A 57535-nucleotide genomic window follows, 5' to 3' on the forward strand; every position below is an offset into this window, starting at 1 on the left:
GAGCTCGTCAGCGCGCTCATCGCCGCCGTCGTCGCCGCGTTCAACTTCTACGCCGGGGTGGTCGTCACCGGCATCGACTGGCTGGTCACCGCGATCGTGCTCGCCGTCGACGCGGTCACCGACCCGAAGTGGGACGAGTTGAGCGTCCACATCGGATGGGTGCTCGTCTACCTCTCCGGCGAGATCAAGGAGCTGCACGACCTGATGGCGTTGAGCGGGCTTGGTTTCCCCTACACCGAGCAGCTCGCCCACAACGCCGAAGCGCTGCGCGCCGGCGTCCGCACCGGAAACAGCAACGCGCTGGACACCGTTCGCAGCGTCCGCGACACCGGCGACTACCCGCAGACGCGGTGGCCGCTGCTCGACAGCGACTGGATCCGCCGGCCGACCGGCTCGGTCGAGCTGCCCGCCGTGAGCGCCTACGCCACGGCGCAGGAGGTCTGGCCGTCCCACTTCGTCGACGGGCACCGCTCCGGCACCGCCATCCAGGAGAACCCGCTCACCTCGGCCCTGACCGATCCGGCGATCTTCGCGCAGCGTGCCGCGCTGCTCAACTCCTCCAGGCCGCCGGGCCTGCTCTTCGGCAACGCCATCGACGTGGCCGTCGCCCTGTCCCCGCTCGACTCGCCCGCGCCGCCGCTCGACTGGGACCTGGACGCCGACCCTGGCATCGGCATGCCGACCTGGGTGCTGCCCAGCCCTGGCGCTCCCCGCGGCAGCGCCGTCGTCGAACCCTGAGCCGACCCGCCCCGCGGAGGTACCCGATGCCCGGCACACCACTCACTCGGCGTACGCTGCTCGCCGCCACCGGCGCGGCCACCGCCGCCGGTACCCTCTCCACCGGCCTGCCCGCGTCCGCACGGGCGCGGACCGCCGACGACCCCCCTCCCCGGGAGCCGGTCCGGCCGGTCCCCTACACGCCGTACCTCTTCACCCGGTACCGGGACAGCCTCACCGACCTGGCAACCCTCGACGACGGGCGGGCGGCCAACGGCGCCGTGCCGCCGGCGGCGGTGTTCTGGCTGTCCCCCGACATCCGGGTGGAGCCGGCCGACTCGCTCGGCAACCCGACCGCGGGCGTGCCCACCACCATTACCGCCTTCGTGACCAACGCCGGACGTGCCGACGCCTTCGCCGTACTGGTCGAGTTCTTCTGGTTCAACCCGTCGCTCGCCTTCGTCGCCGGCAACGCGAACCGGATCGGCAGTCGGCTGGTCGCCCTCCCCGACCACGGATACACGCCGGTGACCTGCCCGACGCCGTGGCGCCCGACGGTTGTCAACGGCGGCCACGAGTGCGTGGTCGTCCAACTGTCCACACCGGAGGAGGGTCCCGGTGGGCTCCGCTTCCCCTACGACGCCAGCCGGGACCGGCACGTGGGCCAGCGCAACCTGACCGTACGGGCGGCCACCAGGCCGCAGTCGCTGGGGATACGGGCCGCCAACCCGTTCACCACCCCGGCCACCTTCGCGCTGCTGCTGACCTCCACCGCCATCACGGCGAACCTCACCGCCCTGCGCCAGCTCACGCCGCAGGCGGCGGCCACCGTGCTGGCCAGCGCCACGCCGGGCACGCGAACCTCGCTGCTGCAAGCCACCGACGCGACCGGCACCGACTTCGGGGTACGCGTGAGCCAGACCCAGCAGGTCCCCGGGCAGCCGGGACCGGGCAGCCAGAGCCTCGCCGAGCACGTGCAGGCGCGCCAGGCGGCGGGCGGGCCAGCGGCAGCGGGCAGGTCACTGGCCCAGATCCCGCTCACTCCGGGCGCCGGCGCCACGATCACCGTCACCGTGCCGGCGGTCAGCCTGGCCTCCGGCCAGTACCTGGTGCACCGCTTCGTCCAGGCCACGTCCGGCGTCGCGGTCGGCGGCTACGCCGTGGTGCTCGCCGCCTCCTGACCTCTATAGGCGCATCCCGGCGTGGTCCAGGATGGACAGGCGTCGTACCCTCGGCGCGGGGAGGACGGTAACGTAACGCCAAGGGGTCTGATTGCCCGCCAACGGGGAAAACACGCGCGTCCTGATCGTGGACGACCAGGTCCTGATCAGGGTTGGACTGGTGGCGCTGCTGCGGGCCGCGCCAAACATCGAGGTGGTGGGCGAGGCTGGCGACGGCGCGGAGGCTGTCGCGCTCGCGGCGGCGACCCGCCCGCACGTGGTGCTGATGGACATCCGCATGCCGGGCATGGACGGCATCACCGCCACCAGGCGGATCATCGCCGCCGGCGGCGCCGATCCCTCGCGCGTCCTGGTACTGACCACATTCGACCTGGACGAGTACGTGTACCAGGCGCTGCGTGCCGGGGCGTCGGGCTTCCTGCTCAAGGAGGCGCCACCGGAACGCCTGCTGGCCGCGGTCGCCACTGTCGCCGCCGGAGACATGCTGTTCGCACCGTCCGTGATGCGGCGGCTCATCGAGGCGTACGCTCCACAGTCCACCGACGCGCGACCGGCGCCCGCCGAGCCGCAACTCGCCGGCCTGACCGGCCGCGAGCAGGAGGTGCTGCGCCTGGTGGGCACCGGGATGTCCAATGTGGAAATAGCGCAGCGGCTGGTCATCGCGGAGGGCACCGTCAAGACCCACGTCAACCGGACCATGGCGAAGCTGTCGCTCACCAGCCGTGCCCAGGCGGTGGTGTACGCCTACGAGTCCGGGCTGGTCACGCCGGGGCGCGGACCGGAAAGATAGCCGCCAGCGGGGTCGATCGGCAACGTGAGCGCCACCTCGAAACCACCGTCGAGACCACGCCCGGCGGTCAGGGCCCCGCCGTACAGCCGGGCCCGCTCCCCCATCCCGGCCAGCCCGTGCCCGCCGCCGGTCGACTCCACCGCTCCAGCGGGCCCGGGACCATCGTCGCTGACCGTCACGGTCAGCTCAGCGGCACCGTAGTCGAGCGAGACCGTCGCGGACGCCGACCCCGCATGCTTGATCACGTTGGTCAGAGACTCCTGGACCATCCGGTACGCGCACAGGTCCGCGCCGGGCGGCAACGGACGCGCGCGACCAGCCACGCTCACCACCACCGGTACACCCGCGTTGCGCACCCGAGCCACCAGGTCGTCGAGCCGGGCCAACCCAGGCGCCGGCTGGGCGTCTTCGCCCTCTTCCACATCGGACGCCGCGGCGCGCAACAGCCGCAGGACGCGACGCAGTTCCTCCAGCCCTTCGCGGCTCGTGTCGCCGATCGTGTCCAGCGCCGAACCCGCCGTCCCCGGGTCGGACCGCAGCACATACCGGGCCAGCCCAGCCTGTACCGCGATCACCGACATGTGGTGTGCGACCACATCGTGCAGCTCGCGGGCGATGCGCACCCGCTCCCGCGCGACCGCGAGCCGGGCGCGCTCCTCCCGCTCGTGCCGCAGCTGCGCCGTGAGCTCCCGCAGGCGCTGGTTACGGTCGGTAAGCTGGCGCGCTCCAATGCCGAAGAACACGACCACGGCCGTGACCACCACGGACTGCGCCACCGACGCGCCCAGCGGCGCGCCATACTTCACTCCACTGTAGGCGAACACCGCCGCCGTCAGCGCAGCGCCGGCCAGCGCGACACCCAGCCCACGCGACGCCGCGACCGTGTACGCCGCCAGCAGCGTGCCGACGATAATGAACGACGGCTGGTACCCTTCGGCGAAGAACCACACGAGCCCGGCGGACGCGGCGACGAGCACGAGCACCGGCGCCCGCCTGCGTGCCACCAGCGGCGCCCAGCCCAACACCGTCAACACCTGCGCGTACGCGTCCAACGGCGGCGAGCCCGGCGGCCGGTACGACGCCGACAACCACCCCGTGACGGCCGCGCCCGACACCGCGATGACGGTATCGATGAGCAGCGGCGGCACCCGTCGGAGCCGCCGCCACCCACGCACGACCAGAGAGTACAGCCTAGCTACATGCCGGACACTTCCAGATGTCAAGCTCCACCGGCATTCTCATTGTAGTTCCCTTTGGCACGCCGTGACCCTCGAGTTTGCTGGTATCCAGGATGGCCCCTCGTGAGAGGAGTAGCGGATATCCGATCTCCTGGTTGTCGGTGAAGTCGGCACCATCGCCGGTCTTCGTCTCGATGGCGACCCACCTTCCGCTTGTCGGGTGGCGAGCTACGAAGTCGGCCCGGAACTCGGTTCCTCCCGGCGTCCGGAATCTGACCTCGTCGACGATGTGGGTGTACCCTTCATCAGCCAGACGCTGCTCGGTGGCCGCCTCACCCAGCTTTCCGTGGGGATTTCCGGTAACGGGACACGCGCCGATGGTTGTGTTGTGCACCAGTACTGGGGTGTCGCCGGCGAGTACGTGGTACGTGTGGATGTCGGCGACGGTGAGATTGTGGACGCGGGTTCGTGCCGCCCAATGTCTGACCGCGGTGACCTGGACGTACGTGCCCGCCGAGGTCCGCAGCAGGTCGCCCGCACGCAGATCCTTGGCATCGACCCACTCGCCGAGGTTGACCGCCCAGAACGGATGCCCGTCGGTGGCGACGATGTCGTGCGGGCCTTGCTTCGTGGCCACCGTGACGGTGACGAGCTTCTTCTCGCCATCACCGACGATGGTGGCGGTGATGGGTTTCGCCTCGGTGCGTCCGGTCGCCGGGTCCGTGGCGACGACCTTGTCGCCGACCTTGAGGCGGTCGATCCGACTTCGGCCGCCGCTGGCGAGCAGGACCTGTGTCGCGGGAAGGAAACTGTTTCGCGAGCAGCCACCGGACGGGCCATCGCCTCGCGGCTTGCCGGGGGTTTTGGGGGTGTTGCGCTTGCCGCTTTTCAGGTTTGCCAGAAGGTCGTCAAGCTTTTTGAGCTGCTTCTGGAGCTTGGCTATCGTGGCCTGGGCCGCCCTGATGGCGCCCTGTACCTTCTTGTAGACCTTGATGGCCGTGCCGATTCTGGAGGCGAGCTTCGCGGCGAGCCGGGCAGCCTTCATGATCGGGAGGGCGTTGAGGATGAGGCTGGCGCAGGCGCCGATACTGCCGCTGAAGCACCCCTTGATGTCATTGATCATGAGGAAGTCCTTGACGAACTCCATCCCGGCGACCTTCAAGGCTTCGAGGATGGCGTTGCGCCGGGCGGCCTCGCGCTGCCGATCGATCTCGTTCCGCACGCGCTCCCGCTGGTTCTTGAGGTCGTCGTCGCTTCTGGGAACGCAAGGACCTTCGCATTCGGGTCCAGGAGGCGGGACCCTCCCCTCGCAGGGCGGGGCCAGTGACTTGGTGCAGCCGATACCGGTGCAGCACCGCTCCAAGCCGTCGGGGTCGGCCAGGGTGACCGGATTGTTGTCGGCGTAGTTGTAGCCGTTCATCTGTTGGGAGTCGCCCATGGCGATCACCGGATCGACCGAGATGAAGCGGCCCGAGTTGGGGTCGTAGCTGCGGGCGCCCAATGTGGTCAGTCCGGTGGTGGCGTCGACCGTACCGCCGACGAAGCCTTTCTCGTTGCTGGTGGGCCAGGCGTTGTTGCTGGCCCGGAGCTGGCCGAAGGGCGTGTACCGGCGCTGGGCGAGGGCGCCGGTCGCGGCGTTGATGGCCAGTTCACCGGTGCCGTGGTGGTCGTTGACCAGGAAGGTCACGCCGGCGGCGGTGCGCATGGCGTTCTGGTAGTAGCGGGTGGCCGTGGCCGAGGTGGCTCCCTTGGCCTGCCGCACCTCCAGCCCGGGCAGATACAGGGTGCTGCCCGTGGCGTCACGGCGGATCAGGCGGGAGCCGTCGGCGGCGTACAGGAACGACGTCTCGCCGTGGCGGCTGTCGGTGACCTTGACGAGCTCGCCCTCGACGTCCCACTCCAGGGTCTGGTTGCTGGCCTGCGTCTTGCGTTCGACGGTGTTGCCGGATGCGTCGTAGCGGTAGGTTTCGGCGCCCGCCCCCGGCACGGCACCCGTCACGGCGGCCAGCTGGTGTCCCTTGTAGAGGGAGGTGTCCACACCGGACCCGCCGGCGTAGGCGTACGCGCGTTGGCCGAGCGACGCGCCACCGCTGGCGCCGGCGCCGTAGGCGGCTTCGGTGACGCGGTTGCCGGCGTCGTCGTAGGTGTACGCGGCGCGGTACGGAGCGGGTCCCCCGATCGTGGCGGTGTCCGGGCTGGTGGCGCAGTCTCCGGCGGCGCCCTGGCTCCACGCCTCGGTAAGGCGCGCCAACGCGTCGTACCGGAAGCACTGGTTGTCGACGCCGTCGCGCGAGGTGTCGGTGATCTGGGTGACGTTGCCGGCGTCCTGGTACCGGTACTCCGCGCTGCGGTCCGTGCCCGCCATGCCGAAGTGAGAAGTGGTCGCCTTGACCAGCCGGCCGGTGCCGAACTCGTAGCTGAAGGTCTGGTCGACCTGCTTGCCGGTGGCGCCGGACTGCATGCGCTGGCCGATGACCTTGCCGGTCTTGGAGTAGTCGACGCCGGTGATGTATGTGGACAGTGGCGACTGGGTGGAGACCACGCGGCCGAGGCCGTCGTAGGTGACGGTGAGGTTCTCCGCGGGCAGGTCACCCGCCGCGGGACTGCTGGCGGCCGCGACACTTCCGTCCACATTGTACAGGGTGTCGAAGACGTACCCGTCGGGCTTGGCCAGGGCGCCCTCGGTGGACGGCAGGAGCACGCGGGTTCGCTGCGGCCGGTTCAGGTTGTCGTAGAGCTCGACCTGCGTGGTGTACCGGTTCGCACCGACGATCCGGGTCGCGCTGGTGGGCAGTCCCGCCCGGATGGTGTCGTAGGTGAACTCGGCCAGCTTGACGCCGGGCGACGCGGCGGTGGCGTCGTACCGGGCGACCACCCGGTCGAGGCCGTCGTATTCGATGCCTATCTTGCGGTTGCGGGCGTCGGTGCTCTGCACCGGGAGGTCGAGGTCGTTGTACTGGACCCGTTCGGTGCCGCGGTCGGGGTCGACCGTGGCGACGACGCGGCCCTTGATGTCGTACTGGAACGACCATGTCTTTTCGCCGGGCCCGGTGATGGTGGCTCGCTGGCCCCGGTGGTTGTACGTGTAGCGGACGACCACCGGATCGGCGCCACGGTGCTGGCGGATTTCGGTGGGGCGGCCGTGGATGTCGGTGTACGTGGTCTTCGGCGGGGCGCCAGCGGGCGGGACGACGGTGGTCCAGTTGCCGCCGTAGCTGTACGTGGTGCGCCACTTCTCGTTGTTGGCGCCGTCGCTGTTGCCGGTGAGCAGCCGTTCCGCCGTGACGCGGCCCTGACCGTCGTAGTTGAACCAGTTCTGGCTCTCCACGTCGCCGATGGCGGTGACCCCGAACAGCGCGGCCGCCGGTTCGCCGTCGGCGTAGTAGGCGTCGAAGGTGTGGTCGACCGAGCCGGACGCGTTGTAGAAGGTGTCGGCGACGATCCGTCCCTTGGCGGTGCCGTTGAGAGCGGGTCCCTGCGCCTGGCGCGGCCGCAGCCACCCGTCCAGCAGCGTGTACGCCGCTTCCAGTTCACCCGAGCGGTTGAGGGTCTTGGTGGCCACGGCGGTAACGGCCGTGTTGCGGACGAGGTACTGGAACTCGTTGTCGGGCGTACCGGTGGTCGATCGGCCGGGTGCCCACACCTTGCTGGTGCGGCCCAGCGCGTCGCGGGCCGCAGTGGTGGTTTTCTGGCCCGGGTCGGTCTCGGTGACCGGTGTACCCCAAGCCGGGTCGAGCACCCGCACGGTCCTGAGCGCGGAGGCGGGATTGCCGGCAATGGCCGGCGGCGTGATCGCCTCGACCTTGACGGTCAGCCCGTTCGCCTCGGTGTGGACGGTCTTCGACACGCGGCCCGCCGCGTCCGTGACGTCGGCGACGCGACCCAGGTTGTCGTATGTGGACCTGGCGGCGACGTGATAGGTGATCGCGGTGGCCGTGGCGGCTTTCGCCTCCTCGACCGCCGTCACGTCCCCGTGTTGCGGCGCAGCGCCGAGGGCGCCTCCGTCGTAGTAACTGCGGGTGTCGGAGATCAGATCCTGTGCGAGGTCGGGCGTCTGGCCACAGGGGCGAGCCACCGTGCGCTCGTGCGCCGGCAGCGGCAGCACCCGGTCGCCGGCGGCCGTCATGGTGACTGTGGTGCACTGCTCGTCGCCGGTGGCGTCGATGTCGCCGAGCTGTTGCGAGGTCAGTGGCTCGCCTGTGGTCAGGTCGAACGAGAGTACCGACGATCGGCTCTCCTGCCAGTCGGTGCCGACCAGCGTCATGACGCGGCTGGACCTGGTGCCGATCAGGTTAGCCGTCATGGTGCCCCACGGCCGGGTCCGGGACGCGGTCTGGTGGTGCCACGGCTCCTGGACGGCTTTGCTGACCGCCGTGCCACCGGCCCGGTCGTAGGTGACCGTGCGCACCACCGTGCCCTGCAGCGACTCGTGGTCGTTGTAGGTGGCGCCTTCCCCGTCGGCGACGGTGACCGCCTTGGCACCGCCGTCGGCGTCCTCCCGGTCTCCGTGCATCCCTTGGAAGAACCAATGGTCGGTCTGCGACGGGTTGGGGCCGGTCGCGCCGCCGATCACGCGTACCTTGTCGAAGCCGCGCCACTGCGACCAGGTCTTGAACTTCTCCGGCGTGAGCCCGTCGTCGTCGGTGTACCGCCACGCGGGCCGGCCGATGCTGTAGTCGTACCGGGTCACCACGTCGGGTGCGCCGCCGACCAGGTCCGTCTGGACGATCTCGGCGACGACGTACTTGTGGAACCAGTCCAGGGACGGGTCGGCGCCCCCGTTGGCGTTGACCCAGTACACGGGGAAGCACCGGCGGTGATTGGTGGGTGGTGCCGGTACGTCGCTGGGTGAGCAGTCCTTGCCGGTGTAGTTGATGTCGAGCACGCCGCCGGTCTCGTTCTGGATCGCGCCGAGCCGGTTCTTCACCAGCGGGCCGACGTCGTCGCCGAGCTTGTCGACCCGGTTCTCCAACTGGGTGTAGACGAAGCTGACCGGCGGCATCGTCACCGCTGGCGTCCCGGCGTGGCCGGTGTGCACGATATCGGTCAGCAACAGTTGCCGGTCGACGTCGGCGATACCCCACAGGTGCTTGAAGGTCCACGAGTCGACGTCGCGATAGCCGTCGCCGGAGGCGTTGAGAATGCTGGTCGTCACCTTCGCCAGGCGCTTGCGGGTCCAGAAGGACGGTGTTGCTGTGCCCTTGCCGTCCTTGCACTCGGTGCCGGCCTGGCAGTTCAGGTCCCACGGCACGTCCGGCCAGAATTCCGGGTGCTCTGTGATGTTCGACGCCGCACAGTCCGAGGCGGTGTCGCGGATACACCGCTCGACGTTGTCGAACTCCACCCGCGCCGGCGCCCGTTGCGGAAACAGGGCGCCGTTGCGCAGGCCGTAGTCGACCCGGGTCAGGTGGCCGCCGCGAACGTATGGCGTGTCGTCGCCGGCGCGCAGGTTCCGCGCGTACCGGTTGCCCTCCTTGGCGTAGTGGTAGACGACGGCGTTGCCGCGGGTGTCTTCGATGTAGTCGAGGTTCCAGCGCCACGCCTGCTGGCACCAGGAGTCCTTGAAGGCGTCCTGGTGGCACGGCTCCCCGCTGTCGTCGCCGAAGATCGGCACGGTCCACGCGGAGTTGGTTTCGGCGTTGCCGGATGCCCAGCCGGGCAGCCGGTTCTTGCCGAACCAGTACCGGGTGCCGTCGGGTGTGGTGACGCGCCAGTACTCGTTGCTGTCGTCACCGTTGCCGGTGTTGTCGTCGGTTCCGGTGAGCCGCTCGATCCTGGTGCCGTTGTCTTTTGCCATCTTCCAGGTGTTGGCCCCGGTGGCGATGAGCTCGCCGCCGAGCCCGCCGAGGCTCAGTGTCGCGTTGTCGTATCCCCAGCACTGGTCGGTCGGGTGCACCTGATAGGTGTCGTCCTTGGGTACGCCGTCGTCCTTGCAGGACTTGTACTTGCGTTCGATGTATCCGGGTGACAGCTCGAACCCGTCACCCACCCAGGAACCCTGGTTGTTGGTGGACCCGGTGCGCCCGTCGATCGACGCCGACGAGTACCCCACCGACAGGTTGGGGACCAGGCCGCCGGGCACCGGCGGCACCCGCATCGGGTACGACCAGGTGAAGTCGCCGGACTGCGTGCTGACCTCCCAGGTGGCCGAGGCGGCCAGCGGGGTGGCGCCGAAGTCGCCCTTGTCACCCGAGGGCCCGGCGACGGCCGCGAACACCACCGGCGCCGACCCGACATCCAGCTGGGCGCGCAGCGTCTTGGCGGCGGTGTCGTTGACCGTCTTCAGTGGAGTCGGCACGGCGCACCCCGGTTCGCGCGGTGTCGTGAGCACGCACTGCGGCAGCCGCGCCAGCCGCAGGCGCGCTCCGAAGGCACCCCCGTAGCCTTCGGCGAACCCGGCGTAGTCCACAGTGACGGTGACCGCGCTCGCCGCGGTGGCCGGCGTGGCAGCGGCTGTGCTCAGGCTGAACACCGGTCCCGGCAACCCGGCCCGCGTCGAGACCGCCCGGTCGTGGGTCCGCAACCGCAGCCGCGGCGCCACCGCCCGGCCGGCCGGCCGCAGCGCCACCGCGCCGCCCGCCGAAGCGGAGGTCGCGGCGGTGAGGTCGATGTCGACCTCGCCCGCGGCGGGCCACGACACGGTCGGGTCGAGCGCCTTGGCCATCTGCTGGCGCGGCTTGGCCTTGACCGGGCCGCCCTTGACGACGCGGTCACGGTCCTCGGGGCGGGGTTTGGCCGCCTCGGCGCGCGCCGCCGCGATCGCCGGGTGGACCGGCAAGGCGAGCGCCGTGCCGCCACCGCTGACCGCGATCGCGGTGACGAGGGCTGTGATCGTGCGGCGTGACCTCGCACCGGGCGCGGTCCACAGGAGACGGCTACGCATCGCCAGTCCTTTCCAAGCCTTCACCAGAGGTCACACGGTCGGGTGTCACAGGACGCGCCAGGCGTACCAGCCACCGCTGGCCGCGTTGTCGGCGCGCCACACGGTGCCGATGACGATGCGGTCGGCGGTGTGGGTGACCAGAGCCATTCCGGTCGGGCTCGCGTCCAGTACCGCGATCGGCGCCCGCACGGCGGCCCGCAGGTTCGGGTTCAGCTCGAACCAGCCGTGCCAGCCGCCGCTGGTGGTGATGGCGGGATCCCAGTACGTGGAGATGACCCGGCCGTCCGCCGCCGTCGTGAACACGTTCATCCGCCCCGGACCGGCCGTGGTGACGGTGACCGCCGCGCCTACGGCCGCCTTCAGGTTCGGGTTGAGCTCGAACCACGCCTGCCAGCCACCGTTCGTCGTGATGGCGGGATCCCAGTACGTGGAGATGACCCGGCCGTCAGCGGCGGTGGTGAACACGTTGATCCGGGCCGGACCCGACGTCGTCACGCCCACCGGGGTACCCGGCGCGGCCTTCAGGTTCGGGTTCAGCTCGAACCAGGCGCTGTGCCAGCCGCCGTTGGTGGTGATGGTGGGATCCCAGTACGTGGAGACGATCCGGCCGTCGGACGCCGTGGTGAACAGGTTCATCCGCCCCGCGCCCGACGTCGTGACGCTCACCGGCGTACCCGGTGCCGCCTTCGTGCCCGGGTTCACCTCGAACCACCCGTGCCAGCCCCCGTTGGTGGTGATCGCCGGATCCCAGTACGTGGAGATGACCCGGCCGTCGGACGCCGTGGTGAATAGGTTCATCCGCCCCGGACCGGTGGTCGTCACGGTCACCGTGGCACCGGCCGCCGCCTTCAGGTTGGGGTTGAGCTCGAACCAGTCGCGCCAGCCGCCGTTGGTCGTGACGGCCGGATCCCAGTACGTGGAGATGACCCGGCCGTCGGTCGCGGTGGTGAACAGCTGCAACCGCTGCGGCCCGGTCGTGGTGTGGCTGATCGGTGCCGCTGCCGCCGCCCGCAGGCTCGGGTTGAGCTCGAACCAGGTGCGGGCGCTGGCGTTGACGGCGTCGTCGCGGTCCCAGTAGGCGCCGGCGACCTGGCCCTCGTTGAGGGTGAAGAAGACGTTCTCCAGGTCCGAACCGGCCGGTCGGTCCGCGGTGTCGCCCAGGTTGTTGTCGTTGAGCGCCGCTTCGGAGAACTCCGAGATCTCCGTGGGCAGCGCCAGAGCATGGATCACCGCCTCGTCGGCCGGGCCGCGGGTTATCCAGAGGTCGTCGACCATGCCCTTCCAGTTCGCCGCGCCCGCCGGTCCCGTGCCGATCCGCACCGTCGTGATGGGACCGAAGGGCTTCTTTCCGTGCAGGAACGACTTCGTCGTCGACTCGGCGGCCGCTTCCAGCGTGCCGTTGACCCACAGCTCGACGATGCGTTCGCGGGCGTTGTGCACGACCGCGATGTGGTCCCAGTCGCCGAACCCGGTGTGGAAGGCGGAGTGCTCCACGGTGGACACCGCGGCGGTCGCGCTGTCGGCCCCGCGCACCTGCAGGACGTACCGCTCCTTGGCCGCGTCGTACTTGACGACCACCGCGCTGGTGTTCGCCCCTGCCAGGCTCAGCAGGTTCATCGAGGCGGTCGGTACACCGTCGGTCTGCACGTACGCGGAGACCGTGAAGCTCTCCCGCGGGTCGAGCACCGCGGCGTCGATGGCGGCGTAGTTGGCGGCGCCGCCGGGCAGGGTGAGCGAGCCAGCGGACCCACCGACCGTGCCAGGAACCACAATGGACTCCGTCGAGTACTTGGCGGTGCCGTTGAGTCGCACCGCCTTGCGCACGCCCTCGCCGCTGTCGTCGCCGTTCTGGTTCATGTGCCAGACGTGGGTGACGGTGAGCATGTCCTTGGAAAGCTTGGCCGCCTCGGCGACGCTGACGACGCGGTCGTAGACCCGCACGTCGTCGATCTTCCCGATGAACCGGTCCGTCCAGTTGCCCTGCCACCGGGCACGCCCGATCACGGTGGACCCGCCGGCGGCCCAGGGCGAGGTGAAGGCCACCGGGGTACCCGGCTTGCCGTTCACGAAGATCTGGATCTGCTTGGCCACGCTGTCGTAGACGCCGACCAGGTGCACCCACTCGTCCAGCGGCACCGCCTCGGACGCGATCGCCTCGACGTGGGTGCTGTCGGCGTCGGCGGTGTTGCGTGCGAAGACCCAACGGTTGGCGGACTTCTTGTACTTGAGGAAGAACCCCGAATGGTAGGCGCCGTCCTGGCTGACCACGGTGACGTTGTGCGCCACCGACGACGACAGTTTCGCCCACGCCGTCACCGAGAAGTTCTTCGTCAGGTCCAGCACCGGGGCGCCGTTGCTGGTGACATCGGTGTTGGTGCCGTTGAAGGCGGCCGCCTTGCCGCGCGCGCCGGCCTCGCCCAGCTTCAGGTCGCCCCAGACCGTCCCCTGGTACCGGCCACGCGCGGAGTCCACCAGCGCGGTGGCGCCGGGCGCGTCGTTGAGCTTCCAGTGCGCCTTGGGAGCGCGCCCGTCGGCCACCTTGAAGGTGAACGTCGCCGATCCCTTGGAGAAGTTGCCGGAAGCGTCGGCCACCCGCACGTAGAGCGTGTTGCTTCCCATCACCTTGGGCAGCACGTGGATGGTCTCGGTGGCGGCGTTCGGCGTGCGCGCCTTGAGCATCGCCGGTGTCGGCTCCTCGTTGACGTCGTACGCGAACTTCGTCACCGACGAGTGCAGCGTGATGGTGAACTTCCCGTACCGCCCCAGGCCGTCCTGATGCAGCTGGCTGGGGTTGGCGGGGTCCTCCTCGTTGTACCCGTCGGGCGCCGAGGAGTTGATGTCCGGCAGGGGCGGGGCCTGGGTGTCGTAGATGAAATGGCAGGCGTACGCCTCACCGGCGTCGCTCCACGGACCCTTGACGCCCTTGCCGCCACCGTCGCGGGCGCGCACGTGCCACTTGATGACCGTGTTGGCGGGGATCTTCCCGGCCGGTACGCGCACCGAGAACCGGTTCCCAGTCTTGCCGGTGGCCGCGCTCTTGGCCTTGGTGACGTGGTTCCACGTGCGCTTGGTGCCGCCGGCGTCGGTCCACCACACGTCGAACTCGGCGGTGAGCTTCTCGGCCGAGCGGGCGTAGGTGTCGCGGTCGACCAGGTTCTTGGCGTTCAGGGTGGGCTGGGACCAGTTGAACCGGGCGGGATCCTCCGGCGGCGCGCACGCGCCACCCGGCTCCGTCCACAGTTGACTGAGCTTCGGCTTGGCCGGCGGGGTGTTGTAGTGCACCCGCACCCACGCCCACGGGTCGAACCGCTTCCAGGCGAGCTCGTCGCCCTCGTCGGCGGCGCGCAGACCGAATGTGGTGTGCTTCCAACCCTCCTTGGCCGCCTCCCGGATGCCGGAGGTGACGTTGAAGACCACATCGCCCGCCGGGCAGGTGCTGCTCGCGCAGCCGGACCAGCCCTTGGCCACGTTGCGGCGGTCCAGCCGGCGCAGCCAGTTGTCGGAGGTGGAGTTCCACGTCGAGTTGGCGCCGAACGCCTTCGCCAGGTGGATGTCCACCGGCCGCTTGCTGCCCGAGGCCGCCCACACCTCGCGCACGTGCAGTTCCGCGGAGATGATGTGCTTTCCGGTCAGCCAGCCGGTCGGCACCCGGTAGAACAGGCGCTTCTTGTGCGGGGAGCCGCAGCTGCGCCCGCTGGAGGGCAGCCCGATCGGGCACCTCCCGACACCCTGATCGGTCTTGAAGTTGTAGACCTCGTACCCGGTGCTCGACACCATGAGGTTGGCGTTGCTGCGCGGCGTGCGGTACATCGGGTCGATGTAGACCGGGAACCGCGTGTCGCTCGCGCCCAGCATGGCCTGGTCCGGGGCGAGCGTCAGCGCCTGGTCGGTGGCCGCGACCGGGATGGTGGAGATCTTCGAGGCGTCGCCGGGACCGCTGTCGGTCGCCTCGGTCACGGGTGGCGGTGCCGGCGGCCCTTCGTCCTCGGTGGTCACCTGCGCACGGGGTGCCGCCGCGGCGGACGCGGCCGGGGTCGGGGTGGAGTCCCACATCAACGCCTTCGGCGCCTCGAACACCACCGCGCCGGTCTCCGGGTCGACCGCCTGCTGCGTGCCGTCCGGCGCGACCGTCACGGACAGGGTGGGCGCGGAGAGGCCCAGGGTGAGGCTAGCCAGCCGGGGGTCGGCGGCAGCGGCCGCGGTCTTGACGACCAGCACGTGCGAGAAGCCCTCCGCGGTGGCCTTGACGCGCAGGTCGACGTCCGATCCCAGCACGCCGGCGTACACGGCGGTGTCCTTCTCCAGTACCGGTGCGGGCAGGGTGCCCGGCCACGTCAGCGAGAAGGTGTGTCCCTGATGGGTCAGCGTCGCCAGCGGACCCGTGCCGCCCGTCGACAGCTTCAGGTCCACAATGGAGCCGTAGGGCGCGAGTACCCCGTTCTTGACCCGGACGTTGTTGTACACCGGCCACCAGGCGCCGTCCTTCTTCAGTCGCACCGGCGTGAGCTGCCCGCTGGAGTACAGGCCGCCGTCCGGGGTGGCAAACACCTGCCGGTCCTCGCCGCGCTCGGGCAGGACCTCGACGAGCTGGCCGCTGCGGGCGGCCGCCTCCAGCGCCTCCGGCGCGTCCCGTGCCGGGTTCGTCGAGGTCGTCCACTGGTTCTCCGACAGCGTCACGTTGTCGACGCGCGCGGTGAAGTCGGCTCCCGCCCCCAGGTGGAAAGCCACCTCACCCACCGTCGTGTCCAGGTTGGAGTCGAACGTGTACGTGTACCGCCGCGTCTCCGTGCCGAGCTGTACCTCCTCGTCCAGCGCGGCGCTGTAAGGGTCGATGTTCTCGCGCACCAGCGCCCGCACGGTGACGTCTGTCGAGGCGGAGGCGTCGAAGGCCAGCGTGTAGGTGCGCTTGCCGCGCAGGGTCTTGCCGCGCTGGCTCACCCACGCCTGCGCCGGCTCGACCGCGGTGGCGGCGACGGCGGCGCTCAACACTCCACTGTCGACGGCCGTGGTGACGCCGCCGCTCGCCCAGGACGCGGTGCCGCCGGCGAAGTCGCCGTTCACCATCAGCGGGGTGCTGAACGAGCCGCGGCCGTAGAAGGCCACCTTCTCGTACGTCCACCCCTCGGCCAGCAGCCGGTCCTTCTCCGCGTCGCCCACCGGGTACGCGTAATAGTCGGTCTTGCGAACCTGGTGAACCGGCAGCAACCCGTCCCCGCCGATCGGGCTGGCGTAGAAGTCGATGCCGAGGTCGGTCCAGCCGGCCGCGATGGCGGCGTCGCGTACGGCCACATCGGCGGTGTAGATACGGCTGGTGTACGACGGCCGATACAGGTGGTAGATCGGGACCAGACCCTCGCCCGCCTCAGGGGCGACGTTCAGCACGATCCCGTCGGTGGCGAATCCGTAAAGGCGCACCGCGTTCTCGTCTTCCTGATACCACCTGGTGAAAAGCGTCTTCTCCCCGCCGCCGTACGGCATCCGGCTGCGGTACAAGGGCTTCACCATGCTCGCCACCGCGCTCGCCGGTGCCGAGTCGGCCTTGACCTCACTGGGATCGGCACTCGCCGCGGCACCGTGAAAACCAACGACCATTCCGGATGCCATGACCGTCGCGACCACCCACGCGCCGATTCTCCGCATGCCCATGCCGCCCCCTCCCGTATGCGTTGCGGCCGGAGCCTATTCGGCTCCGGCCGCGGTCGCGTACAGCAAGGGTTTGATCGAGTCGTAAACTTTGGCGGTACCTCCCGCCGCTTTACGCCGTCCTGTCAGCGGACGATGCTTGTCACGGAATGAAGCGAGCCGAAGGAGGAACCAGAATGTTGCGAGGACTCACCACCATCCGACTCGTCGCCGACGATGTATTGGCCGCCGCGGCCTGGTACACCGAACTGCTCGGCGTCGAGCCATACTTCAAACGCGACATCGAGGAAGTGCCCGCCTACGTCGAATTCCGCATCGGCGACTACCAACACGAACTCGGCATCGCCAACACCCGGTTCGTCCCGCATACCCACGCGGACAAGACAGCGGGCACACTGGTGTATTGGCACGTCGACGACGTCCAGGGCACCCTCGACCGGCTGCTGTCACTGGGCGCCACCGTCCACGAGCCCTTGATCGAGCGCGGCCCCGGATTCGTCACCGCGTCCGTGATCGACCCGTTCGGCAACGTGCTCGGCGTGATGTACAACCAGCACTACCTCGACATCCTCGGCACGAGGCACATCAGCTGATCATGTCGGCCGTCGACCTGGACCCGGATCGTGCGACACACACACCCTCTTGCAGGCCGTACAGATCGCCTGGTGCACGGCCTACCCGAAACTGGGTATCACCTCCCGGGCCGAACTCCGCGCCACAGACCTCGACTAGAGATCTTCCGCGGCGTCCGCCGCGGTAGCTCAAAACCCGATCCTGACCCGACCCTAAAAGGTCTCTAGCGGTAGCAGCTGGGCACGCTCCCCCGTGATGAGCAGAACTTCGCCATCACGTAGTGCCCAGTGCGGCCGTCGGGCCGCGGTGTACGCGCGTGACAAAGCGTCACAGGCCGCGGTCTCCGGGTGGCCCGGAGACCGCACGTGCGGCACGAACGGGCGATCCAGCAGGCCAAGGCCGCTCATGATCGGTTCGCCGGCGGCGGTGGGATCGTCGACGAGTTCCAACCCGTTCAGGTCAGGGGCCAGGACGCAGGCGCCGGCGCTGTATGCGCCGTAGACGGCGGCGTCGCGACGCAACAGGTCTCGCAAAACCTTGTCGGCGCCCGTATCGGCCAGGACGCGGCGCAGCACAAAAACGTTGCCGCCGCGCACCCACACGACGTCGTAGCCGGCCAGACTGGCAACCGCGGCGGGCTCGCGCAGATCGGTCAACGTGACATCGAGGCCGGCGGCATGAAGGTCGTCAAAATCGCGCCGTAGGCCGGCGTCACGCGCGTGAGCCGGCAGCCCGTCGAGAGCGTTCGGGATCAGCGCGGTGCGCCGGCCGGGACCGGCCAACTCGACGAGCCGGTCGGGATGCGCCCCAACCCGAAACGACGACAGATACAGTCGCATCGCGCAGGAAGGTCTTCAGTCCTCGACGCATTCCAGCGCGTCGCGGGCCGCGCCGAGACGCCGCAGCAGGATTCCCAGTGCACGCTGGTCGGCCTTGCTCAGCTCCGCGAACACGGAGTGCTCGACGCCGGCGACGGCCGCCTCGATCTCGGCCACCACGGCCTCGGCTTGCTCGGTCAGCCGCACGACATGCCGTCGCCGGTCGGAGGGGTCTCGCTGCCGGGTGACGAACTCGCGGCGCTCCAGGTCGTTGAGGATGGACACCAGCACGCTCGGATCGACCTCCAGGGCGTGGGCCAGGGCGAGCTGGCTCATGCCACCGGAGTCAGCGAGATGCAGCAGCGCGAGGCAGTGCCGCGGCTTCAGCCCGGTGGCCGTCATCGCCGCCTGCATCCGCGCGTTGACCACGAGACCCGCGCGAGCGAGCACGAACCCGAGGCGGTCCATCACACCGTTCGCTGCTGGCACAGACGTACCCTACCAGATCAATGATCGGCGGGATCAACGGTATGTCGGCAACAATCGTCTACTCGACAGAATCGTTGATGGGCATCAACGATCTGCTAGGTTCAACGACATGGAGGTTCGATCGCACACACCCGCCGGATCGCCCCTGCTGGCCGAACTGCTGCGGGTGCATGACTGGCTGCGGCGAGATCTGCGGCAGTGTCAGGAGATAGCCCGCGCGACCCGGGAAGGCGCCGCGGCGGTGCGGGTCCGTGAACAGGTACGGGAGCTAGAGACGTCCGGTCCACTGTGGCGGTTGCGAGCCAATTGCTTGCAGTACTGCGCGCTTGTGCACAGCCACCACCGCCTGGAGGACGATGTGCTGTTCCCGGCCATGCGCCGGTACGCCCCCGAGCTGGGCAAGCTTGTCGACCGGCTGGAGCGTGACCACCGGGAGGTCGCCGCGCTTCTCGACCGCGTCACCACAGCCGCCGAAGCCCTGACCGGCCCGCGGCCTGACGATGTCCGCGCGCGGCTGGCGGCGGCTCTCGACCGGCTGGCCGAGCACCTGCTGGAGCACCTCGAGCTCGAGGAGAAGACCCTCGCACCGGTGCTCATCAAGCACCAGCTGCGCCCAGAGGACCTGATGCGGCGGTGATCAGGCGCCGGCGAGACCCCTCTTGATCAACGGGAACAAGTCGGTCATGATCTGTATCCCCTCAATGTCTATTCAACAAGGACGAGTACACATGAAACTCCAGTTCGGACGGTCCGCCCGCAGGGTCTCGACGGTCGCCGCCGCGAGCATCGGCACGGTGCTGCTGGTGTCCAACCCGGCGTTCGCCGCGTACAACGACGGCTTCGCCGCGATCACGACCAACTCATGCGGGTCGGCCATCTTTGTCGACCATGGTGAGGGGGCTCCCGGCGGCGGCAGCAACGACGACTACGTCCTGATCCGCGACAACTGTTCCGACAGCCACGGCGTCCGGGCCTATGCCTGGGTCACGGAGCGCACCTCGGCCGGCGACCTGACCTACAGCCTCGGGTCGAAGTACAACGGCAACGGGGTCGCGGGCGCGGACGTCGTCTGGGACCCGTTCATCGACGGCAACGTGCGGGCGGGCGACACCGTGAAGCTGAGGATCTGCCTGGTCGACGGCAGCGGCGACACCACCGGCGCGGCCTGCGGCTCGGCCAGCCACACCAGCGTGGACGGCTGACCAGCCTCCGGCGATCAGCGCATCGGCTCGCGAACGACCGAACGATCGGCGAACGCCGCCGCGAAGAGCGAATTCGTGGCGACACCCGATCGTTCGTCCAGGAACTCCGGCAGCAGGACCGCGGCCGGATCGGCGGCGACATGGCCACCGTGGTCGCGGTCGCCGCGAAGGCGTACATCGACGTCGCTGTAGGTTTCGAGCCAGGCGCGGGTCGTGGTGGCGCCCTGGACACGGAGCGAGCCGCATTCGTAGAGGTCGGTCACCAGCAGATTGGAGACAGTGAGCGAACCCGCGACGAACAGCCAGCATTCGCTGCTGCAGAAGAGGTTTTGGGCCGTGACGGAGCCCGTGACGAGCAGCGGGACGTAGTAGCCCTCATTGTAGAAGTGCAGCGGACCGTCGACGGTGAGGTCGCCGTCGATCAGATACACCAGGCCGTCGTCGCCGTAACCCTCGTGGTGGCCGTTTCCGATGGCGACAGCGCCGCTGACGGCGATGTCGCCGCGGTGCACGAAGACCCGCTCGGGATCCTCGCCGAACAGCACATCGAACTCGAACAAATCGGCGGTGGCGCCGCCGCCCGCGTCGGAGTCCAGGGGCAGCAGGGCCAACGCCTCGTCAAGGGGCATCGCGTCCCATGCTGTCGTCAGCGCGTCGAAGGGTGCGGGCATCGCGGCGTTCCTCTCCATGTTTGGACGGCGCCGGACTGTATCACCGCCGGAGGCGGATCAGAGCCGCCAGTATCCGCGCAGCTGGCCGTCCCGGTATCCGAAATGGACACCTGGACGGACCTCCACTCGACCACCCGCCAACACGCTTTCAGGCACATCGAAGACGATCCAGCCGTCGGTGTATTGCCCTGCCGCCAGATCCGGTGACTCGAAATGCGGCTCCCCGAGCATGATCCGAGCGTCCTGTTTGTACACCCTGCCGCCAGCGTCGACGACCGTGAAGTCGCAGCCACACGCGAAAACCTCTCCCTTCTTCGCGCGTACGGCCAGGTGCACCAGAAGAAAGATGCCGTTCGTGGGCGTGCGATCCCAATCGTCGACCTTCGCCTGCGCGGTCGCGATGACCGTGTACTCGATGTTGGCTTTGGATGTGGTGACCGCCAAGGTCTCGCCCACGGCCACTTCCGCCTTCTCGCCGGGGGCGCCGACCGGGGCGATTTCGATGCCGCCCACGCCTCCCGTGCGATCGAAGACGGTGTAGAAACAGCCGAAGAGGACGACAGGTACCACCAGTCCCACGGCGGCGGCGAGCCACGATGATGAGCGGTTCTGACGCGTTGTCGATTCAGACATCGAGGATCCGTCCCCGCGCGGGCGGCGCCGGTGGTGGCCGTTTTACCCGGTCCGGGTGGAAGCCGGGCAGGGTGGTGAGTTGCCGGGCCTCGGCCGCGTTCACATCGATGGCCGCGTTCACATCGATCGGAGCGGGCGGGGGCGGCAACGGTGCTGGTTGCGGGCTGCACCACAGGCGGTATCGGGTGCTCCAGCGCAGCAACACAACGATGATCACGGCGTACGCGAGGCTGCTGAACCAGACCGCCACGAATGCCGTGGCGAATTCGTTCCGGTCCGCCACAGGACCCTTGACCATCAAGTACAGGAACGTCAAGCTGGCGACCAAGTACATGGGGCCAGGGATCCACCAGTCCGGCCGCCGGGCCAGCCGTCCGACGGCGAAGAACACGAAACCAGCGAGCAGGCCTCCTCCGCCAATTGTGCTCGCCACCAACCAGAACTGCGCGTTGAAGCCAGGCCGCCACCGGCCCTCAGCCATCGCCGACATCACGCGGCTCCTTTCGGCCCGCGGTGGCCGCGGCGGCGGCCCTGCTCAAACTCGGCCGTGTCCGGGATTAAGGATCAACATTATCCCTGTGGTCGGGCGATGGTGGCGTTCGGGTTGGGCGGAAGCCCGTCCTGCACCGGTGCGCAGATGGCGGACGCCCGGCGGTCGGCCTGCTCCTCCGCTGGAGTCAGCTCCCGCCCCCAGTCCTCCGGCATGTAGCCGTTGGGCTTGGGATCCGGGTAGTCCGGCCGGCCATTCGCCCGCCGGCACGCCGAGTAGGCGCGCGCGTTCGCGATCTGTTCCGCCGTGAGTGGGTAGAGGTCCTCCTCCGAGACGTCGATGTTGAACTCTCGACAGGCATTCTGCGCCTCGCTCCACTTCGGATTCATCTTGAGCTCGCCGCCGTCGCCGAGGCCACGGAAGTCGACTTGACCCTTGGCGTCAGGATCGGGCAGGTCGAAGCCCTGCTTCCGCATGCACGCAACCCATTTCCGCTGTGCCTCCACGTACCGGGTCCGCACGTCGGTGGTCGCCGCCGGACGGGCGGGTGCGTCGGTCGCGGAGGCGACGCGAGGCTCGGGCTCGGAGCCGCAACCGGCGAGAGCGAGCGAGACGGTCAGCGCGGCGAGAACCTTGCGGGCGTGGTTCATCTGGCTCCTACTCGGCGATGAGTGTCCGAAGGCGGTCGGCGGGACGCATGGTCTCGTCCCCGTTCACCGGATAGGTGCACACCTAGCCCATCTCGGGTTGCACGCAGCCTCACCCGCCGCGTCCAGTCACGCTCACGGGTGGGATGGGTCGATCGGGGTCAGGGTTCCGAGGTGTTGTTCGATGGCCGCCGCCGCGGTGAGGCAGGTGTCCTCCCGGTAGGGGCGCCCGATGATCTGGACACCGGCCGGCAGCCCGGACTGGATGCCGGTCGGGACGGCGACCGCAGGTACGCCGAGGAAACTCGTCGCCGAGCACAGGCCCATGGCGGTCGTTACCAGGGCTCGCCCTGCCGCGTCGCGCGACTCGATGCCGGGCTCGACCGGCGGCTGGGTGAAGACGGGGCCGAGCAGCAGCGGGTACCGCTGGAAGAATTCACCCCAGGCCCGCTGGATGGTGAGCCGGACACCGGTCAGCCGGAGGAACTCGGCGGCGTCGACCGGCGGGTTTTCCGACATGCCCAGTTCGATGTAGTGATGCGCGCCGTCGCCGAGCAGTGACCGGATCGCTGGCCAGGCGGGGGCGAACTCCGTCATGACCATGGACTGGTAGGCCCGCAGCGCGTCGTGCAGGCGAGGCACATCGGCCACCTGTTCGACCACGTATCCGGCCTGGCGTAACGCCTCGCCCGCGATGTCGACCGCTCGCGCGACGGTCGGGTGCACGCCGAGACCACCGGGATCGGTAACGACCGCGACCCGCACGGGGTTGGCCAACGGCTCGCCATCGAGGGGCACCGCCACCGCCCTGGGATCTCGAGGATCGGTGCCGGCGAGAACCTCGTAAACCGCCCGCAGGTCCGCGATGCCGCGTGCGAGCGGGCCGTCGACCACGAAGGTTTGTGAGCACCAGCCGGGATCGTCGGGCCCGATGCGGTGGTCGGCCGGGAATCTCCCGTATGTTGGCTTGAGAGCCGCGACCCCACAGAACGACGCCGGGATGCGGACCGAACCTCCGGCGTCGTTGCCCAGCCCGACCGCGGCCATGCCGGTCGCCACCGCGATCCCGTCGCCTCCGCTGGAGCCCCCGGGCGTGCGAGCGGGATCCCACGGGTTGACGGAATCGCCATACAGTTCGCTGCGAGTGTGCATTCCCGCGAGGGTGAGTGTTGGCATGTTGGTGTGCCCGATGACCACAGCGCCCGCGGCACGCAGCCGGGCCACCGGTGGGGCATCCGCGCCGGCCACCAGATGCCGTAGACGCGACGCGCCCTGAGTGGTCGGCACGCCCGCCACGGCCAGGTTCTCCTTGACGGTGAACGGAACCCCGGCGAGAGGGCCGAGGGCGACGCCGGCGGCGCGATCCCGGTCCACTCTCGCGGCATCGTCCAGAGCCTGTTCGACCAGTACCTGGGTGACCGCGTTGACCGCCGGGTTGACCTCGGCGATACGGGCCAGGTGCTGCTCCAGCAGCGCGACAGCGGAGATCTCACCCGCGCGGACCGCGGCGGCCTGCCGTACCGCCGTGACACGCCACATCTCGTCGACCACAACCACTCCTATACCGAAAACGATGCAACCGCATCGGATAGTAGACTCAAAGCCGATGCAACCGCATCGGATTTTGGAGGTCACGCTGAGCCGCGCAACCGATCGGCAGCAGAAACGCCGGCGCATAGCCGAGGCGGTGTGCCTGCTCGCCGACGAACACGGCATGGACGGCGTCACGCTGCGAGACGTCGCCGCCCGCGCCGGTGTCTCCATGGGAGCGGTGCAGCGGTGCTTCGGCACCAAGGACGAGATGCTCCTGTTCGCCCTGGGCCACATCTCCGAGCGCGTGACCGAACGGATAGCGGGCGGCTCGACCAACGCCGGCGACCTGACGCGGGTGGCCGCGGAGATCGCCCTGCTCGATCCCGCGTACCAGCACGAGGCACGCGTCTGGCTCGCCTTCGTCGCCCGCGCCGCGGTCAGTCCGCTACTCGCCGACGTCCTGCGGCGCAACTACGAGCTCGTCGAGGTCATGCTCGAACGGCTGGTCTCCGCCCTGGGCGTCACCGATGCCCGCGGCCAGGCCCGCGCCCTGCTCGCGCTGGCGGACGGCCTCACCACGCACGTACTGGTCGGCTACCTCACCCGGGACGTGGCCGCCGACATACTCAAGTCGCACCTCGACCGGCTCACGAGGATGGGGTGAACCGGACGGGCAGGGCGGCGAGCCGGCGGACGGCGCTGGAGCGCCACCGGATCTCCGCCGGGGGCACCGCGAGCGCCAGGTCCGGCAGGCGATCGAGCAGCGCGTCGAGCGCGATGCCGGCCTCCAGCCGGGCCAGCGGCGCGCCGAGACAGAAGTGGATGCCGTGCCCGAAGCTCAGGTGCGGGTTCTCGGGGCGGGCGAGGTCGGCGATGTCGGGGTGGGCGAAGCGGGCAGGGTCGCGGTTGGCGGCCGGCGTGCACAGCATCACGGCCTCGCCGGCCGGGATCCGCACGCCGGCGATCGTGACATCCCGCTTGGTGTATCGCACCACGCCCAGCACGACGGCGCCGTCCATCCGCAGCGACTCCTCGAGCGCCGGGGCCAGCAGCGCGCGGTCCTCGCGTACCCGGGCCAGCAGGTCCGGGTGGGTCAGCAATCGCAGCGTCGCCGCGGCGATCAGCCCCGCGGTGGTCTCGTGGCCCGCGACCAGCAGCAGCACGCCGGTCGCGACCAGCTCGTCATCAGTGAGCACCGCGTCGTGGGTGAGCAGAGCGTCGTCGGTGAGCACTGCGCCGTCGGTCAGCGGATCGCGCTTCGCGCAGAGCGCGCTGAGCAGATCGTCGCCGGGCTCGCGGCGCTTCGCCGCGAGCAGCTCCGCCAGGTAACCGCGCAGCGCGGACCGGGCGGCGAGCACGTCAGCGACCGCGGCGGCGTCGACGGGCGCCACGAAGAGCGCGTCGGACCAGGCCCGCACCTGGTCGCGGTCTTCATCGGGTACGCCCAGCAGCGCGCAGATGACCCGGGTGGGCAACGGCAGGGCGTAGCTGGCCATGAGGTCGGTGCTGCCCAGGGGCGCGATCGAGTCGAGCAGCTCGCCGGCGATCCGGGCGATGGCGGGCCGCAGTCCCTCGACCCGGCGCGGGGTGAAGGCGGCGGACACCAGCCGGCGCAGCCGGGTGTGGTCGGGCGGGTCGGCGGTGAGCATGCTGCCGCCGAGCTGGTCGCCCTCGCCGGTGCCGTTGACGTATCTGTCGTCGCTGCTGAGTCCCGGCTCGGAGAGCGCGGCGCGAACGTCCTGATAGGACGTGACGAGCCACACGTCGTCGTCGGGTAGCAGACGCACCCGGTGTATCGGCCCGCGCTCGCGCAACCGGTCGAGAAAGCCGTCCGGCCATTGTGTGAAGTCGGCGGACAGTTCATATTGGATATCCATGCTCATCTCCTTCTGTGGTGCGCGAGGCGGCGACGCGCCGCTGACCTGGGGGCAGCGCTCGACCCGGCGGTGGATCGACTGGCTGGGTCCACACGAGGCGTCGCTCAACGTGCCGTACCTGTTGCCGGTGCCCGCCGGCAGTGACGACGACGTCGTGCGCGAAGGGCTCCGGCGCCTGGTCGATCGGCACGAGGCGCTTCGCACCACGTACCCGGACGGCGCGCAGCGGGTACTGCGTTCCGGCTCGCTCGACGTCGTGACGCGCACCGGCGACCCGGAGGCGGTACTGGCCGAGCTGGCGGCCGAGCGGTTCCGCCACGACGACGGCGTACCGGTGCGATGCGCCATCGTCGACGGCACCGCCGTGGCCCTCGTGACCTCGCACCTGTCCACCGACTGGTCTGCGATGATGACTCTCGCGGCGGAGTTTCCGGCGCTCGTGCGGGGTGAGTCGTTGCCGGAACCCACCTGGCACCCGCTCGACCAGGCGGCGGCCGAGGCGACGCCGGAGGCGGTGCGGCACAACGTCGAGGCGCTGGCGCACTGGCGGTCCATCCTGGAGCGGGCACCCCGTTCGCTGCTGGACTTTCCGGAGCGGACACCGGAGCCGGAGCGGTTCGTGCGGCTGGGTATGGACTCGCCCGCCCTCGCGGCCGCCGCGCCAATGCTGGCCGAGCGGTGGGGGGTGAGCGTGGGCAGCCTGCTCGCGACCACCGCCGGGGTGGCGCTGGCCACGCTGGGCGGGCACGATACCGCGGCACTGCGCGTGATCTGCGGCAACCGGCGCGAGGCACCCCTGCGCGGCATGGTCGGCAAGGCGGCGCAGGACGGTCTGTTCGCGGTGGACCTGGCGGCACCCACCCTGCGCGGTATCGTCCACGATGGACACAACGCGGCCAAGCGCGCCTACCGGTACGGCCGCTACGACCCGTACGAGCTGGACGCGCTCAAGGGTGCGGTGCGGCACGAGCGGGGCGCGTCGCTGGACCTGCTCGCGTTCTTCAACGACCTGCGGATGGGGCGATCCTGGTCGGTGCCCGACGCCGACCCGGCGAAGACCAGGTTCTTCGTCGATTTCAGCACGCCGCGAGCGCGGGCCCGCGCGTTCTTCACCCTGGAGTACGCGCCGGACACCTGCCTGCTGTTCGTGCTCGCCGACACCGCGTACCTGAGCCGGGACACCGGGTGGGCGCTGCTGCGGGCCGTGGAGGCGCTCGTACTGCGCGGGGTGGCCGACGGTGACGTGCCGGCGTCTCACATCGCCGACACGGCCGGGCTGGAGCCGGTGCGCCGGCCGGCTGGTTGGCGGCGGGCCGGCCCCGACTGGTACGACCCGTCGGCGGTCGCCGATGTGCTCCGGATCGCGTGCCGGGCCGCTGATGTGACCGTCGACGCCGACCTGACCGCCCACCTGGCCTCCGATGTGGACACACCAGAGGCCGCCCACGCGCTCGTGATGGGCGCGCTGGCGGGCCGCACCGACGTGCTGGCACCGCGCCGGTACATCCTGAACGGGCGGCGGCCGGCGAGCGGGCGCGATCCGCTCGACCACGACGGCCCCTAACCCACCCAACGAATCACCAAACGTCGATCACTCTGTCACGGTGAGCGACGCAATGCAACATCGATAGATCGCTTCGCGGCCACGGGCGACAAGATGGCGGGTTGGATATTGGCACAAGTCAATGTATGTTGGGAGGGCTCCCAGATTGCGTCCGCCACTCTGCCCGAGGAGCTGAAACATGTCGCGACGGCGCCGTCGCCCGGCCATGATGCTGGCCGGCCTGCTCGTTCTCGCCCTGTCCGCGTTGCTGTTGCCACCGCCGTCGGTCGCCGGCACCGCCGCGGCCGGCACATCCCGCACCAGCGCGGTGCCGCTCACCGAGCTGACCGTGGTATCCGAACAGGTCGCCTTCGGTCTGCAGCGTCCGATCGCGCTCACCGGGCTGCCAGACGGCCGGATGCTGATCGCGGAGAAGGACGGCACCGTCCGCGCCTACCACCCCGACACCGGCTTGGCGGCTGAGCCCGTGCTCGACCTCACCGCCCGGATCGACACGTCGGACAACGAGCGCGGCCTCCTCGGCATCACGCCCGCGCCGAACTTCGCGCGCACCGGGCTCCTCTACGTGGCCTACACCAGCCTGCCGGCCGGCGCGCTGACCCTGGCGCGGGTGCGCCTCGGCGCTCCTGAACGGCTGCAGGTGCTGCTCACCCAGGAGCACGCCGAATACGGCAACCACAACGGCGGACAGGTGGCTTTCGGCCGCGACGGCTACCTCTACTGGTCCCTCGGCGACGGCGGCCACGCGAACGACCCGTTCAAGTCCGGCCAGAACCTCGGCACCCTACTGGGCAAGATCGTGCGGATCGACGTCAACCGCACCTGCGGGGCGAAGCCCTACTGCGTGCCCTCCGACAACCCGTTCGTCGGCAGGCGCGGCGCACGGCCGGAGATCTGGCTGTACGGGCTGCGCAACCCGTGGCGATTCTCGGTCGACCCGGTCGATGGCTCGCTGTGGATCGGTGATGTCGGCCAGGGCCTGGTCGAGGAGATCAACCACATCCGCCCGTGGCAGCGCGGGGCGAACCTCGGCTGGTCCTGCAAAGAGGGCACCCCGATCTTCGACCCGGAGCAGTGCCGGCCGGGCGTGCGATACACCGATCCGGTCTTCGAGTACGAACACTTCATGACGGAGAGCTGCTCGGTGACCGGCGGCGTGGTGTATCGAGGAACGGCCACCCCGGAGGCGTGGGGGACCTACATCGCGAGCGACTACTGCTCGACTCTCGCGTTCGCGGTGCGCCCCAAACCCACCGGTGGCTACGAGTCCGCCACGATCGGCAACTTCCCCATCCAGCCGACCGCGATCGACACCGACGTGCACGGCGAGCTGTACGCGCTCAGCGACCTCCCGGGATGGCTGAGCCGGGTACGGTTCGAGCGGGTGCAGCCAGCCTCCGGCGACAAGGTGGCAAATCGCTAGGCGCGTAATGCGGTCATCAGTTCTTCGGGCGCGGTGGTGGCTGGCCGGTCGCTGACCTGGCCGTCGCCCAGTTCGATGACCCGCCACACGCCGTCGGATCGCATGGCGAGGTCCACGGTCACAAAGGACAGGCCAAGACCAGCGACCAGCGGCGCGAGTCCGGTCAGGTCGAGGCTCTCGGGAGGGAACTGGTCCGGTGTATCCGGGTGCGGCCCGACCAGGTGGCAGGCGCCGTCGACCCACCAGGTGCGCACCTCAGCCCCGGTGAACTCGGTCCTGGCGGTCCCCACCGTCCACACTGACGCTGGTGTGAGCGCCGCCAGGGCCGCGTACCAGCCGGGCAGCTCGTGCGCCCGCCGGAACTGCGCCGCCGCGGTCCGCAGCCGCACACCCCGCCGGTGCAACGCCTCCGCGAACGCCGCGTACCGGTCACTGCTCAGCATCCAGCCGCGATAGACCGCCTCACCACCGTCGGCGGGCACCGCGGCGACAGCCCGGTCGGCGTCACCGGCGCGGGCCAACGCATCGTGGTCGACCACCGCGACATCCAGCCCGACACCGCGTGCCGCGCGCGCCTCGACCGCGAAGTGCTCGTCGACGCGGCGAGGACGGAGAACATCAGCGGGTACCAGCAAAAGCACGGACACATACTGCCACTGCGTGGACGACCGGGAGGGGTGGCCGGCCGGTGCCTCATCCCGCGTTCTCCGAGATGGCCAGGATCTGCTCGATCGGCAGGCACGCCCGGCAGAGCCAGGCTCGCACCGTGCCGTCGCCGTGCGTGGTGACCAGCCGAGGCCCGCCGGTGGCGAAGGCGACGTGCTCGGCGGAGGCGACGAAGCCGCCATAGGTGATGGACTCGCCGGCCTGATCGGTACGCCACAGGCGGACGGTGTCGTCGTGCCCCGTGGTGGCCAGCCAGGACCCGTCGGGGCTGAACGCGAGGTGCCACGCGAAGCCGCGGTGCCCGGTCAGCACGACGGGAGCGCGGTCGCCGGCGAGCGACCAGACGCGCGCCGTACCGTCGCTTCCGGCGCTGGCGAGCCGGGTCCCGTCGGCGCTGAACGCGACCGCCCACACCAGCCCCTGGTGGCCGCTCAGCACCAGCGGGTCGGCCCGGCCTTCGGTGTCCCAGATCCGTACCGTCCCGTCCGCGCCCGCGGTGGCGACCCGCCGGCCGTCGGGGCTGAACGCCGCGTACCGGATCTGCGCCTCGTCGGCGTGGCGGACGAGCGGCGGTGACGTACCCCGGGTGTCCCAGATCCGCAGCGTGCCGTCGGCGCCGGCGCTGGCGATGTACCGCCCGTCCGGGCTCAACGCGGCCATCCACGCCGCGTTCCGGTGACCGCGCAGCACGAGCGGGGGGCGGTCCTCGTTGAGGTCCCAGAGCCGTACGGTGCCGTCGAGCCCAGCGCTGGCCACCAGGTTTCCGTCCCGGCTGACGCTGAGCCCGGGGACGTCGCCGTCGTGGCCGCGCAGTACGAGCGCGTTGCCGGGGTGGCCCACGTCCCAGACCCGTACCGTGCCGTCCTCGCCTCCGCTGACCACGCGCCGGCCATCGGGGGTGGTGGCCACCGTCCAGGCCGCCCCCGCGTGGCCACGCAACAGCAGCGGATCGCCGGGTCCTCGCGGATCCCACATGCGTACGCTGCCGTCTTCGCCCGCGCTCGCCAGCTCCGTGCCGTCGGGGTTGAAGGCGACCGCCCACACCGTGCCGCGATGCCCCCGCAATACCCGCGGATTGCGGTGTGCGGCCGGTTCCGCGCCGGTCGGGTTCCACACGCGCACAGTGCTGTCGTCGCTGGCCGTCGCCAGCCACGCGCCGTCCGGGCTGAATGCCACGGCCTCCACCGAACCCTCGTGGCCCCGCAGCACGACGGGCGTGCCGGCTCCGGTGGTCGGCCACACCCGCGCGGTGCCGTCCTGGCTCGCGCTGGCCAGCCGGGTCCCGTCAGGGCTGAACGCCAGGCTCTTGATGAGGTCGTCGTGCCCACGCAGTACCAGCGGGGCGTGTTGCCCCACGAGATCCCAGATCCGTACGGTGCGGTCCGCGTACCCGCTGCTGGCCAGCCGCCGCCCGTCGCGGCTGAACGCCACGCCCCAGGCCCGACCGGCGTGGCCGCGCAGGATGGTCGGCGTGCCGGTCCCGTCGGCGCGCCAGATCCGTACGGTGCTGTCATCTCCGGCGCTGGCCAACCGCCCTCCGTCAGGGCTGAACGCGACGCTCGAGACGCCGCCGCTGTGCCCGCGCAGCACGACGGCCGCGCCGGAGCCGTCCACCGGCCAGATCCGGACGGTGCCGTCGCGACCCGCGCTGGCCACCCGCCGCCCGTCCGGGCTGAACACCGGGCTCCACACGTCATCGGCGTGCCCCCGCAGCACCGCCGTCACAGCACCATCCCGGCGCGACCACACCCGTACCGTGTGATCCGTGCCGGTACTGGCCATCAGGCGGCCGTCCGGGCTGTAGGCCACCCCGGTCGCGTGCCCCTGGTGGCCGGTCACCGAGCCCACCAGGAGGTCGTCGGCCACGGCCTGACGAAGCACCATCTCGGCCGCGACGTTCGGCCAGGTGTCGTACGCCTGGCGCGCCAGCGTCAACGCGCGCAGCGGATCCTGCTCCCGCTGTGCCCGCGCCTCCGACATGAGCCGCTGGGCGATCGCCTGGTCACGTTCGTCGCGCGCCCGGCTGCCCTGGGCCAGCGCCACCGCCGCCAGCGCACTGACCAGCACCATCGTGGTGGCGAGCGCGGTCAGTGCCAGCCGGGTCCGCCGGCGGCGCCCCGCCACCTCGTCGGCGGCCCGCTGCCGGCTGGCGGCCAGGAACGCGGACTCCGCCGCGTTGAGCCCGGCGCCGTCATCGCCGTCCCAGGCAGCGAGGCGCGCCCCCCGGTACAGGGCGCCGGCGTCCCGGCCGAGCGCCTGCCAGACGCGGGTGTCCTCAGTGAGCCGCCGGTGTAGCCGCAGCGCGTCTCGGTCGGCGTTCAGCCAGCCGGACAGCCGGGGCCACGCCTCGATCAGCGCCTCGTGGGCGATCTCGACGGTGTCCTGCTCCAGTACCACGAGCCGGGCGTCGGCCAGCTCCCGCAGCACTGCGTCCACCCCCGGGAAGTCCAACTCGCGCCGATCGACGCGGCGCCTGGTGTCCAGCAGCCCGTCGCCCACGGCGACCAGCCGCGTCAGCACCCGCTGGGCGGTCTCCCGCTGGCTGGCGCTCAGGCGCTGGTACACCGCCTCCGCCGTCCGCGCGATCGCCGTCGCCATGCCGCCGGCGGCCTCGTAGCCGGCCAGGGTCAGCATGTCTCCGCGCCGCTGGCGCCAGGTCTCCAGCAGCGCGTGGGACAGCACCGGCATGGCGCCAGGCTGGCCGGTGGCGTCGGCCAGTACCTTGGCGAGCAGCGCCCGTTCGACGCTCAGCCCGGCGTGCCGGGCCGACTCGGTGACCACCTGGCGCAGTTCGTCCGTGGTCAGCGGCGCGACCGGCACGGTCGCCTCGGTCAGCAGCCGGGCCAGCGCCGGCAGTTCGACGCAGCGCGGAAAGAAGTCCGACCGTACGCCGATCACGACCCTGCCTGCCATGGCGGTCAGCTCGTCGACGAACTTGTCCCGCGCGGCCGGCTCCCGGCAGAGGGTGAACAACTCCTCGAACTGATCGACCACGACCACGCAGCCCGGCGAGTCGGCCACCTGGCGCAGGGCAGCGACCGGGTCGGCGCCGGGGGTGAGCAGCACGGAATCGTCGAGGGCCGGGATGAGGCCCGCCCTCAGCAGCGACGACTTGCCACTGCCGGACGCGCCGAACACGGCGACGAACCGCCGCCGCTCCAGCGTGCTCAGCAGCTGGGCGACCAGCTCGTCCCGGCCGAAGAACCGGTGCGCGTCGGCGGTACCGTACGCCCGCAGCCCGAGGTACGGCGCTTCATCGTCGCCCGATCGCCAGGCCGCGCACTCCGCCGCCGCGGCACTCCACCGCCGTTCCCACTCCACCGGGTCGCCGCCGCAGGCCCGGACGAACGCCAGCGTCACGGGCAGGCTCGGCAGCCGCCGGCCGCCAGCGGCGTCGGCCAGTACCGTCATGGAGAACTCGCACCTGGTGGCCAACTCTCGATATCCCGGATTGCCCGCCGCTCGACGCAGCCCCCGCAGCTGCCCCGCAAGCGTCTCGACCGGTCCCCCGCTGGAATCCAACGGACGTTCAGGACGTGGCATACCACATCACCTCCGTCCGACAGCTAATCAGCACCAGGCATCGATTGGCATTCATCTGTACAAAGCCGGTCACTATCGACCGTTCGCGCGTTGTTCGCGGCGGCACCGGGGTGCCGAACAAACTCCGGCGCTGCTTTTCTCTGGCCATGGGCCCACTCGGGGGCATCCAACTAAGGACAGGGGAACCAATGAACCGAGTCAGGCAGGGCGCGCTCGGCATGCTCCTCGGAGCACTGCTGCTCGCGTCGTGGACGGGAACGGCGGCGGCGAAGCCGGTGGCGCCAGCGCCCGTACCCGAGAAGCAGGTCGTCACGGCCGCGACCGCCACGCTGGAGCCGGGAACAGCCCGGCCGAGCGGGAGGACGCTGGCCGCGTACTCGCCCTACTGCGAGTACTACGGGGTGACGCCGACGCTGGGCACGATTTCGGGGGTGCAGGCATGGTTCCTGCCCAACGACATCCTGTACCGGGGTTACGTCTGCCAGATCGGCAAGGCCAGCCTCCGCATGCAGACCGACGGCAACCTGGTCGTGTACGACGAGAACAACGTCGCGCGGTGGGCCACGCACAAGTACGCCGGCCAGCGGGCCGAGTTCCAGGGATTCGACGGCAACTTCGTCGTGTACAACAGCACGAGCGGCTACAGCGGGCCCCTGTGGGCGTCTAACACGTGCTGCCGCACCGGGGCGCGGCTCGCGGTCCAGGCGGACGGCAACGTCGTCGTGTACGACAGCGGCTGGCGCGCACTCTGGTCGACGAACACGTGGCACTGAGCAAACCTGGCACTGACACCTGCACTGACGAACACCTGCACTGACGAACACCTGCACTGACGAACGGATCAAGCTGGCCGCCCCCAAAAGGGGCGGTCAGCCCGCCTCCCATGCGCCGCGGGTCATCTCGTACTCGACCTCGCCCGAGTCCGCTCCCGGCAGCGGCTCACCGTCAGCGGGGAAGTATGTGCGCACGTATCGCATACCGATGGCTTCCATCACGCCCCGAGACCCAACGTTCACGGCCATGGTCTGCGCGATCACCCGCTTCTGCCCGACGGTGTCGAAGGCGTGCCGCAGCAGGACACGGGATGCCTCACTGGCCAAGCCTTTCCGCCAGTACCGGCGGACGAGGCGGTAACCCAGTTCGGCGACGGTCGGATCGTCGGGTTGATCGGGGCCGTGCGCTGGCGGAAGCATCATGAGCCCGATGAAGTCGCCCTCGTCCTCACGCTCCGGCGGCGTCGAGCCGTGCCGGCCACCATGGGATCCGAACGCCATCCAGTAGCCCAGGCCATCCACCTTGCCCGCCAGGGCCATCCGCCGCGCGTGGGAGATGGCCACCTCATCCCTGGATCGCGCCCGCCCGCCGAGGTAGCGGAGCACCTCGGGATCGGAATCGAGCTGGACCTCAAGCTCGAAGTGCCGGTCCGCGAGTGGGACCAGTAGCAGGCGGGCGGTACGCAGAACCGGTTGCGGCATCCGACAACGATCACACACTGGGTGTGCGTCATCCGCCCAGGTATCTCTCCCAGGGGCCGGTGATGGCAAGGGTGAGGCCGGGGTCCTGCATGTTGACGAAGAGCACCTTGCCGTCGGCGGTGAACGTCGGTCCGCAGAACTCCGAGTCGTTGAGCTGGTTGCGGGCGATGGCGTAGGTCGGGCCGCCCGGGATCGCGCTGAGCACGTGGGAAGCGCCGGCGCCGTCCTCGGCCAGTACGAGGCTTCCCCACGGGGTGACCGTGACGTTGTCCGGACCGTCGAAGGTCAGGTCGCCGTACTTGGCCGGTGCGCCGTCCTCCTCGGTGGCCTGGTGGGGGAAGTACGCGACGAGCTGGATGGTCTGGGCGCGGTAGTCGTAGAACCAGACCATGCCGTCGTGCGGCGCGGCGTCCGCCGGGAGGTCGCCCTCGTCCCAGGCGTAGGAGTTGACGACGTACACGCCCTCATCGGTACCCCAAACGCCCTCGAACTTCCTGCCGCGGGTCACCTGGCCGTCGGTGAACTGCTCGCGTACGGGTGTGGTGTGCGCGTCCCGTTCGGGCACCTCGATCCACCGCGCGGGGAAAGGACGGCCCATCTGGGCGGAGGTCAGGTAGGCGACGTCGGGCAGTACCGAGCCGTCGTCCATGATGATCTGCATCGCGGCGAGCGTGCCGGCGCCGGCGGCGAGACGCGTGAGAACGCCCGGACCCAGCTTGACGCCGCGGGGTGCGGTCCACCGGTAGAAGAGGCCGTTGGGCTCGTCGGCGTCCTCGGAGAGGTAGATCCTCGTCCGGTCCTTGTCGATCGCCAGTGCTTCGTGGGAGTACCGGCCAAGGCACTTGATCGGCCGCGGGTCGGCGCTGCCGTCGGCCCACACCTCGAAGACGTAGCCGTGATCCTTCTGGAAAGCGCCGGACCGGCCGCCCTCCTCCCATCCGTCGCCGGCGCGGTCTTCGGTCTCCTCGCATGTCAGCCACGTTCCCCACGGGGTGGGACCGCCGGCGCAGTTGCTGACGGTGCCGGAGATCGCGACGAACTCACCGAGGTTGCGGCCCGCACGATCGGTCCTGATCACGGTGCAGCCACCGGCGTCGACCGCGCCGGGATCGTAGACCGTGCCCTTGACGTGCGGCACGCCGAACCTGGCGCCCGGGTCGATCTCGTGGTTCTGGATCAGGGTGTACCGGCCATTGCCCGCGCTGTACACGGCCATGCCGTCGTGGTCGGCCGGGGTCAGCCCCTGCCCCTTGTCGAGCCGGGTGACGCCGGCCCGGGTGACGATCGCGTACCGGAAGCCCTCGGGGAGGGCCAGAATCCCGTCGGGGTCGTCGACGAGCGGCGGGAACGGCCTGCGACCGGGGCCACCCGCCGGCCGGGGCTGGTTCGGGTGGGCCTGCGCGAGGGACGGGAAACCGCCGGCGACGGCAATGCCGACGCCGGCGGCCGCGCTGCCGAGGAGGTTACGACGAGAGGCGGGCACGTGAGTATCTCCTGTTCAGAGAGGTGCGACGACGAGCAGCCAACTCCCGCGGGCCAACCCCGGCGCGCCGTTCACGTGACCGGCTGGTTACATCGAGGGTAAGAGTCAGGTGCAGAGCTCGTAGATGTTGCCGTCCGGGCCGCGGAAATGCTGCCAGGTGGGTCCCGGTTCGCCGACCAACTCGATACCGGCGGCCTTCAGTTCCTCGACGGCCGCCGCCAGGTCACGCACAGCGAACCCCGCGACCGGGCCGGTCGTGAAGTGTTCCTTGCCCGGATAGTCCGGGGCGAACACCTCGACGTCACGGCCGTCCGGAAGGCGGAAAACCCAGAACCCGGGCTCCTGAAAGACCAGCGGCAGTCCGAGTACCTTGCCGTAGAAGTCCGCCAGCGCGACGTCGTGCGGCGTACGCGTGCCCAGCCAACCCAGCCCCGTTACTTCCATGCCATGCTCCTTCTGTCGTGGCAGTCCGCTGCCAATTGATCAACTATGTCGTGCGGATCAGGACGGTCGCGAGCGCCGGGCCGAACGCTCCGCCGAGTTGATAGCAGAGCGTCAACAGGCCCAACGCTCCGGTCCGGTGGCCCTCGGGCGCGGCCCGTCCGACACGGGCGGCGTACCAGGCGAGCGCCGCCGTGGTGGCGAAGACGGCGAATCCGGTCGCGGCGACCTCGGCGGCGGGCCCCGGCGCCGTCACGGTCAGGACCAGAGCGGTGGCTCCGGTCGCCAGGAGCACGGTGCGGGTGACCGTGGGACCGAGCCGGGCGGTCCTGGTCGCGAAGAGCATCGACGTGAGCGAGCCGGCGGCCAGCGCGGCCAGCGTCATGGTGCCGATCCAGCCCGGCGACCGGTGCTCCTCCAGCAGTCTTGGCACCGTGTACAGCACGAGGAAGTACGAAGTGGACAGTGTGAACGCGGTCGCGACGGCGGTGCGGAAAACGGCCGACCGGAGCACCGCGGTAGGGACGAAACCGTCGGGTCGCCGCCGGATGTGCGCCGCCAGCAGTACCGCCGCGACCATCGCGGCGATGAGCGCGGGCACCCGCAGCCGGGCGATCAGGACCAGCGCGCTGACCAGGGTCATCACCAGCGCGATACCGGTGACGTCCGTCGTGGTCGGCGCGGTGTCGCGGTCGCGCGGTGGAAGGCGCCGGATGACGAGGGGTATCGCGGGCAGGGCGACCAGCGACAGGCAGAGCGGCAGCCGCCAGGACGCCGCCCCGAGCGTGGAACCGGCCAGCGGCCCGAATGCGCCGAGCAGGCCGATGGACGCGGTGACGACGCCGGTCCGCCGGGCGGTGCCAGCCAACGCCATGGCGACCAGGGCGAGCCCGCCACCGCCAGCGGCCTGGGCGGCGCGCCCGGCGAGCAGCACGGGCAGCGCCGGCGCGGCGACCACGAGGACCGTGCCGGCCATCACCAGTACCGCGTGTGCGTACACGGCGAAGCGCATGCCGTAGCGGCGGATCAGGCCGGTCGCGAGCGGGGCGCCGAGGACGGTGGCCCAGCCGAAGGCGGTGGCGGTCCAGGTCGCGTCCGTGATGGACAGGCCCAGGTCGCCCGCCAGGTCTGGGATGACCGTGGTGGTGCTGTTCGCGCTCAGCGCCAGCGGGGCTGCCAGCAGTGCCAGGTACAGGACGGGAACCACGTAGCGAAACTACACCGTTTAGTTGAGCAACTACACCGCTCAGTGTAAATTCGAACTATGACGAATCTCAACAAGGCGCGGACGGGGCCGCGCCAGCACGAGCCTCGCGGCTGGCCGGAGAAACGGCGAGCCATCGCCGAGGCGGCTCGCAGGGTGTTCGGCCGTGATGGCTACACGCGTGCCAGCGTCGACGCGATCGCCGCCGAGGCGGGCGTCTCCAAACGCACCGTCTACAACCACTTCGCGGACAAGGAACAGCTCTTCCTGGCGGTCGCGATCGAAGGCGCCGACGAGGTGACCGCCGCCATCGCTCAGATCATGGACCGCCACCTACGCAAGATCGTCGATCTGGAACAGGATCTGATCGACTTCTCGCTCGACCGCGTCGCCGCGGTCACCGCCTTCCCCGACCACTTCGCACTCGTGCGCGCCCTCGAGGCGGAAGCAACCCACATCCCGCGACCGATGCTCAGAGCCTGGATCGACGCCGGACCGCAAACGGCACACCTACGCCTCGCGCCATACCTGCGCAAGATCGCCGACCGCGGGCTGCTGCGCCTGGACGACGCCGACCGCGCCGCCCGCCACCTCACACTGCTGACAATCGCGGACATCAACCAGCAGACCTTCTACGGCGCCGTCCCGCTCCCCCAGGAAGAGATCACCGACATCGTCACCGCCGGCGTCAAGGCGTTCCTGCACATCTACCGCTAGTACCGCTAGGAGCTGTGGGTGATGTGGGTCATCTGCCGCCAGAGCAGTACGACGAAGACCGCCGATCCCACGAACGCGAACCAGAACGGTGCCGTGACCCCGTAGTGGGTGGCCAGGCCGCCGCCCATCGCCGAACCGATCACCAGTCCGCCGTACACGCAGATGGTGTTGACACTGGTGACGCGGCCCTGCAGGTGCGCCGGCACCGCGCGCTGCCGGACGGTGAGTGAGGTCGTGTGCCAGATGAACGCGTGGGCGCCGAAGGCGAAGAAGATCAGCATGGCGACCCACGCCGAGGTCGTCATCGCGAGGGCGCCGTGGGTGAGGGTTTCGATGATGAGCCCGGCGCGCATCACGTTGCCCATGCTCACGCGCCGGGTGAGCCAGCCGTAGACGCTGGTGCCGAGCAGGCCGCCGACCGCCGAGACCGTCGTGAGCAGGCCGAAGCCGATGGAGCCGAGGCCGAGCCGCTCGGTGGCGTAGAGCACCAGTACCGACCAGGCCGCGCCGAAGGTGAGGTTGAAGATCAGGATGGTCAGCAGCAGAGCACCCTACGTGCGGCGTCCGCCCAGCCGCACCCGGTTAAACCCGCAGCGCGGCGGCCCTCGCCTCGAACAACGCCCGCTCCTGAGCGTTGCGGGTCATCGCCGCCGCACGCTCGAACTCCCGCCTGGCTTCCGCGGCCCGTCCCAGCCGCGCGAGCAGGTCGGCGCGCACGGCCGGTACGAGCGCGTAGCCCGGCAGGTCCAGGCCGTCGACGATCTGCAGGGCGCGGGCCGGTCCGTGCGCGTGGCCGACCGCGACCGCGCGGTTGAGGTCGACCACCGGCGAGGGCGAGACGTGCGCCAGTACCTCGTAGAGCGCCGCGATCCGCGGCCAGTCGGTGTCGTCGGCGCGGGCGGCGCGGGCGTGGCACGCCGCGATCGAGGCCTGCAGGACGTACGGGCCCCACGTGCCCTCGGCCTTGGCGAGCGCGGCCAATCCACGGCGGATCAGCAGCCGGTCCCAGCGCCGCCGATCCTGGTCCTGCAGCAGTACCGGCGAGCCGTCCGGCGCGGTCCGTGCGGCGGTGCGTGACGCCTGGAGCTCCATCAGCGCCACCAACCCGTGGACCTCGGGCTCCTCGGGCGCCAGGGTGGCGAGGATCCGGCCCAGCCGCAGCGCCTCCTCGCAGAGGGTGGGCCGCATCCAGTCGTCGCCGGCCGTCGCCGCGTACCCCTCGTTGAAGATCAGGTAGATCACCTCGAGGACCGAGGCCAGCCGCTGGGCCGCCTCGGCCGGCGGCGGAAGCTCGATCGGGATCCGCTTCTCGGCCAGCGTCCGCTTGGCTCTGGTGATCCGCTGCCCGACCGTCGACTCCGACACCAGGTAGGCCCGGGCGATCTCCTCGGTGGTGAGCCCGCCGAGCAGGCGCAGGGTCAACGCCACCCGGGACTCGGTCGACAGGACCGGATGGCAGGTGGTGAAGACGAGCCGCAGCAGGTCGTCGCCGACGTAGTCGTCCATCGCGGCGGCGATGTCGGGGTCCTCGGCCTCGGGCGTCTGCCGGCCGATCAGTTCGAGCTTCTCCCGGTACCGGCCCTGCCTGCGCAGCGCGTCGACGGCCCGGTGCTTGGCGGTGGCCATCAGCCACGAGGCCGGGTGGTCCGGTACCCCGGTGGCGGGCCACTGCTCCAGCGCGATGACCAGCGTGTCCTGCGCGAGTTCCTCGGCGAGCCCCACGTCGCGCACCAGCCGGGCCAGCGCCGCCACGATCCGCGCGGACTCCATGCGCCACACGGTCTCCACCGCACGGCGAGGATCGGTAGCCGTCACGGCCACCGATCCTGCCTCATCCGCGGACTACGCGGGACCGAAGTCCTCCGGACCCATGACCTTGAGCACCTCGGTCTCGCCTTCCCAGCCGTCCCAGAGGTCGCGATGCAGGCCCATGAAGCGAGACGCCCACTCGACCGCCTCCTCCTTGGAACGCACCTGGTAGAGCGCGTAGCTGATGGTCTCCTTCGCCTCGGCGAACGGCCCGTCGGTGACGCTGAGCTTGCCGCCGTACACGTTGACCATGGCGCCGGTGGCGCTGGGCGCAAGGCCAGCGGTGTCGAGCAGGGCGCCGGCCGCGGTGGCTTCGGCGCCGAGCGCCATGATGGCCTCCATGAGCTCGGGCGGCGGCGGGCCGGCCGGTTGGGTCGCCTTGAGCAGAGTCAGATAGCGCATAGGGGAATCCTTTCAGTCTTTGTTAGGCGGCCGCGTCCGCGAGGGCGCGGTAGTAGTGGACGCAGACCGTGGCGAGCCAGGCCCAGACGAGCACGACCGCCGCGACGAACGCCAGCGTGGTCGGCCCGTGCGAGCCGCTGGCGATGCCCGCGAACCCGGCGAGGAAGGCCACGCCGGTGACGCGGGAGAACCAGGCGAGGCCGCGCCGGCGCTCACGCGTGAAGTGCTTGGCCAGTACGAAACAGGCCACGATGAGGCAGACGAAGCCGGCGCCGCCGACCACCAGGTGCAGGATGCCGTGCCAGCTGATCGTCGCGGTCTCCGGCGTACCCAGCGGAAAGCCCTGTGCCGGGTCGGCGCGGAAGATTCCGGCGCCGACCAGGCTGGCGCCGTAGGCGGCGATCAAGGCCGGCGCCAGCCGGCGATCCAGCACCCGGCGCAGGCCGACGGCCGCCGCGATGGTCGCCAGGCCCGTGACGATGAAGTTCACGATCTGGATCCAGCCGTGGTCGCCGTTGGCCAGCAGGCTCCACGCGTGCTTGCTGAGATCGAAACCGTCGCGGGTGAACGCCTGCGCGAGCGAAACGCCGACGTAGAGCGGGCCGGCGAGGACGCCGTAACCGAGCAGGGACCTGGTGATCCGGGCGGCGGTGGTGCACTGAGACGAGGTGGTGCACTGGGACGAGGTGGTGCACTGGGACGAGGTGCTCGTAGTCATGGCTGACTCCTTCGTTTCGAGGTCTCTACCTGGCCCTCGAACGAAGAAGACGGATTCCGACAACCCTTCTCAAGATTTTTTACGCGACGCGGAGGGCGCCGGGCCTACGGCCGGCGAGCCGGTCCAGCGCCGCCGCGGCCGCGTCGTCGGCCGGCAGGTAGGTGACGAGTCGCTGCTGGTCTGCGTCTGGCAGGACCAGGCTCTCGTACGCCATGCGCAGTTCGCCGGCTGAGGGGTGGCGCAGCCGCTCGACGCCGCTGCGCGCTTCGCCGCCGGTGATCAGCCGGTACCGGTCAGCGAACGCCGCCCCCGCGGTGACCGTCAACTCGTCGACGAGCTCGCGAACGTGCGGGTCGGGTGGCCCGAAGTCCGCTTTCAGCGTGGCGACGCGCGCGTCCGCGACCCGTTCCCAGTCCGGGTACGCCGAGCGGGCCCGAGCGTCGGTGAAGGCGAACCGGACGAGGTTGGGCGGATCGGTGTCCAGCAGCCCGAGCGGGCCGGCGAGCCGCTCGTACGCGGTGGTGTACGCCAGCACGTCACCGAGCCGGTTCACCACGGACGCCGGGGTGGGCTCCAGCCTGTCGAGCAGCGCACGCACCGTCGGGCGGACCGTCACCGCCGGCGGCTGGACCTCGTGACAGACGAGCGCGCCGTCGGCCGCCTTGGCCAGGATGCGCAGCCGGAGCCGCTCGTCGGTGGTGAGGCGCAGCGCGTCGGCGAGCGCGCCGAGTATCTGCGTCGACGGGTGCCGGTCGCGGCCCTGCTCGATCCGGGTGAGGTACTCGACGCTGAGCCCGGCGAGCGTCGCGACCTCGGCGCGGCGCAGGCCAGGTGTGCGGCGCCGGGACCCCACCGGAAGCCCCACCGCCGACGGTGTCAGAGCCTCTCGGCGTTCCCGTAGATATGTGCCCAATTCATTGTCACTCATCGCGACTCCACGCTACCCGGGCACCGGCGCGCATAGCGTGGCCCTGAGAGGGCCAGCCTAACGGCGGCCTCCCTACACGTGTTCCGCGCCGGCAGCGTGAACCGCATGGATATGGGACTTGAGGGTCGCACGGTAATCGTCACCGGAGCCTCCGGCGGGCTCGGTCGCGCGATCGCACGAGGGTTCGCCGCCGAGGGCGCGAGCGTGGTGCTCACGTACTCGACATCGCGCGCCGAGGCGGACAAGCTCGCGGTCGAGATCGGCGATCGGGCGCTGGTTTCCCGGTACGACATGAGCGAGGAGCAGGGCGCGGCGGCGCTGGTGTCGGCCGCGCTGGAGTGGACCGGTCGGGTGGACGTACTGGTCAACAACGCGGTCGTCTGGGGCAGCACCGCCGTGCCCGAGGGGCCGTTCGAGCGGGTACCGGACGACGGCTGGGTAGCCACGCTGCGAGCCAACGTCGAAGGCGCGGTGCGGCTGTCCCGGGCGGTCGCACCGGTCATGCGGGCGCACCGCTTCGGCCGGCTGGTCCACATCTCGTCGACGATCGCCGCCGACGGCATGGCCGGCGGGGAGTACTACGCCGCGGCGAAGGCGGCACTGCACGGGTTCAGCCGCTCGGCCGCGCGGTCGCTCGGCGCGGACGGCGACATCCTGTCCAATGTGGTGCTTCCCGGCCTGACCCGCACCGACACCAACGCGCACATCGTCGAGGCGGCCGGCGCGCACTACAGCGCGCTGGCGGCGGTCGGTCGGCTCCTGGACGCCGACGAGGTGGCGGGCGCGGTCGTCTACCTGGGCTCGGCGGCCAACACCGGCATCACCGGCCAGGCCATCACCGTCAACGGCGGCGCATAGCACGCCGCCGCACGGTTGCAGGCCGCAGCTGTCAGGCGGTGTGGGCACCGAGGTCGCGGACGGTCCGCACGAAGGCGCGGATGAGGTCGTTCTCGGTCTCGGTGCGCCACACCGCCGCGTACGGCAGGGCGGCCATGTCGTTGACCGGCAGGTAGGCGATATCGGGCCGGGTCCAGTATCGGGTCATGTGGCTGGGAAACAGATTGACGATCTCGCCGAGGCTGACCAGCGTGAAAATCTCCTCTGTGTTCCGCACGATGGGGCCGCGTTCGATCATCCGGCCCGCGCGGGTGTGGGATGGCACGAAGCCGTTCTTCCAGTAGTCGGGTCCCGCGGTGTCGGAGTGCTGGAAGTCGCTGACCATCTCCAGGGATACCGAGGCGTGCCGGGTGAGTCGATGCTCGGCGGACACGGCAAGCACCCGGTCCTCGGCGAACAGGACCGGGCCTACGGTGAGATCGGGTTCATCGACCGGGAGCCAGGTGACCAGAAGGTCGATGTCTCCGCGCCGGAGCCCGACGAACGGGTCGACGAAGGGCGCGTACTGGACACTCAACTTGCACTCAGGGTGGCGGGTGCGGAAGGCGTCCCAGTACGGACGCAGGTCCTGGACGTTGACCGAAACCATCCCCACGCGCAGCACGGCGGTGATGCCACGGGCGGCCAGCCGGGCGCGTTCCAGGCTGTCGTGCAGTCCGGCGTAGACCGGGCGCAGGTCGTCGCGGAGTTGCCGGCCGACCGCGGTCAAGCTGATCTGACGGCGGTTGGAGCGTTCGAACAGGGCAGCGCCCAAGCGGCGTTCCTGCTGGGCGATCGCCTGGCTGACCCGCGCCTGCGACACGTGCAGCCGCGCAGCCGTACGCCCGAAGTGCAGCTCCTCGGCCAGGGTCAGGAAGATCTCGATGTCGCGTAGCTCCATGGCTTCCTGTTCGCTGTCATAAGGCGCACGTTATGTCGATCATACGGAATCGCGCGTTGATGCAGGTGAAGCGCCGATACAGGGTTGAGGAGATCACACCGCAACCGAAGGCGAGACCATGAGCGACACCCTTGACGTGACCGCGATGTATGCGATGCACGACGCGCTGCGACGGGAACTTGAGCACATCGCCCGAATCACCGTCCGGGTCGACAGCGACCCGCGGACCATCCTGCGCACCGCCGCCGGCTGGCAACTGTTCACCAGGTCGCTGCACGTCCACCACACCGCCGAGGACGACGCGTTGTGGCCCGCGCTGCGCGAAACGCTGGCGCGGCGGCCCGACGAGCTGGCCTTGCTGGAGGCGATGGAGGCAGAACACGCCGTCATCGACGAGGTCATCGAGGCGATTCAGGCGGCTCTGTCCGATCCTGGCGCCGGACTGGACCGTCTCGGCGACCTCGCCGACTCCCTCGTCGTCGGCCTGAACGGACACCTCAAGCACGAGGAGGACCAGGCGCTACCGCTGATCCAGGCCTTCGCGACCCCGCAGCAGTGGGCACACTTCGGCCAGGTCCATGGCCAGCGGATCGGGCCCGACGCGTCCCGCCTGCTGCCCTGGCTGCTGGAGGGCGCCAGCGAGCGGACCGTGAAGACGATCCTGGCCCCGCTGCCCGAACCGGCCCGCGCCGCCTACGCCGCCCAGTGGCAGCCCGCCTACGCCGCGTTGGACCGGTGGAGCCCGCACACCGCCGGCTGAGAACCGATCGCAGATTTTCTTGCCCGACCGGTCACGTTTCCGTGCCGCGCCGGGTCATCCCACTGACAGCTCATCATCGAAGGACGGTAACCATCATGCGGAAAGCCACCACGATCGCGGTCGCCGGGGCCACCGGACGGGTCGGTCGACATGTCACCGAGGTACTGGCCGAACGCGGCCACCGCGTCGTACCGATCTCACGCTCCACGGGCGTCGACGTCGTCACCGGGGCCGGTCTGGTCGAGGCGCTCGACGGCGTCGAGGTGATCATCGACGTGTCCAGTACGCCGTCGCCGGAGCAGGGGCCGGCCACCGAGTTCTTCACGGCCGCCGCCCGCAACCTGCACGAGGCGGGGCACAAGACCGGCGTCCGCCGGATGGTGGTGGTGTCGATCATCGGCATCGACGCCTCGACGAGCGGCTACAACGCGGCCAAACTTGCCCACGAGAGGGAAGCACTGGCCGGCCCGATCCCCACCCAGGTCGTACGGGCGGCGCAGTTCCACGAATTCGTCGAGCAGCTGGTCGGTTGGGGCACCCAGGGCGACGTCGCGTACGTCCCCAAAATGCGCACCCAGCTGGTCGCCGCCCGAACCGTCGCCGAAACGCTCGTCGACGTGGCCACCGATCCGGACGCGGACGTGACCGGACGGCCGTACCCCGAGATCGCTGGGCCGCGGGAGGAGAACCTCGCCGACGCCGCCCGGCTGCTGGCTGCCCGGCGTGGCGGCCCGGCCCGGATCGAGGAGGTGAGCGACCCGGCCAACCCCGACCGCGACCTGTTCGAGAACGGCGGCCTGCTGCCCAGCTCGCACGCCACCCTCGCCGGACCGACCTACGCCGACTGGCTCAGCGGCGCGTAACGGAAACCTTCGTGGGCGGTGACCGGTGAAGTCACCGCCCACGAAGAGAGTGTTTACACGTCGTCGTCCTGGACGGTCAGCGCCCCGTAGGCGTCGCCGGCCGACACACCGCTGACGGCTTTGACGGCCACGATGTACGTGCGACCGTCACCGGCAGTGGTGTTGCCGGTCACCTGGATCGGGATGTTGATCGTGGTGGCGCCCGGCGTGATGGTGACGAGGGTGGCGGTGGCGAGGCCGGTCACCGGGTCCACGACGAAGACCCGTACCTGGCCGTTGCCGCTGCCGGAGACCTGGGCCGGCACCTGGTAGGTGACGGTGCCCGAGTTGCCCTCCTGGACGGTCCGCTCGCCCAGGTCGACCCGCGGCAGGCTGGCCGTCTGCGGCGCGGGCAGGCCGGCACGCCAGTTCCAGGCGTCGAACACCCAGATGCGGGACCATTCGCCGCCAGTACGCGGCACGATCTCCAGCCGCGCGATCTGACTCATGTTGAGCCCGGCCGAGACGGCGTTCGTCAGCGGCATCCGCAGTTCCCGTGCCCAGGTCTGCCGGACGAACGGTTCGAGCGTCTGCGAGCCGAGGACGGCCCGCCGGCCGGCGGAGTCGGCGATGGCGACGTCGAACGTGGTGCTCGGCGCGCCACCGTGGAGGACCACCCGCAGCGCCAGCGACTGCGCGTTCGAGAACGAGACCGGCGCCGCCGGCCGGATCACGACCGGGGTGCCCGGCGCGGTCCAGGTCACCCGCACCGCCTGCCGCCCCGCCTCGGGCTTGACCGGATCGAACTGGTCGAAGTGCGGGCCACCGCCGTCGCACGAGGTCGGCGTCTGCGTGGCCGTGACCACGTCACACAGCAGGCCGTCGGTGCCACTGACCACAGTGGACGCGCCCGGCACGATGAACGGCGTGCGGTTGGCGCCCACCCCGTGGCTCAGCACGACCACCGGGTCGACCGACGGTGCCCGTACCCCGGAACCGTCCAGCAACGGGCGGACCTGGTCGTTGCCGGCCACGAACGTCGCCGCCGCGGCGGCGGTGTAGGTGGCACCGACCTTCTGCTGCTGCTCGGGGGTGATCCGAGTGGGCCGACCCTGCCCGCAGACCGGGTCGTGGAAGTTCGCGTCGTCGAACGACGGCGACACGGACAGCCCCGGTGTCCATTCGGTGTTGTAGAAGTTGTGGTTGGCGCCGATCACGAAGACCGAGCCGTGCAGGGCGAACCCACGACCGACCCCGCGGGTCGCGTCGATGTACTGCTGGCCCTGCAGGTCCCAGACGTCACCGTCGCAGTCGGACAGGATCGTCAGCGACGGCACGTCCGGCTGCGGGTTCTGCGCGAGCAGCGTGGGAGCGATCAGCGTCAGGCCGCGGATCTGCCAGCGCACGGTGCCGGTGTATCCGTCGACGGCGGCCGGCGGTCGTGTGAGGCTGTCGACCGCCGCCTTGCTGACACCCTCGCCGCCGCGCGAGTGACCTACCAGCATCACCCGCGTCATGTCGGGCACCGGGGAGTTGCGCACCACGTCGGGTGCGGTCGGGCGGCCCGTGCCGGCCCAGTCCGCCCAGCGGCCCAGGTGGATCCGCACCAGCGACGACCGCGCCTGAGCGCCGCCATCGGCCGGCGGCATCAGGACGCCGTCCTGCGCGTTGACGCCGTTCGCCGCGATCGACACGGTGAGGTACCCCTGCGACGCCAGCAGCTGCTGTGCCCGCTGGTATCCGAGGTGGCTGGGCACCGGTGTCCAGCCGGCCGGGCAGGGCCAGGCCAGCGTCGGCTGCGCGGTGCCCTGGTAGCAGGTGGCGTGCCGCCCGTGCAGGAACAGCACCAGCGGGCGCTGGCCCGAGGTGCCCTGCGGCGCCACGACGAACCCGCGCATCTCCACCGGCGCGGCGAGGCCCGGAAGGCTGACGTCGGGCAGCGTGTATTCGCCGGAGATAGTGGTGTAGGGACCGGCTGTCCCCGGATCGACGGCGTTTGGCGGCAGGTCCGCCGCGAGAGCCGGCTGCGCGGCGGTGCCGCGGCGGCTGTCGACCTCGGTGGCGTCGAGGCGCCGTCCCGCCGCGCGGACCTGCGGGTCGGTCAGATCGCGTGCCGCCACATCGTTGATGACGAGCCGGAACGTCCGCTGATCGGGCTCGGCCACCGGCCATCCGAGCAGCCGGCCACCGGCGTGGAACTCGACCATCGCGTTGCCGATCGGCACCGGATTCTCCGTGCGCCAGACCAGCTCGAACCCTGATCCGCTGCTTCGTAGCTGCCAGCCGTCCGGCAGTGCCGTTTTGGCCGGTGCGCCACCTGGTTTGACTGGATCTGCCCACGCGGCTGTGCCGCCGCCCAACGTGAGCGCAAGCGACAGCATCGCCGCGGCCACGCCTCTACCGACGCGCATCGACGTCCTCCCCCGTGTATTCCGTTGTGATGGGACCGCGCATGGGAGCGCTCCCGAGGTCACTCTAATACACCAAACGCGAATCACCAATGCCTCAGTCAGCAGGCCGTCCACAGTGGAGTGATGCCGCACCTACCGCGCCCAGCCTCCCCCGATTGCCGCCGCTGACGGACCCACTCGGGGATCGACGGCGACCGGCGTGATCGGTACGGTCCGAGCGTGATCATCCCCGCGCGGGATCCGGCGCCCGCCACCCGGATCCGCCCGTCCACCGTGACGACCGCCTTCGGGCTCCAGCTCGGCGTGGTCGCCGTGCTCCTGCTGGTCGCCGTGGGCATCGTGGTGGAGGCAGTCGTCTACGACGGCCTCATCGACGAGGCCGCCAGGCTGACCGACGCCGATCCGGACGAGGTCGCCATGGAACGAGCGTTCAATGTGGAATGGGTCGTGATCACCGGCCTGCCCGTGCTCGCCCTACTGGGCCTGTACGCGGGAACCGCCTTTCCGGTCCGCTCCGGAAGCAACGTGGCACGCATCCTGACCTGCGTCGCCACCGGGCTGCCGGCGGTGTTCTGCGTCGCGTGCGGCGGTCTGGGAGCACTGGTGGCCATCCCGTTGCTGGCCTGGGACGATCCGGGGGCGACGGAGGAAGACTTCTGGTCCGAGGAATCGCCTTTCTACGAAAAGCTCTACGAGCTTCAGGCCACCGGCTTGTCCTCGGTGTTGACCGACGTCGGAGTGTTGCTCATCATGACCGCGTTCGCGGCGTCGATCGCCGTCGCCGTGCTCCTGCTGGTGCCGCCGTCGAACCGGTACTACCGCCCGCCAGCGCCACCCCACGCCCCGCCGGCCTACCCGTTCGCCTACCCGGTCCCGCCCGGCTACATCCTCGTGCCCGCCAGCTCAGCGCCGTGGATGCCACCGCCGGTCTCCCCGGCGGCATCCGATGAGCCCGAGACGCCACCCGAGGCGCAGACTGGGCAGGATTGAAGAAGCGCGCGTCGCCGCGCCACGCCTAGCGTCATCTCCATGACCTGGAGCAAATGGATCCGGCAGTTCCACCGCTGGGTGGCCATCGCCTTCACCGCCTCCGTCGTCCTCGTCACCGTCGTCGTCCTGACGCAGGACGAGCCCGCCGAGTGGGTGTACCTCTCACCGCTACTCCCACTCTTCCTACTCATCTGCACCGGCCTGTACCTGTTCGCCCTGCCGTACCTCACCCGGCGCCGAGCTCTCGACACGCGGTAGCAGCAGCGGGCTGGCGAGGATGAGCAGTCCCGCCACCGCGATGCCCGTGCGCGGGCTCGTAACCGTGGCGAGCAGGCCACCGAGGGCACTCAGGACGGCGATGGTGACGCTGCTGCTGATTGACCAGGCAGACAGCGTGCGCGCGATGAGGTCCCGGGGCGTGTTCGCCAGCCGATAGGCGGCCGACACCGGGTTGTACAGGCTCATGCTGACGATGATGGCGAGCTCGATGGCCATCACCGTCGCGAGACCGGCGACTCCGGGCTGCACGAAGGCGAGCCCGATCAGCCACACCGCGCGCAGCGTGCCGACGGTTCGCAGGACCCGGTACTGGCCGTACCGGGCCACGACCCGGCGGGCCAGCCGCGAGCCGACGAGTCCACCGAGGCAGGGCGCCGCGAACGCGAGGCCGTACTGCCAGGGCGGGAAACCGAGCTCGCCCAGCATGAGCACGGCCACCAGCGGATCGGCCGCCATGATCAATCCGCTGACGAGCAGGTTGTTGAGGAACAGCGGCCGCAGACCGGGATGGGTCCAGATGTGCCGCCAACCGTCGAGCAGCTCGCCCGCCCGGATCCGGCCCTCGCCCGTACGCCGCGGGCGCTGCTCGCGGTCGCGGATGGCGGCGACCCCGAGCGCCGACAGCAGGTAGCTGAACGCGTTTGCCACCACGGTGACGACCGGCCCGAACACGCCGATCGCCGCCCCGCCCAGCGGCGGTCCGACCGCGATGGAACTCCAGTTCGTCGACTCGAACCTCGCGCTGGCCACCAGCAGGTCCTCCGGCCGGACGATGGTCTTCACGTAGGCACCGCTGGCCGCACCGAAGGCAATCTTCGCCGCGGCGACGACCGCCGACACGACCAGCAACTGCCAGAAGCCGAGCCAACCGAAGGCGTAGGCGACCGGGATCGTCATCAGGAGCGCGAACCGCACCAGATCCATCGCGATCATCACCGGCCGCTTACGGTGGAACTCCACCCACGGCCCGAGCGGCACCGCGATCAGCGCGCCCACTGCCGGCCCCACCGCCGCCAGCGCGGACACCTCGGCGGGGCTGGCGTCCAACACCAGCACGGCTATCAGCGGGAACGCGCCGAAGCCGAGCCCAGACCCATAGGCGCTGACCGCGTACGCCGCCCACAGCCACCCGAACCGTCGCCCCACGCCGCTCCCTCCGAACAACCCACCGTTGATCGCGGAGATCAAAGCAAGCCGAGGAAAGGCGAATCAAACAACCAGAATGGCCGCGAGCCACAACCAGTCGTTGTGTGGATAGGGTCTGCGGGTGGATCTCGACGCCGTGCGCACCTTCGTCGCCGTCGCGGACGCCGGCCAGTTCCAGGAAGCCGCCGCCGCACTGTCGGTCACCCAACAGGCCGTCTCCAAACGCGTCGCGGCGCTGGAGAAGGACCTGGCGGTGCGCCTGTTCACCCGCACCGCCCGGGGCGCCCAGCTCACCATCGACGGCCAGGCGTTCCTGCCCCACGCCCGCGAGCTTCTCCGGGTGGCGGCGCGGGCCGACGCGTCCGTACGCCCCGGCCGGCGCGCACTGCGCGTCGATGTCCACAGTAGACGAATTGTGCCGGCCGTGCTGCTGCAACACTTCCACCGCGCGCATCCCGACATCGAACTGGATGTCGTGACGATGCTGAGCGCCGACGTCGACGCCGCGATCGCCGCGATCGAGGCCGGCACGATCGACGCCACCTTCCACGCCGTCACCGCTCCCCCGCACCTCCTGCCGCCGGCGATCCGGACGGCCCGCGTGATCGACGAGCCGCACCGGCTACTCGTGGGCCCCCGTCACCCGCTCGCCAACGCGCGCACGGTCACGCCCGCCCAACTGGCCGACCACCGCATCTGGATGCCCGGCATGGCGCCCGGCACCGAGTGGGCCGACTACTACGACGAGCTCGCCGCCGCGTTCGGGCTCACCATCGACGTACTCGGGCCGGTCTTCGGATACGAGGCCCTGCTGGCCGAGATCGCCGACTCCCCGCGACTGGCGACGTTCGTCGGCGAAAACTCGCGATACCTGTGGCCCGACAGCTACGACCTGCACCGCATACCGGTGCGAAACCCGGCACCGATCTACCCGATGTCGCTGATCTGGCGCGCCGACAACCCACACCCCGCCCTCGGCAACCTCCGCGACTACCTCGCCTCCCGACGCGCCGACCCCGCCCCCGACATCTGGACCCCAACCTGGAGCCGACGCTCAACAAACAAAAGACTCTGAGCTACCGCGACGCCCGCCGCGGCCCAGACCGTCGCTCCCGCGGCCTCACCCTCCGCGCCACACAACCAAACCCCCGTTACGCGGGCGGGGTGCGGGTGGTTAGGTCGGCTTCGGTGATCGCGCGGAGGACGCGGCACGGGGTTCCGACGGCGACGACCATGGGAGGGACGTCGCGGCTGACCACGCTGCCCGCGCCGATCACAGACCCGTACCCGATGCGGACGCCCGGCAGGATGACGGCGTTGCTGCCGATCCAGACCCGATCCTCGATCACGATGGGTTCCGAGAAGCGCGCGTAGTCGACCCGGCGCGCGGGATGCACCGGATGTCCTGTCGTCGTGAGCGTCACACTGGGCGCGATCATGACGCCGTCGCCGATGCGGATGTCGACGTCGTCGACGAACGTGAGGTTGACGTTGCCGAAGAAGTCATCGCCGATGTGGACGTTGCTTCCAAAGCCGGCGTGGAAGGGCGGGAGCACGACCGCTCGCTCCCCCACCGATCCGAAGATCGCCGTGAGCAGCGACTCGCGCCGGGCGGTGTCGCTGGGCGGCGTGTGGTTGTACTCGAAGATGAGATCGGTACGCCGTTGCGGGGCCTGGAACGACGCCTCTGACTCGGTGTAGATCAGCCCCTGCCGGATCCGATCCAGTACCGCCTGCTCGTCGCCGCGCGACACGCCGGAACTCATGATCATGATCCAACCCCAGGCCCCGCACCAACGCAAGCCGGCCTCAGCGCAATTCAGAGGGACTCGGTCGGCAGGCCGGCGCCCGTCCAGTCCTCGATGCCCTCCCGGTACTTGCGCACGTTGCGGTAGCCGAGGGTGGTGAGCCGGTCGGCGACCTGCCCGCTGTTGGGGCACGACGGGTTGGAGCAGTACGTGACGATGGCGGCGTCGCGGTCCGGCAGCAGGGCCGCGGCCCGCGCGTCCACCTCCCCCGGTGCCAGCGCGAGGGCGCCGGGCAGGTGCTGCTTGGCGTGGTACTCGCCGCCCAGCGCGTCGACGACGGTGACGGTCCCGGCGTCGATCGCCGCTTTCAACTCGTCACGGGTGATCAGTGTGGTCATTCGCTTCCTCCCAAGCATTCGGACTATAGTCCGGTTATGTCTGGAGACAGTAGCGGACCACGGTCCGGTTTTGCAACACCCCTCGAACTGTTGCGTACGCCACCACCCAAGGAACGCGCCGACGCCGCGCGCAACCGCACGGCGGTGCTCGACGCGGCCGCGCGACTCTTCGCTGAGCACGGGGTGGCCGCCGTCTCCATGGACCAGATCGCGACCGCCGCCGGCGTGGGCAAGGGCACCCTGTTTCGCCGCTTCGGCGACAAGTCGGGCCTCGCGGTCGCGCTGCTCGACACCCGCGAGCAGACGCTGCAGGAGGCGATCCTGCACGGACCACCGCCACTAGGCCCCGGGGCGCCGGCGGCCGAACGGCTCGCCGCCTTCGTCGACGCCTACCTGGACTACCTGCTGGAGCACCTGGACCTGGTGCGGATGTCGGAGACCGCCTCACCCGGCGCCCGGTACCGGATCGGGGCCTACCGCTTCTGGCACCGGCACGCCGCGATCCTGCTCGACGGTGTACCCGATCCGGATCACGCCGCGCACGCCCTGCTCGCCGCCCTGGCGGCCGAGCACGTGGCCGCACTGCTACCGGAGCTCGGCGAGGCGCGCATCCGCGGCGGGCTGCGCCGCTTGACCGCCCGATACAGCTGACGCCGCCCGCGGCGGGGCGCCCCATCCCCGCGCCAGCCGCGACGGGTGCACGTTGCGGCCCTCGCCGTAGAACTCGAGGAACTTCATGATCAGCGGATCCCACTTGTCCGGGTCGATGTAGCGGGTCGAGCCGGGTACGAGCAGGTCCTGCTCCACATGCACCCGGACCACGTCCACGTCGACCGCCACGACTCCGGACTCCGGCTCGCCGAAGGGATGGATGCGGCTGACCGTCGCCTCCAGGTGGATCAGGCACTGCGCGACCCGGGGCGGGCGTACGACGTCGGAGGGGATCGGGGTGAGCCCGGCCACCCCGAACTTGTCCGCCTCGTGCCGGTACCCCTTGGCGAGCTTGTGTTCCGGCACGGCCCGGCTGCCGGTCAGCAGCGCGAGCCGGTCGACGGCCGGCACCAGCGCCGGGTGGGCGAGATTGAGCACGCACTGGCCCGTCCGGGCCAGGTTGTGGGTGGTCTGCGAGGTCTCGTCGAGGCCGAGCATGGCGGACCGGCCCACCCAGAACGCCGACGACATGGGTGCCAGGTTCGGCGAGCCGTCCTCGTCGCAGGTACTGATGAGGACGACCGGGGTACCGAAGTAGAGCACTCGGGGTTCGACGGCGCGATGCATCGCTCGACTCTGGCAGCCGGGTCGATGCGGTTGCTGGCGGAAATCGGCCGTGGTGTTGACAGGCCCGTCAGCGCGAGGCAGTATTCAACCTATAAGTTGATTAACCGAGTGGTTGAGAAAGGCGGAAGGCGTGGACCGGCTGAGCGAGGTGTTCGGCGCTCTCGCCGACCCGACCCGGCGGGCGATCCTGGCCCGTCTGGCGGAGGGCGAGGCGACCGTCAACCAGCTCGCCGAGCCGTTCCCGATCAGCCTCCAGGCCATCTCCAAGCACCTGAAGGTGCTGGAGCGCGCCGGGCTGATCACGCGCGGCAAGGAGGCGCAGTGGCGACCCTGCCGCCTCGACGCGAGGCCGCTGCGCGAGGTGGCTGACTGGATCGCTTTCTACGAGCGGTTCTGGGAGCAGCGCTACGACACGCTCGGTGAATACCTGCAACAGATCCAGAAGGAGACCTGAGATGAGCGACAACCTGACCGTGACGCTGCCGACCGACCTGGAAATCCAGATGGTGCGGGTGTTCGACGCGCCGCGCGAGCTTGTCTTCGAGGCGCACTCGAAGCCCGAGCACATCAAGCACTGGTGGGGCCGGGGCAACCCGCTCGACTGCGAGATGGACTTCCGCCCCGGCGGCAAGTGGCGCTTCGTCGAGCACACGCCGGACGGCGAGCAGTACGCGTTCCGCGGCGAGTACCGGGACATCAAGGCGCCGGAGCGGATCGTGTGGACGTTCGAGTTCGAGGGCATGCCCGGTCACGTGTGCGTGGAGACGCTGGAGCTGACGGAGGAGGGCGGCAAGACGACCGTCACCAGCCTCACCCGCTTCGACAGCAAGGAAGACCGCGACGGCATGGCGGCTTCCGGCATGGCCGAGGGCGCCAAGGCGTCGTACGACGCGCTCGCCGAGTACCTGAAGAAGCTCGCCTGAGTCCACATCGGAGAGTGTCAGCCGACGTGCTCGACGAGCGCCTCGTCCTGCTGGACTACGCGCCGGCATAGGCGCTCCGGCCCGCGGCCACCCATCTGGCGAGGGTGGCCCGGGCCGCGCCGGAGTCGACCGCCTCCGCGCACCGGACCATGGCCGTCGCGAGAGCATCCACAAGGGACGGTCGGTGTGGCGATGCCGCTACCAGCACGGCCGCCGCGTTGAGCAGTACCACATCCCGGATCGGTCCCGGGCGCCCGTCGAGCACCGCGTGCGCGATCCGCGCGTTGGCCGCGGCGTCACCGCCGCGCAACGCGGCAGGATCGGGCCGCGACAGTCCCAGCTCGCGCGGATCCAGCACGGTCCGCGTCATCACTCCATCGTGTACTGTCCACACGCGAGACGTCGTGACGGTGGTGAGCTTGTCGAGCCCGTCGTCACCGCGCACCACCAGAGCGCTTCGCCCGCCCGCGGCCACCATCTCCGCGATGACCGGCGCCATCCGCGCATCCGCCACCCCGATCACCTGATGCGCGGGTGCGGCCGGATTGATCAGCGGCCCCAGGATGTTGAAGACCGTCGGCACGCCCAACTGCCGGCGTACGGTGGCGGCGTGCCGCAGCCCGGAGTTGAACATCGGCGCGAACAGGAACGTGATGCCCGCCTCGGCGGCCACCCGTGCCGCCTGCGCCGGCGTCAACTCCAGCGGCACACCCAGGTACTCGACAAGGTCGGCCGCTCCCCCGGTCGTCGACGACGCCGCCCGACCACCGTGCTTGACCACGGTCACCCCGGTCGAGGCCGCCACGATGGCCGCCACCGTCGAGATGTTGGCCGCCCCGGTCCGGTCGCCACCGGTGCCGGCGATGTCTGCCGTCGTACCCGGAATGGCGACCCGTGCGGCGCTGGCGCGCAGCGCGGCGACCAGGCCCTCCACCTCGGCCGCGGTTTCGCCCTTGGCCCGCAACGCGGTCGCGAAGCCCGCCACCCGCACCGGGCTCGCCTCGCCCGAGACGATCTGGCTCATCGCCCACGCCGTCTCGGCGCTGGTGAGGTCGCGGCGGTCGAGCAGGCTGGACAGGAGCGCCGCCCAGGTGTGTGTCATCGCAGTCCTCGCGGTAAGGCGCTCGGCGAAGGCGACGGTGCCCGACATGGCAACGGCCGCCTCGTCGAGGCGGCCGATTGAAGGTTCGAACAGGGGGGCCGCCTAGAAGGCGGGCCACCAGCAGGTCGAACGCAGGGTCACGCGGAAACTCTAGCAAACCCCCGCCCGTGATCAGGGCGTCCCTGAAGTCGTTAGGGCGACTTGAGGGACGCCCTGATCACGGGCGGTTGAGGAAGGCCGCTGCCGCGGCGCGCTGGTGGCCGCGGGCCGAGAGCACCCAGGCCAGTTGCTGCGACGCCGACGGGTGCCCGCGAGCGGCGGCCCGGCGCAGCGCGGTCTCGGCGCCGTCGAGGTTGCCGGTCCGGCGCAGCAGCCGGCCCAGGTTGTACGCGGCGTCGCGGTCACCCATCGCGTCGGCCCGCCGCCAGGCCGCTTCGGCGCCGTCGTGGTCGCCGGACCGGTACAGCAGGTCGCCGAGGTGCGCCGGCCCTTCCGAGCTGCCACGCTGTTCGGCGCGACCGAACGCGGCGGCCGCCGCCTCGGTGTCGCCCGCCTTCGCCAGCAGTACCCCCAGGTGGACCGCGCCGAGGTCGTCGCCGCGCTCGTCGGCCCGCTGGTACGCCTGCCACGCCTCGGTTTCCCGGCCTGCCCGCTCCAGCAGCGAACCCAGGTTGTACGCCGCCGCACCGTCACCGAGCGCGTCGGCCCGCCGCCACTGCGCCTCGGCCCCGTCCACGTCGCCGCGCTCGTACAGCATGACGCCCAGGTTGTAGACGGCACCCCGATGCCCGCGTTCGGCGCCTTCGCGGAACGCCGCCTCCGCCCCGGCCACGTCGCCCCGCGCGGCGTACGCCAGCCCGAGCTCGTTGATGGCGTCGGGGTGGCCCAACTGGTCCGCGTGCTGCCACACCCGCACCGCGTCGGCGGTACGCCCGCGCGCCGCGATGCGCCGGCCCAGCTCGACCGCGGCTCCGGCGTCACCCTCGGCGGCCGCCTGCACGAACGGCACGTCGCCCTCGTCGCGCTCCACGATGGCGTGCAGCGCGGCGCGCAGGTTGCCGGCGGAAGCCTCCCGGCCGCGGGTCACCGCCTCGCTGTACGCCTGCGCCGCACCGTCGAGGTCGCCGCGCTGCTGCCGGAGCCAGCCCAGGTTGTGCAGGCCGTCGAGCTCGTCGCGCTCCCCCGCCCGGCGCAGCACCTGCTCGGCGTCGTCGAGGTAGCCGCGCTGCTGCAGCAGGTACCCCAGGTTCGTGGCCGCGCCGGTGGCGCCCCGCTCGTCGGCCCGGTACCAGCACGCCTCGGCGCGGTCGAGGTCGCCGGCGTCCAGCGCCCAGTGGCCGAGGATCATCGCCGCCTGCGGGTGGTCGCGGGCGTCCGCCCGTTCCAGGGCCTCGATCGCGGCCGCCCGGTCGCCGCCCACGTCGAGCAGCAGGCCCAGGTTGTACCCGGCCGGCGCGCAACCGCGCTCGTCGGCCCGCCGGTACGCTGCCTCGGCTCCCGCCAGGTCACCGCGCTCGGCCAGCAGCAGCCCCACGTCGTTGGCAGCGTCGCCGTCGCCCATCTCGTCGGCTTCGCGGTACGCCGCCTCGGCCGCACCGGTTTCGCCCTGGTCCTCCAGCACCCGGCCGAGCAGTACCCGGGCCCGCCGCGCCACCTCCGGCCGGGTGTCCTGGGTCGCCGCCCGGAACAGCGCCTCGGCGTCGGCGAGCCGGCCCGCCTCCCACGCCAGCAGGCCCTGCACCTGGATGTCCGACTCGTCCAGCACGTCCTCGTCCGGCTCCGGCGGCCACACCATCCAGTCGTACGGGCCTTCCCGCGCTGCCTGCCCGGCGATGTCCCAGATCTCCCGGTACAGGTCGGGCTCGCCCGCGGCCGGCTCGACGCCGGTGCTGTCGATCTCGCCCGCGGCGCTCTCCGCGCTGGTGGCGACCTGCTGGGCGATCGCGCCCTGGCGGCGGCCGGTGCTGAACCGGCCGTTGAGAAAGTAGACGCGAGCCGAGTACGACGGGTGGGCGTCGGGCTGTCGCGACATCTCGACCATGTCCTGTACCCGGTCGCCGGTGACCACCGCCGACCGCTCGGAGGCGGCGCACCACAGCGACCCCGCCTCCAGTACCGGCTCCTGAGCCTCGCCGTCCACCACCTGTACCGCGAACGCGTCGGCCGCCAGCTCGAACGACGAG

Annotated in this window: 49 protein-coding genes and 1 pseudogene (2 of these 50 only partly in view); 20 read left to right on the forward strand and 30 right to left on the reverse strand. The window is 70.5% G+C overall.

The window, feature by feature from the left end:
• The 3 genes from QMG73_RS09215 to QMG73_RS09225 all read left to right on the forward strand — a co-directional run.
• Positions 1-738, forward strand: partial view of a hypothetical protein gene (locus QMG73_RS09215; RefSeq protein ID WP_281893760.1) — the final stretch only. 1143 nt of this gene lie to the left of the window's left edge; the window shows 738 of its 1881 coding nt (coding positions 1144-1881); its start codon lies off the left edge, out of view; it ends in the stop codon at positions 736-738.
• Positions 739-764: 26 nt separating this feature from the next.
• A complete protein-coding gene (locus QMG73_RS09220) occupies positions 765-1898 on the forward strand; it encodes a hypothetical protein (protein ID WP_281893762.1) in 1134 nt (377 codons plus the stop codon).
• A gap of 91 nt (positions 1899-1989) precedes the next feature.
• Positions 1990-2688: a response regulator gene (locus QMG73_RS09225; protein ID WP_281893763.1), complete on the forward strand. Its 699-nt coding sequence runs from the start codon at positions 1990-1992 to the stop codon at positions 2686-2688.
• On the opposite strand, the gene QMG73_RS09230 is transcribed toward QMG73_RS09225, so the two are convergent.
• From QMG73_RS09230 to QMG73_RS09240, 3 genes are read right to left on the reverse strand one after another with little or no spacing between them, the layout of a single operon-like run.
• A complete protein-coding gene (locus QMG73_RS09230; RefSeq protein ID WP_281893764.1) occupies positions 2643-3863 on the reverse strand; it encodes a sensor histidine kinase in 1221 nt (406 codons plus the stop codon). The two genes, QMG73_RS09225 and QMG73_RS09230, sit on opposite strands and share 46 nt — an antisense overlap.
• Before the next feature lie 16 nt (positions 3864-3879).
• A complete protein-coding gene (locus tag QMG73_RS09235; RefSeq protein WP_281893766.1) occupies positions 3880-10749 on the reverse strand; it encodes a polymorphic toxin-type HINT domain-containing protein in 6870 nt (2289 codons plus the stop codon).
• Positions 10750-10794: 45 nt separating this feature from the next.
• Entirely contained in the window at positions 10795-16395 is a 5601-nt protein-coding gene (locus QMG73_RS09240) for a LamG-like jellyroll fold domain-containing protein (protein WP_281893767.1), read from the reverse strand.
• A 173-nt stretch (positions 16396-16568) separates the two neighbouring features.
• Between QMG73_RS09240 and QMG73_RS09245 the strand changes: the two genes are divergently transcribed.
• Positions 16569-16985: a VOC family protein gene (locus QMG73_RS09245; RefSeq protein ID WP_281893768.1), complete on the forward strand. Its 417-nt coding sequence runs from the start codon at positions 16569-16571 to the stop codon at positions 16983-16985.
• A 192-nt stretch (positions 16986-17177) separates the two neighbouring features.
• On the opposite strand, the gene QMG73_RS09250 is transcribed toward QMG73_RS09245, so the two are convergent.
• Together QMG73_RS09250 and QMG73_RS09255 are read right to left on the reverse strand one after the other, a co-directional pair.
• A complete protein-coding gene (locus tag QMG73_RS09250) occupies positions 17178-17747 on the reverse strand; it encodes a Type 1 glutamine amidotransferase-like domain-containing protein (protein WP_281893769.1) in 570 nt (189 codons plus the stop codon).
• 72 nt (positions 17748-17819) lie between these two features.
• Positions 17820-18272, reverse strand: a complete 453-nt coding sequence (locus QMG73_RS09255) for a MarR family winged helix-turn-helix transcriptional regulator (RefSeq protein WP_281893770.1) — start codon at positions 18270-18272, stop codon at positions 17820-17822.
• A gap of 109 nt (positions 18273-18381) precedes the next feature.
• Here QMG73_RS09255 and QMG73_RS09260 point away from each other — a divergent pair, with 109 nt between their 5' ends.
• Complete coding sequence (locus tag QMG73_RS09260) at positions 18382-18909, forward strand: hemerythrin domain-containing protein (protein ID WP_281893771.1); 528 nt, start codon at positions 18382-18384, stop codon at positions 18907-18909.
• 91 nt (positions 18910-19000) lie between these two features.
• Positions 19001-19474: a hypothetical protein gene (locus tag QMG73_RS09265; protein ID WP_281893773.1), complete on the forward strand. Its 474-nt coding sequence runs from the start codon at positions 19001-19003 to the stop codon at positions 19472-19474.
• 14 nt (positions 19475-19488) lie between these two features.
• Here QMG73_RS09265 and QMG73_RS09270 read toward each other — a convergent pair whose 3' ends face one another.
• The 5 genes from QMG73_RS09270 to QMG73_RS09290 form a co-directional block, all read right to left on the reverse strand.
• Complete coding sequence (locus QMG73_RS09270) at positions 19489-20145, reverse strand: hypothetical protein (protein WP_281893774.1); 657 nt, start codon at positions 20143-20145, stop codon at positions 19489-19491.
• Positions 20146-20202: 57 nt separating this feature from the next.
• Positions 20203-20778, reverse strand: coding sequence for a DUF4352 domain-containing protein (locus QMG73_RS09275; RefSeq protein WP_281893775.1), 576 nt, complete (start codon positions 20776-20778; stop codon positions 20203-20205).
• A complete protein-coding gene (locus tag QMG73_RS09280) occupies positions 20771-21268 on the reverse strand; it encodes a hypothetical protein (RefSeq protein ID WP_281893777.1) in 498 nt (165 codons plus the stop codon). Before QMG73_RS09280 ends, QMG73_RS09275 begins: the two co-directional genes overlap by 8 nt.
• Before the next feature lie 80 nt (positions 21269-21348).
• Positions 21349-21918, reverse strand: a complete 570-nt coding sequence (locus QMG73_RS09285) for a hypothetical protein (protein WP_281893779.1) — start codon at positions 21916-21918, stop codon at positions 21349-21351.
• A 132-nt stretch (positions 21919-22050) separates the two neighbouring features.
• Complete coding sequence (locus QMG73_RS09290; RefSeq protein WP_281893780.1) at positions 22051-23466, reverse strand: amidase; 1416 nt, start codon at positions 23464-23466, stop codon at positions 22051-22053.
• Between the two features lie 55 nt (positions 23467-23521).
• Between QMG73_RS09290 and QMG73_RS09295 the strand changes: the two genes are divergently transcribed.
• Positions 23522-24112 (forward strand): TetR/AcrR family transcriptional regulator, encoded by a 591-nt coding sequence (locus QMG73_RS09295; RefSeq protein ID WP_281893781.1) that lies wholly within the window; start codon positions 23522-23524, stop codon positions 24110-24112.
• Here QMG73_RS09295 and QMG73_RS09300 read toward each other — a convergent pair.
• Positions 24096-25325, reverse strand: coding sequence for a cytochrome P450 family protein (locus QMG73_RS09300; protein WP_281893782.1), 1230 nt, complete (start codon positions 25323-25325; stop codon positions 24096-24098). The two genes, QMG73_RS09295 and QMG73_RS09300, sit on opposite strands and share 17 nt — an antisense overlap.
• Here QMG73_RS09300 and QMG73_RS09305 point away from each other — a divergent pair.
• Positions 25324-26889, forward strand: a complete 1566-nt coding sequence (locus QMG73_RS09305) for a condensation domain-containing protein (RefSeq protein WP_281893784.1) — start codon at positions 25324-25326, stop codon at positions 26887-26889. The genes QMG73_RS09300 and QMG73_RS09305 overlap by 2 nt on opposite strands.
• A 178-nt stretch (positions 26890-27067) precedes the next feature.
• The gene (locus tag QMG73_RS09310) at positions 27068-28312 is read left to right on the forward strand and encodes a PQQ-dependent sugar dehydrogenase (RefSeq protein ID WP_281893786.1); all 1245 of its coding nucleotides are present in this window, start codon (positions 27068-27070) and stop codon (positions 28310-28312) included.
• Here QMG73_RS09310 and QMG73_RS09315 read toward each other — a convergent pair.
• Both QMG73_RS09315 and QMG73_RS09320 read right to left on the reverse strand, forming a co-directional pair.
• Positions 28309-28953, reverse strand: a complete 645-nt coding sequence (locus QMG73_RS09315; RefSeq protein WP_281893788.1) for an ATP-grasp domain-containing protein — start codon at positions 28951-28953, stop codon at positions 28309-28311. The genes QMG73_RS09310 and QMG73_RS09315 overlap by 4 nt on opposite strands.
• 52 nt (positions 28954-29005) lie before the next feature.
• Complete coding sequence (locus QMG73_RS09320; protein WP_281893790.1) at positions 29006-32521, reverse strand: nSTAND1 domain-containing NTPase; 3516 nt, start codon at positions 32519-32521, stop codon at positions 29006-29008.
• Between the two features lie 188 nt (positions 32522-32709).
• Here QMG73_RS09320 and QMG73_RS09325 point away from each other — a divergent pair, with 188 nt between their 5' ends.
• Positions 32710-33294, forward strand: coding sequence for a hypothetical protein (locus QMG73_RS09325; RefSeq protein ID WP_281893792.1), 585 nt, complete (start codon positions 32710-32712; stop codon positions 33292-33294).
• A gap of 96 nt (positions 33295-33390) precedes the next feature.
• On the opposite strand, the gene QMG73_RS09330 is transcribed toward QMG73_RS09325, so the two are convergent.
• The 4 genes from QMG73_RS09330 to QMG73_RS09345 form a co-directional block, all read right to left on the reverse strand.
• A complete protein-coding gene (locus QMG73_RS09330) occupies positions 33391-33996 on the reverse strand; it encodes a GNAT family N-acetyltransferase (RefSeq protein WP_281893794.1) in 606 nt (201 codons plus the stop codon).
• A gap of 28 nt (positions 33997-34024) precedes the next feature.
• Complete coding sequence (locus QMG73_RS09335) at positions 34025-35479, reverse strand: alkaline phosphatase PhoX (RefSeq protein ID WP_281893796.1); 1455 nt, start codon at positions 35477-35479, stop codon at positions 34025-34027.
• Positions 35480-35584: 105 nt separating this feature from the next.
• Positions 35585-35923: a VOC family protein gene (locus tag QMG73_RS09340; RefSeq protein ID WP_281893797.1), complete on the reverse strand. Its 339-nt coding sequence runs from the start codon at positions 35921-35923 to the stop codon at positions 35585-35587.
• A gap of 43 nt (positions 35924-35966) precedes the next feature.
• Positions 35967-37127, reverse strand: coding sequence for an MFS transporter (locus QMG73_RS09345; RefSeq protein WP_281893798.1), 1161 nt, complete (start codon positions 37125-37127; stop codon positions 35967-35969).
• A 57-nt stretch (positions 37128-37184) separates the two neighbouring features.
• On the opposite strand from QMG73_RS09345, the gene QMG73_RS09350 reads away from it, so the two are divergent.
• Complete coding sequence (locus QMG73_RS09350) at positions 37185-37841, forward strand: TetR/AcrR family transcriptional regulator (RefSeq protein WP_281893799.1); 657 nt, start codon at positions 37185-37187, stop codon at positions 37839-37841.
• Positions 37842-37846: 5 nt separating this feature from the next.
• Here QMG73_RS09350 and QMG73_RS09355 read toward each other — a convergent pair.
• The 5 genes and pseudogenes from QMG73_RS09355 to QMG73_RS09375 form a co-directional block, all read right to left on the reverse strand.
• A pseudogene (locus tag QMG73_RS09355) lies at positions 37847-38386 on the reverse strand (MFS transporter); the annotation flags it as partial.
• 37 nt (positions 38387-38423) lie between these two features.
• A complete protein-coding gene (locus tag QMG73_RS09360; RefSeq protein WP_407676765.1) occupies positions 38424-39656 on the reverse strand; it encodes an RNA polymerase sigma factor in 1233 nt (410 codons plus the stop codon).
• Positions 39657-39683: 27 nt separating this feature from the next.
• On the reverse strand, positions 39684-40052 hold the full coding sequence (locus QMG73_RS09365; RefSeq protein WP_281893800.1) for a YciI family protein: 369 nt from the start codon (positions 40050-40052) through the stop codon (positions 39684-39686).
• A gap of 22 nt (positions 40053-40074) precedes the next feature.
• Positions 40075-40770: a DUF998 domain-containing protein gene (locus QMG73_RS09370; RefSeq protein ID WP_281893801.1), complete on the reverse strand. Its 696-nt coding sequence runs from the start codon at positions 40768-40770 to the stop codon at positions 40075-40077.
• 79 nt (positions 40771-40849) lie between these two features.
• The gene (locus QMG73_RS09375; protein WP_281893802.1) at positions 40850-41698 is read right to left on the reverse strand and encodes a helix-turn-helix domain-containing protein; all 849 of its coding nucleotides are present in this window, start codon (positions 41696-41698) and stop codon (positions 40850-40852) included.
• 105 nt (positions 41699-41803) lie between these two features.
• Here QMG73_RS09375 and QMG73_RS09380 point away from each other — a divergent pair, with 105 nt between their 5' ends.
• Positions 41804-42556, forward strand: a complete 753-nt coding sequence (locus QMG73_RS09380; protein WP_281893804.1) for an SDR family NAD(P)-dependent oxidoreductase — start codon at positions 41804-41806, stop codon at positions 42554-42556.
• A 31-nt stretch (positions 42557-42587) separates the two neighbouring features.
• Here QMG73_RS09380 and QMG73_RS09385 read toward each other — a convergent pair whose 3' ends face one another.
• Complete coding sequence (locus QMG73_RS09385; RefSeq protein ID WP_281893806.1) at positions 42588-43475, reverse strand: LysR family transcriptional regulator; 888 nt, start codon at positions 43473-43475, stop codon at positions 42588-42590.
• A gap of 118 nt (positions 43476-43593) precedes the next feature.
• Here QMG73_RS09385 and QMG73_RS09390 point away from each other — a divergent pair, with 118 nt between their 5' ends.
• Positions 43594-44235, forward strand: coding sequence for a hemerythrin domain-containing protein (locus QMG73_RS09390; RefSeq protein WP_281893807.1), 642 nt, complete (start codon positions 43594-43596; stop codon positions 44233-44235).
• 95 nt (positions 44236-44330) lie between these two features.
• A complete protein-coding gene (locus tag QMG73_RS09395; RefSeq protein ID WP_281893809.1) occupies positions 44331-45098 on the forward strand; it encodes an SDR family oxidoreductase in 768 nt (255 codons plus the stop codon).
• 53 nt (positions 45099-45151) lie between these two features.
• Here QMG73_RS09395 and QMG73_RS09400 read toward each other — a convergent pair whose 3' ends face one another.
• Complete coding sequence (locus tag QMG73_RS09400; RefSeq protein WP_281893811.1) at positions 45152-47488, reverse strand: alpha/beta hydrolase family protein; 2337 nt, start codon at positions 47486-47488, stop codon at positions 45152-45154.
• 219 nt (positions 47489-47707) lie between these two features.
• Here QMG73_RS09400 and QMG73_RS09405 point away from each other — a divergent pair, with 219 nt between their 5' ends.
• Positions 47708-48478 carry a hypothetical protein gene (locus QMG73_RS09405; RefSeq protein ID WP_281893812.1) on the forward strand — a complete coding sequence of 257 codons (771 nt, stop codon included), beginning with the start codon at positions 47708-47710 and terminating at the stop codon, positions 48476-48478.
• A gap of 39 nt (positions 48479-48517) precedes the next feature.
• Positions 48518-48736 carry a hypothetical protein gene (locus QMG73_RS09410; RefSeq protein WP_281893813.1) on the forward strand — a complete coding sequence of 73 codons (219 nt, stop codon included), beginning with the start codon at positions 48518-48520 and terminating at the stop codon, positions 48734-48736.
• On the opposite strand, the gene QMG73_RS09415 is transcribed toward QMG73_RS09410, so the two are convergent.
• On the reverse strand, positions 48662-49903 hold the full coding sequence (locus QMG73_RS09415) for an MFS transporter (RefSeq protein ID WP_281893814.1): 1242 nt from the start codon (positions 49901-49903) through the stop codon (positions 48662-48664). The genes QMG73_RS09410 and QMG73_RS09415 overlap by 75 nt on opposite strands.
• Before the next feature lie 121 nt (positions 49904-50024).
• Here QMG73_RS09415 and QMG73_RS09420 point away from each other — a divergent pair, with 121 nt between their 5' ends.
• On the forward strand, positions 50025-50978 hold the full coding sequence (locus QMG73_RS09420) for a LysR family transcriptional regulator (RefSeq protein WP_281893815.1): 954 nt from the start codon (positions 50025-50027) through the stop codon (positions 50976-50978).
• 76 nt (positions 50979-51054) lie between these two features.
• Here the strand turns inward: QMG73_RS09420 and QMG73_RS09425 are convergent, their stop codons facing one another.
• Positions 51055-51675, reverse strand: a complete 621-nt coding sequence (locus tag QMG73_RS09425; protein WP_281893816.1) for a sugar O-acetyltransferase — start codon at positions 51673-51675, stop codon at positions 51055-51057.
• A gap of 47 nt (positions 51676-51722) precedes the next feature.
• Positions 51723-52049, reverse strand: coding sequence for a rhodanese-like domain-containing protein (locus tag QMG73_RS09430; protein ID WP_281893817.1), 327 nt, complete (start codon positions 52047-52049; stop codon positions 51723-51725).
• Between the two features lie 36 nt (positions 52050-52085).
• On the opposite strand from QMG73_RS09430, the gene QMG73_RS09435 reads away from it, so the two are divergent.
• Positions 52086-52700, forward strand: a complete 615-nt coding sequence (locus QMG73_RS09435) for a TetR/AcrR family transcriptional regulator (protein WP_281893818.1) — start codon at positions 52086-52088, stop codon at positions 52698-52700.
• On the opposite strand, the gene QMG73_RS09440 is transcribed toward QMG73_RS09435, so the two are convergent.
• The gene (locus QMG73_RS09440; RefSeq protein ID WP_281893819.1) at positions 52635-53327 is read right to left on the reverse strand and encodes a flavin reductase family protein; all 693 of its coding nucleotides are present in this window, start codon (positions 53325-53327) and stop codon (positions 52635-52637) included. The two genes, QMG73_RS09435 and QMG73_RS09440, sit on opposite strands and share 66 nt — an antisense overlap.
• Before the next feature lie 130 nt (positions 53328-53457).
• On the opposite strand from QMG73_RS09440, the gene QMG73_RS09445 reads away from it, so the two are divergent.
• Positions 53458-53781 (forward strand): ArsR/SmtB family transcription factor, encoded by a 324-nt coding sequence (locus tag QMG73_RS09445; RefSeq protein WP_281893821.1) that lies wholly within the window; start codon positions 53458-53460, stop codon positions 53779-53781.
• 1 nt (position 53782) lies between these two features.
• A complete protein-coding gene (locus tag QMG73_RS09450; protein WP_281893822.1) occupies positions 53783-54250 on the forward strand; it encodes an SRPBCC family protein in 468 nt (155 codons plus the stop codon).
• A 55-nt stretch (positions 54251-54305) separates the two neighbouring features.
• On the opposite strand, the gene trpD is transcribed toward QMG73_RS09450, so the two are convergent.
• Positions 54306-55352 (reverse strand): anthranilate phosphoribosyltransferase, encoded by a 1047-nt coding sequence (trpD, locus tag QMG73_RS09455; RefSeq protein WP_281893824.1) that lies wholly within the window; start codon positions 55350-55352, stop codon positions 54306-54308.
• 217 nt (positions 55353-55569) lie between these two features.
• Positions 55570-57535, reverse strand: partial view of a tetratricopeptide repeat protein gene (locus QMG73_RS09460; protein ID WP_281893825.1) — the 3' portion only. It continues 926 nt past the right edge of the window; 1966 of the gene's 2892 nt are visible here — the last part of the coding sequence; the start codon falls outside the window, past its right edge; its stop codon occupies positions 55570-55572.

The sequence above is a fragment of the Phytohabitans aurantiacus genome, from assembly GCF_027923225.1.
In the GTDB taxonomy this organism is placed as follows: domain Bacteria; phylum Actinomycetota; class Actinomycetes; order Mycobacteriales; family Micromonosporaceae; genus Phytohabitans; species Phytohabitans aurantiacus.

Bases quoted from the DNA above. Each gene is read 5' to 3' on its own strand.
- QMG73_RS09220 (WP_281893762.1), top strand. From the start codon at position 765: ATGCCCGGCACACCACTCACTCGGCGTACGCTGCTCGCCGCCACCGGC.
- QMG73_RS09235 (WP_281893766.1), bottom strand. From the start codon at position 10,749: ATGCGTAGCCGTCTCCTGTGGACCGCGCCCGGTGCGAGGTCACGCCGC.
- QMG73_RS09240 (WP_281893767.1), bottom strand. From the start codon at position 16,395: ATGGGCATGCGGAGAATCGGCGCGTGGGTGGTCGCGACGGTCATGGCA.
- QMG73_RS09245 (WP_281893768.1), top strand. From the start codon at position 16,569: ATGTTGCGAGGACTCACCACCATCCGACTCGTCGCCGACGATGTATTG.
- QMG73_RS09260 (WP_281893771.1), top strand. From the start codon at position 18,382: ATGGAGGTTCGATCGCACACACCCGCCGGATCGCCCCTGCTGGCCGAA.
- QMG73_RS09265 (WP_281893773.1), top strand. From the start codon at position 19,001: ATGAAACTCCAGTTCGGACGGTCCGCCCGCAGGGTCTCGACGGTCGCC.
- QMG73_RS09270 (WP_281893774.1), bottom strand. From the start codon at position 20,145: ATGCCCGCACCCTTCGACGCGCTGACGACAGCATGGGACGCGATGCCC.
- QMG73_RS09275 (WP_281893775.1), bottom strand. From the start codon at position 20,778: ATGTCTGAATCGACAACGCGTCAGAACCGCTCATCATCGTGGCTCGCC.
- QMG73_RS09280 (WP_281893777.1), bottom strand. From the start codon at position 21,268: ATGTCGGCGATGGCTGAGGGCCGGTGGCGGCCTGGCTTCAACGCGCAG.
- QMG73_RS09285 (WP_281893779.1), bottom strand. From the start codon at position 21,918: ATGAACCACGCCCGCAAGGTTCTCGCCGCGCTGACCGTCTCGCTCGCT.
- QMG73_RS09295 (WP_281893781.1), top strand. From the start codon at position 23,522: ATGCAACCGCATCGGATTTTGGAGGTCACGCTGAGCCGCGCAACCGAT.
- QMG73_RS09305 (WP_281893784.1), top strand. From the start codon at position 25,324: ATGCTCATCTCCTTCTGTGGTGCGCGAGGCGGCGACGCGCCGCTGACC.
- QMG73_RS09300 (WP_281893782.1), bottom strand. From the start codon at position 25,325: ATGGATATCCAATATGAACTGTCCGCCGACTTCACACAATGGCCGGAC.
- QMG73_RS09310 (WP_281893786.1), top strand. From the start codon at position 27,068: ATGTCGCGACGGCGCCGTCGCCCGGCCATGATGCTGGCCGGCCTGCTC.
- QMG73_RS09320 (WP_281893790.1), bottom strand. From the start codon at position 32,521: ATGCCACGTCCTGAACGTCCGTTGGATTCCAGCGGGGGACCGGTCGAG.
- QMG73_RS09325 (WP_281893792.1), top strand. From the start codon at position 32,710: ATGAACCGAGTCAGGCAGGGCGCGCTCGGCATGCTCCTCGGAGCACTG.
- QMG73_RS09330 (WP_281893794.1), bottom strand. From the start codon at position 33,996: ATGCCGCAACCGGTTCTGCGTACCGCCCGCCTGCTACTGGTCCCACTC.
- QMG73_RS09340 (WP_281893797.1), bottom strand. From the start codon at position 35,923: ATGGAAGTAACGGGGCTGGGTTGGCTGGGCACGCGTACGCCGCACGAC.
- QMG73_RS09350 (WP_281893799.1), top strand. From the start codon at position 37,185: ATGACGAATCTCAACAAGGCGCGGACGGGGCCGCGCCAGCACGAGCCT.
- QMG73_RS09365 (WP_281893800.1), bottom strand. From the start codon at position 40,052: ATGCGCTATCTGACTCTGCTCAAGGCGACCCAACCGGCCGGCCCGCCG.
- QMG73_RS09370 (WP_281893801.1), bottom strand. From the start codon at position 40,770: ATGACTACGAGCACCTCGTCCCAGTGCACCACCTCGTCCCAGTGCACC.
- QMG73_RS09375 (WP_281893802.1), bottom strand. From the start codon at position 41,698: ATGAGTGACAATGAATTGGGCACATATCTACGGGAACGCCGAGAGGCT.
- QMG73_RS09380 (WP_281893804.1), top strand. From the start codon at position 41,804: ATGGATATGGGACTTGAGGGTCGCACGGTAATCGTCACCGGAGCCTCC.
- QMG73_RS09385 (WP_281893806.1), bottom strand. From the start codon at position 43,475: ATGGAGCTACGCGACATCGAGATCTTCCTGACCCTGGCCGAGGAGCTG.
- QMG73_RS09390 (WP_281893807.1), top strand. From the start codon at position 43,594: ATGAGCGACACCCTTGACGTGACCGCGATGTATGCGATGCACGACGCG.
- QMG73_RS09395 (WP_281893809.1), top strand. From the start codon at position 44,331: ATGCGGAAAGCCACCACGATCGCGGTCGCCGGGGCCACCGGACGGGTC.
- QMG73_RS09400 (WP_281893811.1), bottom strand. From the start codon at position 47,488: ATGCGCGTCGGTAGAGGCGTGGCCGCGGCGATGCTGTCGCTTGCGCTC.
- QMG73_RS09410 (WP_281893813.1), top strand. From the start codon at position 48,518: ATGACCTGGAGCAAATGGATCCGGCAGTTCCACCGCTGGGTGGCCATC.
- QMG73_RS09425 (WP_281893816.1), bottom strand. From the start codon at position 51,675: ATGATCATGAGTTCCGGCGTGTCGCGCGGCGACGAGCAGGCGGTACTG.
- QMG73_RS09430 (WP_281893817.1), bottom strand. From the start codon at position 52,049: ATGACCACACTGATCACCCGTGACGAGTTGAAAGCGGCGATCGACGCC.
- QMG73_RS09435 (WP_281893818.1), top strand. From the start codon at position 52,086: ATGTCTGGAGACAGTAGCGGACCACGGTCCGGTTTTGCAACACCCCTC.
- QMG73_RS09440 (WP_281893819.1), bottom strand. From the start codon at position 53,327: ATGCATCGCGCCGTCGAACCCCGAGTGCTCTACTTCGGTACCCCGGTC.
- QMG73_RS09450 (WP_281893822.1), top strand. From the start codon at position 53,783: ATGAGCGACAACCTGACCGTGACGCTGCCGACCGACCTGGAAATCCAG.
- trpD (WP_281893824.1), bottom strand. From the start codon at position 55,352: ATGACACACACCTGGGCGGCGCTCCTGTCCAGCCTGCTCGACCGCCGC.